Raw genomic sequence first — 57,671 nt, forward strand, 5'->3', positions numbered from 1 at the left:
GGTTTTCTTCATAGCAGCTCTCACTTGTGCGCCATCAAAATTGACTTTCCCCTTATCCTATAATTGACTGATTAATAGTTAATCCCCCTAACTGGTGAAACATAAAACACAGATCATGAATAATCTGCCGCTGCTAAATGATTTACGCGTCTTTATGCTGGTTGCCCGTCGTGCAGGATTTGCCGCTGTTGCCGAGGAACTGGGCGTATCACCGGCTTTTATCAGTAAGCGCGTTGCCCTGCTGGAGCAAACGCTGAATGTAGTGCTGCTGCATCGAACCACGCGGCGCGTAACCATCACGGAAGAGGGGGAGCGGATCTACGAATGGGCGCAGCGGATCCTACAGGATGTCGATCAAATGATGGACGAGCTTTCTGATGCCAGGCAGGTCCCGCGGGGGATGCTACGTATTATTAGTAGCTTTGGTTTTGGCCGCCGGGTGGTCGCTCCGGCGCTGTCGGCACTGGCAAAAGAGTACCCGCAGTTAGAACTGCGGTTCGATGTGGAAGATCGTCTGGTGGATATGGTGAATGAGGGCATCGATCTTGATATTCGTATCGGGGATGATATCGCGCCGAACCTGATTGCCCGCAAGCTGGCGACTAACTACCGTATTTTGTGCGCCTCGCCGGAATTTTTGACGCAGCATGGGACGCCGAAGCAACTCAACGATCTTGCCACTCTTCCTTGTCTGGTCATCAAAGAGCGCGACCATCCGTTTGGTATCTGGCAAATGCGCAATAAAGAGGGCGCGCATTCGATTAAAGTTACGGGACCTCTGTCGTCTAATCATGGCGAAGTGGTACATCAGTGGTGCCTTGATGGGCAGGGAATAGCCCTGCGGTCATGGTGGGACGTTTGCGACAACATTGCCAGCGGAAACTTGAGACACATATTGCCCGAGTATTATCAACCAGCAAATATTTGGGCGGTGTATGTTTCCCGGCTGGCGACGTCGGCAAAAATCCGTATTACGGTCGAGTATTTGCGCCGCTATTTTACCGAAAACTATCCAAAGTTTACTTTGGAATAAAAGTGCAACAGGTTGGTAAGAAACAGAAAATAAAAAAGGCAGAATAATCTGCCTTTTTTGTAACGATGACTCTCTGAGTAAAGCCGTTATTTAGATTCTTCGGCTTCAGGCAATGTCACGTTAAGTTCGAGGATAGAAATATCGCCGTCTTTTTGCTCAAGTTGTACAGTCACCATTTCAGGATCAATTTGTACATACTTGCAGATAACCTCGAGAATATCTTTCCTCAACTGCGGTAAATAATGTGGCTCGGCGTCACTACGACGGCGTTCCGCAACAATAATCTGCAGTCGCTCTTTAGCGATGTTCGCTGTGCTCTTTTTCCGCGAGAGAAAAAAATCCAGTAATGCCATAACTTATCCTCCGAACAGGCGTTTGAGGAAACCTTTCTTCTCTTCTTCAATGAAGCGGAAAGGACGTTCTTCTCCCAACAGACGGTCTACGGTATCAGCATAGGCTTTACCGGCGTCAGCATTGATGTCGAGAATAACCGGCTCACCCTGGTTAGACGCGCGCAGGACTGACTGATCTTCAGGAATCACGCCAACCAGCTTGATTCGAAGAATTTCCAGTACGTCTTCCATGCTCAGCATGTCACCTTTATTTACGCGGCCAGGGTTGTAGCGCGTCAGCAACAAATGCTCTTTAATCGGATCTTCACCGTTTTCCGCACGACGAGATTTCGACGCCAGAATACCCAGAATACGGTCAGAGTCACGTACAGAGGAAACTTCCGGGTTAGTGGTGATTATCGCTTCATCGGCAAAATACAGGGCCATCAGCGCACCGGTTTCAATACCCGCCGGAGAGTCGCAGACAATGAAGTCGAATTCCATCGTTTTCAGGTCGTCCAGAACTTTCGCGACGCCTTCACGCGTCAGCGCGTCTTTATCGCGAGTCTGTGAGGCCGGAAGAATAAAGAGATTTTCGGTACGCTTATCTTTGATTAACGCCTGATTTAACGACGCATCGCCCTGAATAACGTTGACGAAGTCATAAACGACGCGGCGTTCACAACCCATAATCAGATCGAGGTTACGCAGGCCGATATCAAAATCAATAACGACAGTTTTCTTTCCCTTCTGGGCCAAACCTGTAGCGATGGCCGCGCTGGAGGTGGTTTTGCCAACGCCCCCTTTACCCGAAGTAACAACAATAATGCGTGCCATAGAAATTCCTTGTTAAAAAGGGATCAATTCAACGGTTGAACTGTCAAAGCGTTCTCTGCTAATTGCAGACGTGCCGCTTTGCCATAAAATTCTGCTGGGATTTTATCACTCAGCCAATAAACACCTGCGATAGACACCAGTTCTGCCGTCAGATGGGTACAAAAAATTTGCGCTTCCCGATCACCGCTAGCGCCTGCCAACGCACGGCCTCTCATCATTCCATAAACATGAATATTGCCATCAGCGATAAGCTCTGCGCCTGCACTGACGTGGCTTGTAACAATCAGATCACATTGTGGTGCATAAATGCGCTGACCGGAACGAACCGGCACATTTATTAATCGTGTTTTTGTGATGGGAGTAACGTTTTGCGGCGGAGCAACGTGAGTCGGGGCCTCAACGGGCGCAGGACGAATAGCTTTTTCTTTACCTTCAGTCAGTAAAGGAAGACCCATTTCGTCGATTTCAGCCTTGAGTCTGGCGTCTTTGCATCCGCTAACGCCGATAATGCGCAATCCAGTAGACGCGACAACTTTCTGCAACGCTGACCAGTTTACTGGGCTTTCAAGACCACTCACGTTAACCACGACGGGAGCATGTTTTAAAAAAGCAGGTGCCTGCGCGATTTTGTCTTCCAACGCCTGACGAATAACCTCGGGTTCTGCTTCATGTAAGTGAACCACTGATAAGGTGAAGCTACTGCCTTTAAGCTCGATTGGCGTGTTTGACATCCTGGCCTTACTCAATTTGCTATTTATCATCCCCAGCGCGGGGTGATATTCCGAAGACTATAAGGCATGTTATAGTCAGTATTATATTGAGGCAAGCCACCATTCCGTGAATTCAGAGTAAAAGATATGTTTTGTGTGATCTACCGAAGCAGTAAACGTGACCAGACCTATTTATATGTCGAAAAAAAAGACGATTTCTCGCGAGTTCCTGAAGAACTGATGAAAGGATTTGGTCAGCCGACGCTGGCAATGATGTTGCCGCTTGATGGCCGTAAAAAGCTCGTTAATGCCGATCTGGAAAAAGTAAAACAGGCACTCACCGAGCAGGGCTATTATTTACAAATACCACCACCGCCAGAAGATTTACTTAAACAGCATCTGGCTGCGGCGAAACAAAATACACCAGACGCTAAACGTTAAACTGCATCCGGCAGCAGCACGCCCCATCGATGCAGTACCTGAAATCGATAACTACGTTAGGGGAAAATAATGTATCAACATCATAACTGGCATGGTGCTCTGCTGGATTATCCGGTGAGTAAGGTGGTTTGCGTAGGGAGTAACTATGCCAACCATATTAAAGAGATGGGTGGAACCCCTCCGGAAGAGCCGGTGTTGTTTATCAAACCGGAAACTGCGCTGTGCGATTTGCGCCAGCCGCTGGTGATCCCTTCTGATATGGGTTCAGTTCACCATGAAGTTGAGCTGGCGGTACTGATTGGCGCGACCCTACGTCAGGCGACGGAAGAACATGTGCGCAAAGCCATCGCGGGCTATGGCGTCGCGTTGGATCTGACCTTGCGTGATATTCAGGGCAAAATGAAGAAAGCGGGGCAGCCGTGGGAAAAAGCGAAGGGTTTTGATAACTCTTGTCCGCTGTCGGGGTTTATTCCGGTGGCCGAGTTTAACGGCGATCCGCAGGATACGATTCTGGGGTTAACGGTCAACGGTGAAACACGCCAGCACGGCTCCACAGCGGATATGATCCATCAAATCGTTCCTTTGATTGCCTATATGAGCCGTTTCTTTACTCTCAAAGCGGGCGATGTTGTGCTGACGGGGACGCCAGCGGGTGTTGGGCCGTTAAACAGCGGCGATGAGCTGGCCATCAGTTTTCATGGTCAAACGCTGACGACACGCGTGCTGTAATCTCTTCTTGCCGCCTTTTCGGGCGGCAAAACTTGCAACAGCGTGCCAGACTGGTTATAAGGTGCAGCTTTATTGCAATAGCGGATACCCTGATGAGCGACATACCTTTCTGGCAAAGTAAAACCCTGGATGAAATGACCGATGCCGAGTGGGAGTCATTATGTGATGGGTGTGGTCAATGCTGCCTGCATAAGCTGATGGATGAAGACACCGACGAAATTTATTTTACCAACGTCGCGTGTAAGCAGCTCAATATCAAAACCTGTCAATGCCGTAATTACGAACGCCGATTCGAATACGAGCCTGACTGTATCAAACTGACGCGCGATAATCTGCCTACCTTTGAATGGCTGCCGATGACCTGTGCTTATCGTCTGTTAGCGGAAGGTAAAGGGCTGCCGGAGTGGCATCCACTGCTGACGGGGTCCAAAGCGGCAATGCACGGCGAGCGTATTTCAGTACGTCATATTGCGGTGAAAGAATCGGAAGTGCGTGACTGGCAGGACCATATTTTGAACAAACCTTCATGGGCGGACTAAGCCGCCCATCAATTAGCAGGCGTAAGGGCTTAAGACTTTTTCGCCTGATACATCTCATCTCCATGGTTGTCATCTTCAACCCAGAAATTGATGTTGAATTGGGCGTCGTCGCTTAATTCAACGCGATGCCAGTACTGCGGCGGGCTGGTCGCGAACTGACCGGCATTAATCACCACTTTTACTTCAGGCTCTTTTGCGTCTTCATTGGCAAAACCGTAATACGTTACCGTACCTTCCATCACACAAAGCTGGCCAAAAACGCCTGCTGCAGTGTTATGGTGAGAAAGAAGTGCTGCGGGGACATTGTCTTTGGTAAAGAAGGGAGTAGAGCGTTTAACTTTCCAGTTTGCCGGGATGCGTAAATGGGACATAAGACATCTCCTTGGTGTGGTATCTATAAGATGTATTTAATATACATCTTATAGATACCAGCAGGCAATGAATTTAAGCCAAAAAAAACGCTCCCGAAGGAGCGTCTCTGTTAGCGACCGAAGAGGTCACGTTTTTTCGGTTTGAACGGCTGTGCTATCACCACCAGCACGGCGACTACCATGTAGGCGGCGAAGATCCCCAACAGCCACTGCGGCATTTCCAGGGTTAAAAAAGACCACTGGCGCTCAGCACAGTCACCGGACGCTAAAAACACCTGCGGCAGCCATTTGTCCAGTGGCAGCCAGCTTGGGAAGCGTGCGGCAAAATCACAGGTCATAAACGGGGACGGGTGCAGCTGAATCATGGTGTGCTCATATGCTAACTGAAGTCCGCGCCAGGCACTGTAAATCCAGATTATCATCGCCACATAGCGCAGCGGTGTTTTTGGTGCAATAGCACCCACCAGCCCTGCACCCATCACGCCAAATAATGCGCTACGTTCGTAAATACACAACACGCAAGGTTTTAGCAGCATGACGTGCTGGAACCACAGCGCAACGAGCTCCAGCGCAAAGGCGGTTAACGCCAACAATAACCATGCCCCACGACCTCGGGAGCACTGGTTTAAAAATCGCAACATAATCATTTCCCTGCAACATGCGTAGAGACCGCAGTTTAAACCAATTCACTTTATGCGCCACTAGCGGGAATTGAAAATTTGCGTAATCGGATAATTATCATGCAAAAAGTCAAACCGGGCAGTGATTTGCCCGGTTAATTGTTATGAAAGTGTAGCTAACCAGCCCGTTTGGGTCATCCACTCGGTCACCGGGACAAGCGTGAACTCGACGCAAAGCAGACCGACGAGCGTCAGGACGAGAGTATAAGGCAGAGCCATCCACACCATGCGACCATACGAGAGGCGAATTAACGGCGCCAGTGCAGAGGTCAGCAGGAACAGGAATGCAGCCTGGCCGTTTGGCGTGGCCACCGAAGGCAGGTTGGTCCCGGTATTGATCGCCACCGCTAACAGCTCATACTGATTGAGGCTGATGGTCCCCTGTTCCAGCGCGGCTTTGGCCTCGTTAATGTAAATGGTGCCGACAAATACGTTATCAGAAATAGAAGACAGCAGGCCATTGAAGAGATAGAACAGCGTCAGTTGGGCATGTTCTGAGGATTGCAATACGAACTGAATGATCGGCGAAAAGAGCTGTTGATCGATAATCACCGCAACAACAGAGAAGAACACGGTCAGCAGGGCGGTGAAGGGCAGCGACTCGGTAAAGGCTTTACCTATTGCATGTTCGTCGGTGACTCCTGTCAAGGAGGTTGCCAGAATGATGACCGACAAACCGATCAATCCTACTTCTGCCAGATGCAGGGCCAACGCAACTACCAGCCAGACGCCAATAATCGCCTGGACAATCAGTTTGATTTTGTCCTGGCGGGTACGTTGCTGGCGGCTCTGATCGTCAAACTGTTGCAGGACATCACGGACGGTCTCCGGCAGCGTTTCGCCATAGCCAAACCAGCGCAATTTCTCGACCAGTACACAGGTTAACAGGCCGCAAATCAGTACCGGGACGGTAACCGGCGACATGCGCAGGAAGAAGTCGCCAAAATGCCAGCCAGCCGCTTTGGCGATAATCAGGTTTTGTGGCTCGCCCACCATGGTCATCACGCCGCCTAACGCCGTACCGACACCCGCGTGCATCATCAGGCTACGCAGAAAACCACGGAACTGCTCAAGAACGACCTTATTGTGCTGATCGATATGGCTGTCATCGAGCATGTTGTTGTCTTCCGCGCGGGAAGAGGCAACGCGATGGTAGATGCCATAAAAACCGACCGCAACGCTGATTACCACGGCCACGACGGTCAGCGCATCAAGGAACGCCGAGAGGAAAGCGGCCGCAACACAAAATGCCAGCGACAGCAGCGTTTTGGAGCGAATAGTGAGTAGCAGACGCGTGAAAATAAACAGTAGCAGCTGCTTCATAAAGTAGATGCCTGCCACCATAAACATCAGCAGCAATAACACCTCAAGGTTTGCGGCAACCTCTTCACGAACATGCGTTGCGCTGGTCATACCAATAATGACAGCTTCGATAGCCAACAGCCCGCCAGGCAGCAGTGGGTAGCATTTTAACGCCATCGCCAGCGTGAAAATGAACTCGGCCACCAGCAACCAGCCGGCGATAAAGGGGTTGATGAAAAAAATAATCGGGTTAACGACTAAGAAGACAAGCAGTGCAAGTTTGTACCAGTCTGGTGATTGACCTAAAAAATTGCGCCACATCGCGCGGCCCCATGATAGCTCCATGGTGATTTCCCTACCTTTAAAAATGAAATCATATTTTTATGTTTGACCGCAAAGCTTAGCGGGAGGAGGGAGTACAGGCAAGCTATTCACAAGACTGGCAAGGTTGGCTGTACTGTAGCGTTATTTGGAAAATGAAGCCTTGATCCACTTTTTCTTCATTGCGTCAGCTATCAGCTAAGATACCCATCTGGTATGATGTGTGTAACTATGTTTTGCTGTGTAATGGAATTTTTACTATGGTCATTAAGGCGCAAAGCCCGGCTGGGTTCGCGGAAGAGTACATCATTGAAAGTATCTGGAATAACCGCTTCCCACCTGGCACTATTTTGCCCGCTGAACGTGAACTCTCCGAACTTATTGGGGTGACACGTACCACGCTACGCGAAGTATTGCAGCGTCTGGCGCGAGATGGCTGGTTGACCATTCAACACGGCAAACCGACGAAGGTAAATAACTTCTGGGAAACTTCCGGGCTGAATATTCTTGAAACGCTGGCGCGCCTCGATCACGAGAGTGTTCCGCAGCTGATTGATAATCTGCTGTCTGTGCGTACCAATATTTCGACGATCTTTGTTCGTACTGCGTTTCGCCAGCATCCTGATAAAGCACAGGAGGTTCTGGCGACGGCAAATCAGGTGGCTGACCACGCTGACGCATTTGCCGATCTGGACTATAACATTTTCCGCGGTCTGGCCTTTGCCTCCGGCAATCCGATTTACGGTTTGATCCTCAACGGTATGAAAGGATTATATACCCGCATTGGCCGCCATTATTTTGCCAACCCGGAAGCGCGCGCGCTGGCGCTGAGCTTCTACCACAAGCTGTCAGAACTCTGCGAGCAGGGTGCTCATGAGCAGGTGTATGAAACGGTGCGCCGCTACGGTCACGACAGTGGCGAGATTTGGCATCGTATGCAGAAGAATCTGCCGGGCGATTTGGCGATTCAGGGCCGTTAATCGCTCAAAGCCGGATGGCGACGCCAAAGCGTCTTATCCGGCCTGGAATGCATGCACTTCGTAGGCCGGATAAGGTGTTTACACCGCCTCCGGCAATAAGATTTACAGACCGTTCATCCTTGGCGGACAACGCTCCAACAGCTCCACGCTGCCATCTTCATTCTGCTGCTCCAGCATCACATCAAAACCCCAAAGCCGGTGTACATGCTTGAGCACTTCTTTGCGTCCTTTATCCAACGGTGCGCGGTTATGCGGAATATAGCGCAAGGTGAGCGAACGGTCGCCACGCAGATCGACATTCCAGATTTGAATATTCGGCTCCAGGTTGCTCAGGTTGTATTGCGACGACAACCTGTTGCGGATCTCACGATATCCTTCCTCGTTATGAATCGCAGAAATCTCCAGATAGTTGTGACGATCGTCATCCAGCACGGTGAACAGGCGGAAATCGCGCATTACCTTCGGTGACAGGAACTGGCTGATAAAACTCTCATCTTTGAAATCGCGCATCGCGAAATGCAGGGTTTCCAGCCAGTCGGAACCCGCTATATCCGGGAACCAGTATTTGTCCTCCTCGGTCGGCGACTGACAAATACGTTTGATATCCTGGAACATGGCAAACCCCAGGGCATAAGGGTTTATCCCGCTATACCACGGGCTGTTGTAGGGTGGCTGAAATACCACATTGGTATGGCTATGCAGAAACTCCAGCATAAACCGTTCGGTGACTTTACCTTCATCATAAAGGTGGTTCAGGATGGTGTAATGCCAGAAAGTGGCCCAGCCCTCGTTCATCACCTGCGTCTGTTTCTGCGGATAAAAATACTGGCTGACCTTGCGTACAATGCGCAGCACTTCGCGTTGCCAGGACTCCAGCAGCGGGGCGTTCTTCTCCATGAAGTACAGCAGGTTTTCCTGTGGCTCAGAGGGATAACGCCGGGCTTCCGCCACGCTTTTCTCTTCCTCTTTCTTCGGTAGCGTGCGCCACAACATATTGACCTGACTTTGCAGATACTCTTCACGACTTTTCTGCCGGGCTTTCTCTTCCTGTAGGGAGATTTTTTGCGGGCGTTTGTAACGGTCAACGCCGTAGTTCATCAGCGCATGACAGGAGTCGAGGAGCTTTTCGACTTCATCCACCCCGTAGCGTTCTTCACACTGGGTTATATAGTTTCGTGCGAAGATTAGGTAATCGACGATGGAACTGGCATCCGTCCAGCTACGAAACAGGTAGTTGTTTTTGAAGAAGGAGTTGTGTCCGTAGCAGGCATGCGCCATCACCAGCGCCTGCATGGTGATGGTGTTCTCCTCCATCAGATACGCGATACACGGATTGGAGTTGATAACAATCTCATAGGCCAGTCCCTGCTGACCATGCTTATACAAGCGCTCGGTTTCAATAAACTTTTTACCAAACGACCAGTGAGGATAGTTGATCGGCATCCCGACGCTGGAGTAAGCGTCCATCATCTGTTCGGAGGTGATCACCTCGATTTGGTGCGGGTAGGTATCCAGTCTGTAGAGTTTCGCCACGCGGTCTATCTCTGCCAGATAGACATCCAGCAGATCAAACGTCCAGTCGGGTCCATCGCTTAACCGTGTGCTGTCCTTGTTCATGGAATCAATCGTAGCCATTCGCGCACCCTCATTGTTGGCGGCACTCTCTGTCTGGAGTACCTCATTTCAAGCATAGATCATGGTGTTAAAAAACGTGCTGCGGCAGAAATTTTTTCTTTGCGATTTCTCGTTAGCGAGGCGTTGAAAAACGGCATTGCCGCAAAATTTTATGCTGGATAAAAATAACGCACAGCAGGAGATGCCAAAGCAGAGAGTTCCCCGCCATCACCGCTATATGTGAGATAAGTCACCATAAAAAAGCCATATGTTGAATAATATTTTCAACTGAGTTATCAAGATGTAATTAGATGATTGTTCTTTTACTGTTAACGGAGTGGCTATGCGAGTTGTCATACTGGGAAGTGGTGTCGTTGGCGTGACCAGCGCCTGGTACTTAAGTCAGGCTGGACACGATGTCACCGTCATTGATCGTGAGCCCGGTCCGGCACTGGAAACCAGTGCGGCGAACGCGGGGCAAATATCTCCAGGTTATGCGGCACCATGGGCGGCACCAGGCGTACCGCTTAAAGCAATCAAATGGATGTTTCAGCGCCACGCTCCGCTGGCCGTTCGTCTTGACGGAACCCAGTTCCAGTTGAAATGGATGTGGCAGATGCTGCGCAACTGCGACACCAGCCACTACATGGAAAATAAAGGACGCATGGTGCGACTGGCGGAATACAGCCGTGATTGTCTGAAAGCGCTGCGCGCCTCTACCGGTATTGAGTATGAAGGACGTCAGGGCGGAACCCTGCAACTGTTCCGTACCGCTCAACAGTATGAGAACGCCACTCGCGACATCGCCGTGCTCGAAGACGCTGGCGTGCCATATCAGCTCCTGGAAGCAAATCGTCTGGCGGAAGTCGAACCGGCACTGGCAGAAGTAGCGCACAAACTGACCGGCGGTCTGCGTTTACCGAATGATGAAACCGGCGACTGCCAGTTGTTTACCCAGCGTCTGGCGCAGATGGCGGAGCAGGCGGGCGTTAAGTTTCGCTTTAACACCCCGGTCGATAAGCTGCTGAGCGATGGTGAGCAGATTTATGGCGTCCAGTGCGGCGAAGAGATTATCAAAGCCGATGCCTATGTGATGGCGTTTGGTTCGTATTCCACGGCGATGCTGAAAGGGATCGTTGATATCCCGGTCTATCCGCTCAAAGGCTATTCGTTGACTATTCCGGTAGCGCAAGACGACGGTGCGCCGGTTTCTACTATCCTTGATGAAACTTACAAAATCGCTATTACCCGCTTTGACAATCGTATTCGGGTTGGCGGCATGGCGGAGATTGTCGGTTTTAATACAGAGCTGCTACAACCTCGTCGTGAAACGCTGGAAATGGTCGTACGCGATCTCTTCCCGCGCGGTGGTCATGTGGAGCAGGCAACCTTCTGGACCGGACTGCGTCCGATGACGCCGGACGGTACGCCGGTGGTGGGGCGCACCCGCTTTAAGAATCTGCTGCTCAATACCGGCCACGGCACGCTGGGCTGGACCATGGCCTGCGGTTCCGGTCAGTTGCTGAGCGATATCCTTTCTGGCCGTACGCCAGCCATACCTTATGACGATCTGAGCGTGGCGCGTTACAGTCCGGGGTTTACCCCCTCTCGTCCACGACATTTACATGGCGCACATAACTGATAAGGACGTGAGATGACCCGCCCGATACTGGCCAGCATTGACCTGCAGGCGTTGAAACAAAATCTGACCATTACCCGCCAGGCAGCGCCGGACGCTCGCGTCTGGTCGGTGGTGAAAGCCAATGCATATGGACACGGCATTGAACGCGTCTGGAATGCGCTGGGCACAACCGATGGTTTTGCCATGCTCAATCTTGAAGAGGCGATAACCCTGCGCGAGCGCGGATGGAAAGGCCCGATACTCATGCTGGAGGGTTTTTTCCACGCTGAAGACCTGACGGTATATGACAATTATCGACTGACCACCTGTGTACACAGTAACTGGCAGCTAAAAGCATTGCAGAATGCCCGCCTCAAAGCACCGCTCGATGTTTACCTGAAGGTGAACAGCGGTATGAACCGGCTTGGGTTTTTACCGGAAAGAGTTCCAACGGTCTGGCAACAGCTGCGGGCGATGCCCAACGTCGGCGAAATGACGCTGATGTCGCATTTTGCAGATGCAGAGCACCCGGAAGGTATCCAGGAAGCAATGGCGCGTATTGCGCTGGCAACAGAAGGACTGGAGTGCAGACGGTCACTGTCGAATTCGGCCGCCACGCTGTGGCACCCTGAAGCGCATTATGACTGGGTTCGTCCGGGCATTATTTTGTATGGCGCGTCGCCTTCGGGACAATGGCGGGACATCGCCAACACCGGCCTGAAGCCAGTGATGACTCTGAGCAGCGAGATAATCGGCATACAAACGCTGAAAGCTGGCGATCGGGTGGGTTACGGTGGCCGTTACACCGCCAGCGGCGAGCAGCGCATTGGAATAGTGGCGACCGGCTATGCAGACGGTTATCCGCGCCATGCGCCAAGCGGAACGCCTGTGCTGGTGGACGGTGTACGTACCGGGACGGTGGGGACAGTCTCAATGGATATGCTGGCGGTAGATCTGACACCGTGCCCGCAGGCAGGGATCGGGACACCGGTAGAGCTGTGGGGCAAAGAGATTAAAATTGACGATGTAGCTACCTCAGCAGGAACGGTGGGCTACGAGTTGATGTGTTCTTTGGCGCTGCGCGTACCGGTTGTGACGGTGTAACTTTTGTTTGCCGGGTAGGGCGCTGCCGCCACCCGGCAAACAACATCCTCTTTACTCATCCTCGTCTTCAGCAACGCGAACACCGACCTTCAGCACTGCATTATCTTCCTTCTCGGCCACCGTCCAGATCATGCCAGCGAATTCCACCTGGTCACCGACGACCGGCGCGGCACCAAGCAGATGCTGGACAATTTCACCCAGCGTTTGCTGCTTATCACGATACTCTGTGCCATCATCCAGGCCATAAATCAGCGCCACATCGGCATATTTCGCGCTGGCTTCCAGAATAAAATCACCGAAGAAGCGCTGGTCTAACGACACTGGTGGCGACTGGCTGAATAGCTTGCCGAGAGCGGGGAGATCGCGCTCGCGACCAATAACACACAATACGTCGCCTTCGCGCAGACGTGTGCTGCCGGAGGGGTGAAACAGCACGTTGTCACGAAACAGGGCGGCTATTCGCGTTTCTTCCGGCATATGCAGGTCGCGCAGCGCGGCACCCACACACCACTTATCTGCGCTGAGCTGATAAACAAACTGCTCCCACGGGTTATCTGGGTGAATATCGAGACCAATGCGCGAAACGGGCCAGCCGACAGGAGGGACCACCACCTTGGCTTTTTTCGCGGCCCATGAAAGTGACGTTCCCTGAAACAGCAACGAGATCAGTACCACGAAGAAGGCGACGTTAAAGAACAGGCGCGCGTTCTCCAGTCCCGCCATCATTGGGAAGACGGCGAGGATGATCGGCACCGCGCCGCGCAAACCCACCCAACTGATGAAAATACGCTCGCGCAGATTAAAGCCACGAAACGGCAGCAGTCCGGCGAAGACCGAAAGCGGGCGGGCAATGAATATCATCCACGCAGACAAAATCAGCGCAGGGATTGCGATAGGCAGCAGGTCGGACGGCGTAACCAGCAGTCCAAGCACCAGGAACATGGCGATTTGCGCCAGCCAGGCCAGACCGTCGAAGTTTTGCAGAATACCAAATCGGTTGCGGATGGGGCGATTACCCAGCAGGAAACCACACAGATAAACCGCCAGAATACCGCTGCCTTCCAGCGCAGTGGTCAGGGCAAAAATCAGGATCCCACCGCTTAACGCCAAGAGTGGATACAGTCCGGCAGGCAGAGAAATGCGGTTAATCATCTGCTGGAGCATATATCCACCGCCAAGACCGATAGCGATTCCTAAGCCAAACTGCTGGATAATGTGCACCGCGAATATCCAGCTTAATCCGGTCTCGTGATTTTGGATCATGGCGATGAGTGTGATGGTCAAAAACACGGCCATCGGGTCATTACTACCGGATTCAATTTCCAGCGTAGAGCCAACGCGTTCGTTAAGTCCCTTACCGCCAAGCAGGGAAAAGACCGCCGCGGCGTCAGTTGAACCAACAATCGCGCCAATCAGCAGCCCTTCGATAAGATCCAGATGAAACAGCCATGCGGCCATCATGCCAGTGAGTCCGGAAGTAATCAGCACACCGACCGTCGCCAACGATAGCGCCGGGCCTAACGCAACGCGAAAAGAGCTGGCCTGAGTGCGCATGCCGCCGTCGAGTAGGATAACCGCCAGTGCCAGGTTACTCACCATGTAGGCGAAAGGATAGTTATCGAAAGGTATGCCGCCAATACCATCCACACCCGCTAACATACCGATAGCGAGAAATATCACCAGAATTGGGATACCGAGACGTGATGAGAATGAACTGAGTAAGATACTGCAGGTGACGAGAACGGAACCCAAAATAAAAAGGCTAATAATTGCTGCGGCATCCAACGTTCGGTTACTCCTGAATTACGCTGTTTCGTATTAATAAACCCTACCATAATAACGACAGAAACAGCGTTTTACTTAGCCCCATTAGCCGCTTTTTTTACGATTTTAGTACCGGATGCCCACTTAAAGTGAGCTGAGTGCTGTTTTTATCGTTTTTCAGCACCGCTCTGGCTCCCAGCGGCAGGGTGACGGTGCGTTGTTCATGGCCAAAATCGAGGCCGCCGATCAACGGAACGGACAGCCTGGTGCGCAGAAAATCACAAACTGAATCAAGATTGTAACCCGCGTCGTAATCATTCGGCGCGCTGCCGCTAAAACTGCCGAGGATAATGGCGTTTTGCTGGGCCAGTATTCCCGCGTGGTACAGTTGCAGCAGCATGCGCTCGACACGGAATGGATGCTCGTTAATGTCTTCCAGCACCAAAATGCCGTTTTTGATGGCCGGCATCCACGGTGTACCCATCAGCGAAATGATCATCGCCAGATTTCCGCCCCACAGTGTACCTTCAGTCGCGCACTGCGGACCGTCACCCTGCCATTCGAGGGTAAATTGGGCATTACGCAATGCTTGCCAGAAATGGTGCTCGGTGAATGTGTTCATCTCCTCGGCACCGAAGTTGGCCGCCAGCATCGGGCCGCTGAAGCTAATCACATTCCCTTGAGCCAGTAGACCACACTGGATCGCCGTAAAATCGCTGTGCCCACACAGCAGCAGCGGATCTTGTTGCTGGCGGGCTGCCAGCCCTTGCCAGTCAATATCTTCCAGTAAACGGCTCGCGCCATAGCCGCCACGTACCGCCATCACAATGGTATCGGGGGTTTTCAGATTAACGAGCGAGTTCACATCAGCAAGCCTTTCTGCTTCTGTACCCGCAAAACGCTGGCAGCGGCGCGCAATGACCGCTGAATTATCGACCTGATGACCGGCCTCAGTAAGACGTGCAAGCCCACGTAACGCAGCCTGCTGATTGATACAGTAGCCCGACGGGGCAATTAAGTGAAACCGGGACATGGCATTTCCTTGCTACAACTAAAACCAAATGTATATCATGCCGCGTAGGTATGTCGTTGTCACCTCAGCGACAGGTTCCGGCTATAAGGATAGATGACGTGAAATTGAGATGGTTTGCTTTTTTGGTTGTATTACTTGCGGGCTGTAGTTCAAAACATGATTACAAAAACCCGCCGTGGAATGCTGAAGTTCCGGTTAAACGCGCAATGCAATGGATGCCGATCAGTGAAAAAGCCGGTGCGGCCTGGGGTGTCAGTCCACAATTGATTACCGCTATTATTGCCATTGAATCAGGCGGTAATCCGAATGCGGTCAGTAAGTCTAATGCGATTGGTCTGATGCAGTTAAAAGCCTCGACTTCAGGCCGCGATGTTTATCGTCGCATGGGATGGAGCGGAGAGCCGTCGACCAGCGAGTTGAAAAACCCCGAACGCAATATATCCATGGGGGCCGCATACCTGAGCATTCTGGAGACCGGGCCGCTGGCAGGGATTGAGGATCCGCAGGTGATGCAGTATGCGCTGGTAGTATCGTACGCTAACGGAGCGGGAGCATTGCTGCGAACGTTCTCTTCCGACAGGAAGAAAGCCATCAATAAGATCAACGATCTCAGCCCGGATGAATTTATTGAACATGTTGCGGACAATCATCCGGCGCCGCAAGCTCCGCGCTATATCTGGAAGCTTCAGCAAGCGCTGGATGTAATGTAATTCAGGTGATGTTAATCGCGCACTTTGTTCGACTTTTCCCGGGCCTCGCGCTCAAGGGAAAAAATAATCCGCTGTAAGTTCCGCTCCACCGCCGGGCCGACGTTGAGAAAACGAAAGCTCAGGCGGGGAGTGGTAATGGTTTCGTTTTTACTGTCGATAACTTTGCGTTCGCTAATGGAAATAAGCTGGGCGTCAACGTGATACACTCCCCATTGTTCCATGTTCAGTTCAACCTGCGCGAAGCGTATACCTTCTACCAGTCCTTCTGGTTTTGCCGTTTCTAACAGCCCGCCCATACCGCCAAGCGACAAATCGAATAAGCGAAAGCACAGCGTGCTGTTGTCCGGCATTTTTGCCGTGCAGCGATAGGGAGGATGCAGCGGAGCGCCGATGCGGAAATATTCCCGACGCTGAACAAACCACAGGGAAGGCGGCAAGGATGAAATAAACGCTGGCAGTTGCTGATACTCACCTTTTTTTAACTGTGGCAGGGTGAATTCTACTTTGGCTCCCTGCGTTTCGGCGATAATCGAGATCTGACTGGCCCGCTGTACGGCCTGGTTTTCATATTCCTGGCTACCAAAATCCATGACCAGCTCGTCCGGGCTGACGGCCAGAACTTTGCTGATGAACTGGCCGCCCGACCAGGAGATACGCAGTGGAACCTGCTGCGATTTTAAGTCCCGAAGTACACCTAACACCGCTAACGGATTTTGCTTCAGGAACTGCTCATTGTAGTTACTCACACCTAATGACTCCCGGATGCCTGGTTTGTCGTTGGATTATCGGCATCAATCAACGGAACTTAATACAAATGGATGAAATTTTTTACCAACGCCAATGAATTAAGTCTGCGTGAAAACAGCATATAGCGATGGTTTGCCTATACTTTAAAGGCTGGCGCAAGAATGTCTTGCGCGTGCGTTCACTGGAAAGAGGGCCTGAAAATGGGAATTATTGCCTGGATTATTTTTGGTCTGATTGCGGGGGTTATCGCCAAACTGATTATGCCGGGGCGCGATGGCGGTGGATTTATCCTGACCTGTATTCTCGGTGTTGTCGGTGCTGTGGTCGGTGGATGGCTGGCAACGATGTTTGGTATCGGCGGCGATGTCAGCGGGTTTAATCTCCACAGCTTCCTGGTGGCCGTGGTCGGCGCGATTGTTGTGCTGGGTGTCTTCCGACTGGTGCGGCGAGATTAATCGAACGGCCCCCGCGGGGGCCGTTTCTCTGTATTGCTAAGTCAGAACTGATACTCAATCCCCGCCCAGTAATTACGGCCTTCTTCAATAAATCCTTCACTATAAACGTACTGCGTATCGAACAGGTTATTGACCGACGCGTTAACGCTGAATCCGTGACCGATGGCGTAGTCAGCGCGTAAATGGGTAATGGCGAAACCAGCGGCTTTCTGTGAGCCGTCGCTATTGCTATAGCTCGACGAACGGGCCTCTTCTGACAGCGTAATACTGAGCGGATCCCATGGCTTCAGCGTCATCCAGGCAGTCAGGGTTTGCGTTGGCAGGTCGGTAATCTTGCCGATGTCGCTGCGTTTGACGTCTGCATGAATAAGGCCGTAGCTCAGACCGACATCCAGCATATCAAAGACTTTACCTTTAACGCCTGCATCCAGACCGGTGTAATCCACCCGGCCACTGTTCTGATTCTGGATGGTGTCGGCATCAATATTGTGTGAAAGGATGGCGTCGCTGATGCGGTTGTAATACACGCTGGCTTCGAATCCCCAGTTCTGACTAAGTGACCCATTCCAGGTCAGATCCACGCTGCGGGCGCGTTCAGGTTTAAGCTGCGGATTGACCAGCGCCACCTGGTTATAGGCCGGTTTTGAGGTCGTGTAGCGTTCTTTCAACGTAGGGAAACGCGTTCTGTCAGAATAGGACAGCGCTAATGTGTCTGCATTTTCGAAGTGATATTTGGTCATCATCTGCCAGTTGAAGGCCGACTGATTGTTGTCATCATAGTGGGTGACGCTACCATTTTTTTCGTGCTTCATGCCTTCCAGACTGTCACGCCAGTCATAGCTTATTCCCGCCACTACATCGACATTATCCGCCGCCGCCCACTGATATTCACTGGCAACAGACCAGGTACGGTCTTCGTAACGGTCGTAAGCCGCATTCGGTGCGCCTTTCTCGCGGTGAACATCATCCTTCCAGTTTACGGCGAAAGAGAGCAGGTCGTTTTCACGCATATCCGCAGCGAGCTGCAGGCCAGCTCCATCGCTATAGTCTGAATAATGACTGTAGTTGCCTTTTTTGTTTTTCAGATCGGCAACTGAGTTGTACATCATCAACGTATTTTCAAAGGTATCGCGATACAGACGGCTTTTCAGAGTGAAACGATCGCCCAGATGGGTGGTGCCCTGATAGTAATAGCTCTCTTTATCGTACTGTGGCCATTGCCAGTAGCGTGATTTCTGACTGCTGGTTCCGGCATATGGTGGGTTATCTTTTTCACCGTCCTGATTTATATAGGTCAGGACATATTCATCATCGCCGCGAGGGGTAAAGCCCAGCTTCACGATGCCGCGTTTATCATCGGCGGACGAGTTGGCAATCTTGCCGTGACTACCCGCAACCGGATTGTCCACGCCTTGCGGTAAGCCAAGGAAATCCTGCTTCAACTGGCTGCCGCTGAGCTGGATGTAACCCAGATCGTTACTGGCGCCAAATGAAGCGTGCATATCGTGAGCGTTGTCTTTGCTACGACTCCAGCCCTGGCGATAACCGATGCTGCCTTCAATTGGTTTGGTGGGCTTTTTGGTGGTGATATTAATGGCACCGCCCATCTGGTTAGGCCCTTGTAGCAGAGATGAGTAGCCTTTGGATACTTCAACTGAAGCGATATCGGATGTCAGAAAACGGCCTAAATCGAGGTTGCCGTCATAGGGGATGTACACCGGCACACCGTCAAAAAAGACGGGAACCTGACGGCTGTCAAAACCGCGTACTTTCACCTGCTGCTCATTGCGGTTGCCCGACTTTTGCAGCACCACGCCGGGGACGACGCTTAGCGCCTGCGCCACGTTTTGTTTATCCAACTGTTGGATCGTTTCCTGGCCGAGAACCGTAGTGGTTGCCGCAGAGGCCGGGCTTGACCAGACGGTCATGGTTTCGCTTTCTTGCCCAGCAAAAGCACTGTGCGCGAAAGCAAACGACAGGGCTGTGTAAAGACAACTTTTGTTGAAATTCATTATTGTTAGTCCATTTTTTAATGTTATATGCCACGTGCGTCCGGGCTCAGGTTAACTTTGATATCCGCAGGTGGAGCGTAATAAGGTGCGGAAGTGATAAAGAGCCTGATGCCACAGTCGAGATAACCCGCCAGCGAGGCGAGGGTAATGCCGCCAGTCAGCGCCAGCGTGCAATGGGGGGCCAGTGAAGGTGCCAGGCGGGCAATGTCTGTCGCCTGCTCAGGGGTGAATTTGTCGAGTTGCAGAATATCGGGCGCGGCGCGTAGCGCGGCTAATGCTTCATCTGGCGTATCCGCCTCGACGACGATCTTTTTTTCTGGCGCATGGCTGCGTAAGCGCGCAACCGCGTTTGTCCAGTCGTTTGGGTTGGTAAGAAAACGGCGGTGATTAGCGAACAGCAGCACCGTTTCGGCGCATCCTCCGCGATGAATAATGCCCCCGGCGGCGAGTATTGCCTGAGTCGCCAACGAACGCGTGCCGGGAATGGCTTTGCGGGTGCAGGCAATCTGCCCATCAGGATAGCGTTGGCGCAGTTGGCTCAACATGCTCTCAAGATAGCCCGAAACTCCGCAGCTCCACTCCAGGACATTTTGTACCGCTTTCCAGCCCTGGTGCAGCGCCGCCGCATTCCCATGCGCACAAATCAATCGCTGTCCTGCACTTACCTGTTCACCATCGGCCACCATGTCGCTGACTGTCAGCCCTAATGACGTCAGCATTTGTCTGGCAACGGCGGTGCCGCTAACACACCCGCCCTGGCGATGGTAAAACGCCATAACGCCCGGCTGTGCGCCAATTCCCAACGCGCGGGTAGTCAGATCGCCGCCCTGAATATCTTCCAGCAGCAGCGCGTCGGTTTGCGCCTGCGAAAAGTAGATCATCGCAGTGCCTCCCGCGGCACACTGTCCCACCAGATAAGCGCCCAGTCACGGCTGGCGGGGGCAATCGCGCGTGGATCCTGCTGCTGATACCAGGTTTCCAGACGTTCGACCTCGTCGGCGCTTAGTTCGCCCATACTCCAGCGCACGTTTTCCAGAAAGCGCGTCCAGGTACTGTTGTCCTGCTGACAGTTGGGGCCGCGGATAAAATCAACGTGCGCGTGGATCCCCATCTGATACAGGACATTAAGCGCATAGATATAGTTGGGAAGTTCAATCACCTCGCGGCCCAGCGCACGTTGAATGGTGGGGGAAACGAAAGATGAACTGACGAGATGGGTGGTGTAAACCCGCAGCCGGGCCTGATTATTCAGTTTGGTCATCGCCTGGCGCATATCGGCAACCAGCGTAGAGCGCGAGGCGACGGCGATATCGCACTGGGGTAAATCATCCCAGTGTTCTTCCCAGGCCCGCTGCACCCACTGTACGTGACGGGCGTTCATTTGCACAGCGCGGCGGGCAGCAACGCCAAGCATTCCCTGGCTGTAATCTACGCCGTAAATTATTGGTATCTTTTTAGCCAGCGCCAGCGAGACCGTACCGGGACCGCAGCCCATATCAAATAGCGACTCCGCTCCTTGCAGGTCGATTTTCCCCAACAGCTGTAGCAAATAGCTGTCGGTTAATGAGGCGCAATTCTCCGCCATTTTTTCCGCACGTTTATCCCAGTGCTCCGGCTTTTTCTCGGTTCTGTTCGCCAGTTGTAACTGTTTACGGTAAAGATCGGCAAAATCAATGTCGTCAATGAGCATTCTTATTCCTTAATTGTGAGAGCCAAAGAGGTGGTGGGCAATTTGTGACGGTGTAACGTGATACAGCGCAGCCAGGCGATCGGTGGCGAGCTGGTGTTCAGGAAGCCCCTGCGAAACCTCACCGTTCGGTTCAACGCGTACCACGCTGTCGGCGATTGCCCGGGCGTGCAACGGATGATGCGTAGACATCAGCAGGGCCATACCCGAATTTTTCAGCGTCACCAGCGTGTCGAGCAGACGGATCTGATGCCCAAAATCCAGGCTGGAAGCGGGTTCATCCAGCAACAAAAGGCGCGGACGTTGCGCCAGCGCGCGGGCAATCAATACCAGTTGGCGCTCTCCGCCGCTCAGAGTGTTCCAGCGCCGGGGCGCCAGGTGAGAGATCCCCAGCATCGCCAGTTGTTGATGAGCAATTTCGTGTTCTTTAGCCCCGGGAACCGCAAATGCCGCCAGTTGCGGGGCCAATCCCATCATCACCATGTCCAGTGCGCTAAAGGCAAATGCGCCGTCATGCGCCTGAGGGACCCAGGCAATAGTGGCGGCGCGTTGCCGATCGTTGAGATGATTTATGGCGATGCCATCAAGCAAAATGTCACCGTGAAGCGGCGAAAGAACGCCGAGAATGGTGCGCATCAGGGTGGTTTTTCCGCTACCGTTGGCACCAAGCAGACAACAAACGGAGCCGGGCGAAACCTGAAATGAGACATCGCGTAGCACGGGCTGGTTACTGTGGTATCCCAACGACGCATGGCGGACGGTCAGTAGCGTCATGGGCGATTTCCCCGTAGCAAAAGCAGCAAAAAGAACGGTGCGCCAATAAATGCAGTCAAGATCCCCAGAGGAATTTCCGTGCTGCTAAGCGTACGGGCGAGGGTATCGGTGAGCAGCAGCAAAATGGCGCCGACTCCCATGGAAACCGGCAGCAACTGCTGGTGGTTATTGCCACTGAGGAGTCGGCCGATATGCGGCACAACCAGCCCAATCCAGCCGATGATGCCCGCGATGGCGACGGTACAGGCGGTGATTAACGTTGCGCAGACGATCAGTCCCAGACGCAGTCGGGCGACGTTGATGCCAAGCGATCGTGCTTCATCATCCGACAGGGTGAGCAGGTTCATGCGCCAGCGCAGCAGCAATAGCGGGACCAGTCCAGTGAAGATCAGCGGTGCTGAGAACCACAGATCGTGCAGCGTAATCGTTGATAAACCGCCCAGCAGCCAGAAGGTGATAGACGGGAGTTGGGTATACGGGTCGGCCAGCGTTTTGATGAGTGAAATTCCCGCGCCGCATACCGTGCCCAGCGCAATTCCGACCAGCACCAGCGTTAACACCGGGTCGTGACGCTTGACTCGCCGGGTAATCAACCAGACACCGGCGACCACGAATAAACCGCCGGTGAACGCATACAGCTGAATGAACAGGATCGGTAATCCGAACAGTATTGCCGTACAGGCACCTAAACCGGCACCCGCCGCCACGCCGAGGATATCCGGCGAGACTAGTGGGTTGCGGAACATGCCCTGATAGGTGGTTCCTGCGCTTGCCAGCGCCGCGCCAAGCAGCAATGCGGCCAGAATGCGCGGCAGGCGGATTTGCCAGAAGACGATTTTGTCCTGCATCGGGACGTCATCAGTACCTGTAATAAGATTCACAACCTGTTGTGCATCCAGGCGGTATGCGCCCGATACCGCGGCGACGCTCGCGCAAAGCACCACCGCAGCAATCATCAGAAAACCGAGGGTAGATGTTTTCATCAGACTGCCACCAGACGTTGATACTGTGCATCGCTTAGCGTGGTATGCCAGAACAGTTCGCTGTAGCGCTGCATATCGGCTTTAAAGCTCTTGTTAACCTGCGGTTCAAGCCAGGCGTGCAGGCGGCGTAACCCCAGTAAACGGTTGATGCCAGGAGGTGCATCCAACCAGCCAAACGGCAGACCGCTGAGAAACAGAATGCGCCGGTCAGCAACCGCTTTGACTCCTTGCCAGATCGGATCTTCTCGTAGGTGCTGCGCTGTCATCGCATCCTGCACCAAAATAATATCGGGCTGCCAACTGAGCAGATTTTCCATTGAAACCTGTGTGAGCCCCTGTCTTCCGGGGATGTGCGCCACATTCTGTAGCCCCAGCAGTTCTGCCGCTTCGGTATGCAAAGAACCTTGTAAACCTGTCTCCAGCCCTCTGGCACCGCGCGCGGCATAAAAACGCAGATTCGCTGCAGCTGTATGCGAGAAAGCTATTGCATTATCGATAAATCGACGGGCCAGCGCGGCCTGCATTGCGGTACGCGAGACGACGCCCAATGCTTCACCGGCTGCGTGCAACTGTTCTGGGGTATGGCGCAGTTCGCCGTTAATCAGCAGCCAGGGAATGTGAGTTTGTGCGCTCACTTGTCTGGCCTGAGAAAGCCAGGTTTCATCGGCATTGCCGCAGTCAACAACCAGGTCGGGTTTAAGCGCCAGTAACGCTTCAAGTGATAGGGTACTGGCGCGTCCTGCCAGCCTGCCCAGTTTCGGCAATGCCCGAATATCATCGTGGAACGGGATGGCGGTCTGGCGAGATAAATCAAAGGAGGAAAGCCCTACCAGTTTTTCCGGCGCGACGGCCAGCAGCAGCATGTCAGCGGGCGCCCCCGCGCTGACCACGCGTTGGGTTATATTCGGCCCTGGCGAGCCTCCAACGGCAACGGTTAGCGGCGTTTGCGCCAATGCGGGAAGATGGCGTAGCAGCAGTGCAGATGCCACGAGTTGGGCAAACATCCGTCTTGTCAGTGCCATTATCAGTATCCTGAAGGTTACAAATTCGCTATATATTTACATATACAGCGAATAAAAACATGTTCAGAATCAAATTCTCACGGATGAAAACACCGGATACCCCATAAGGGCTAGAGGGGATAGAGGCAGCTTAAATAGAGAAAAATCCGCGACGAAGCGCGGATTCGGGGGAGTAAAACGGCTCAGGTAATGACGTTATGGCGTCGGTTGAGTCTGTTTTTTAGGCTCGGCTGGTGGTGTACTTGTCGGTGTTGGCCGCGATGCGGGTACGCTGTCACAGGGCTTCTCTTTGGCGCAGATCAGGTCAAGCATTTTTAGCGTGACGCCGTTGGTCCAGCCAAAACCATCCTGCAATGGATATTCCCCGCCACCACCGCCGGTGCCGGTGGTGCTCACGTCATATTTTTCAACCAGCTTTTTCTCTCGATCGTAGGTGTGCTGCACATTGGTAAGGAATCGCCAGGTCACATCCATCGCAACGTTATCCTGACCGTAATTCTGTAACCCGGATGCTGCGACCCACTGGAGCGGGGCCCAGCCGTTGGGGGCATCCCACTGCTGGCCGCTTTTCACCGACGTGGTAGCAAGGCCGCCCGGTTGCAGCAGATGTGCCTGGGTGGCTGTGGCGACTTTACTGGCGCGATCTTTTGCCGCCGCATTGACATACAGCGGGAACAGGGCGGCGGCCGTGAGCTGATTGCGTACTTTATGGCTTTTCAGATCGTAGTCGGCATACCAGCCTTCTTTGTCGTTCCACAGGTACTTTTCGATCCCTTTTTGTCGGGCATTAGCGAAGCCATCGTACTGCGCCGCTTTGGCATCATCACCGGCAGCCTTGCTGGCGAGGGCGATCATTTTTTCCATTTTGTACATCAACGCATTGAGATCGACCGGAACGATGCTGGTGGTGCGCAGAGTGCCCAGCTGATTAGGATTGTCCATCCAGCGGGAGCTAAAATCCCAGCCGGACGCAGCCGCTGAACGCAGGTCGCGGTAGATTTCTGTGGAAGGGCGATTGGGGTTGCTTTTAGCGGTGGCGATATCCTCGACCCAGGACTCTGGCCTCGGCGTATCGCGGTCATCCCAGTAGCGGTTCAAAATGGTACCGTCATCCAGTTTAACCACGCGCTTATTTTGCTGACCGGGCTGGAGTGTTTCGACGCCTTCCATCCAGTAACTGTACTCTTTGAGCATCTGCGGGAGGTATTTTTTCAGCGCGTCATTCCCGTCGTGCTGCGCCAGCAGTTCAACCATAAAGGCAAAGAACGGCGGTTGCGAACGGCTCAGGTAGTAGGTGCGGTTGCCGTTAGGAATGTGTCCCCAGGAATCAATCTCATAAGCGAAGTTTGCCACCATGTCCGAGACCTTATCCCAGTGATTGCTTTCGGCAAGCCCCAGCATGGTGAAATAGCTGTCCCAATAATATATTTCGCGAAAACGCCCGCCAGGCACCACATACGGCTCTGGAAGTGGCAGTAGCGAGTCCCATTTTTCAGCGTCAGTTGTCGAGCGGGTGAGGACCGGCCACAGTCCGTCAATATGTTCGCGTAATGATTGCCCGGCCGGGGGAACGTATTTCTCGCCTTCTTTCGGCAAGGTGAAATTCACCTCCACAAAATGGCGTAAGTCGAATCCGGACTGATTTTTCTGCATCCGGTAATCGGCAAGGATCATGAGAGGATCGCTGTTAGGCACCGCGTCAGCAAAGGTTTTCTGGTCTGGAAACAGTTTAGCTGTTTGTACATCGTTAAACAGAGGTCCAAGCAGGATATCTGGCGGCTGCGTTGTAGCGGCTGGCGCGTCTTCTGCATTGACGGCAAAAGAGGAAAGGGCAAAAAAGGTACTGGCGAGAGTCAGTTTTATTGCAACAGAAAGCAGGCCTGGATGGCGAGTTGCAGGCGTTATCATCGGTTAATCTCCTTAGCGGTGTGCCGAAGTAGCGGCATTTACCATGAGAAAACCTTAGTTCAGGATCGACCGTTGCGCGTGATCGACACCCCATTTTGCGAACAAACAGACATTTCCCGACGCGAATAGGGAAGAAGCACACCCTTTGTCGAAAAGGGTGTGCTTCGGTATCAGTTTGCGCGGGTTATCCGCTGTGTGACACAGTCAATGGTCAGAGTATCGCCCATCTTTATGCTATCGAGAGCAGCGCCTTGCTGACACATCCAGCACAGACCCATTTCACGAGCGATAATCGCCGGATGAGAGGCTTCGCTGCCGTCCCGCAGGCAGATACCTTTGATGGTCTTCGGATCGAGTTGCAGTACCGTAGACGGATAAATGACATCAGCGACCAGGATAGTGGGGCGCAAGAACGCGGGAATTTGTGCGCTCTCTCCCGTCAAATGTTGCAGTGAACGAGACAGCAAATCTTCAATATCAATGTATCGCGCCTGCAGATAAGGGTCATCGAGCTGTAAATACTGCTGGCTGAGATCGCTCAGCACCTGATGCCAGGCCCAGGCGGCGCTGCATTGTTTTTCACGCATTACATCGCAGGCCATTTCAAACAGTTCAGGATCGTCCAACAGCGTGTGGTGACCGGAGAAGATGGCGGCGATATCTGCGGAATATCGTTCTTCAGCAAGAGCGGTGAGTTTGCTCAGATCGTTCAGCGTACTTTGGATGGCGGTCTGTAATCGCTGCTGCTCAGCCTGCAGTGATGCGGCGGACTGCGGGTTTACCTTTGGCGAGAACGGCGTGTGACAAAATGCCGTCCCCGTGACTTTTGAGGGAGCCAGAGTTGCCTTGTTATCAGTATGCGCGGGCTCGAGCGATTCACCAAAATTCTCTGCCGCCAACTGTTTAAATGCGGCCAGCGCATCCTCTGCCTGTTCGCCCTTAGCAATCAGGCGTAGCGTGTCATTACAGCGCACCTGCAGCAGGGCTATTTGATTCAGGCTATCAGGGACCACACACTTGCCGTTTTTCTCCAGCCACATGTCGGCGTTAAAACCAGACAACGCAGAAACCAGCCGCGAAGCCGGGCGGACGTGGATGCCGTTAGGGTTTTTCACCACAATGGCAACAGAACGGGCATCAGCGTCGGGAGACAGTTCTGCGGATGCGGGTTTCGCTGCGGATGGCGAAGGTAAACCCAGTTGTTCACATTTGGCGTCGAGGGCGCTCATGGCATCACGGATGACCCGATCGATATCAGCACCCGCTGCGGCGCTAACCGTCGCGGCCAGTGTGCCTTCAACCAGTGGTGCTGCGCATAAACGCACTTTGGCGGCAATGTTAGGGTCGAGCAGTTCCAGCGCGGTTTCCGCACTCAGTAATGCACTACCGATATCCATCATCACCAGCACGTGGTCCGTATCGGCCACAGACTCGATGGCTTCCATCACCTTAATCGGATCGGTGCCAATCGGATTCTCAGGATCGTCAATGCCTGCGGCAATGGCGATTTTGCAACCATCACCCATTAACATCTGCCGGGCCAGCACGCCGACGCCTTCGCCCAGTTGGGCGCTGTGAGAAACAATAACCAGGTTTACCATCGCTTTATCCTTACTCTCTGGACGCCTGAGCCAGCATTTGCATCATAAACATGACCGACGTTGCGCCGGGATCCTGATGCCCAATGCTGCGCTCACCTAGATAGCTGGCGCGGCCTTTGCGAGCCTGCATGGTGATGGTGCTTTGCGCTGCGACTTCCGCTTGTTGGCTTGCCGCTTCCAGTGCCGCCTGGACGCTCAGCTTCTGTTCGCATGACTGGCGTAAAGACTCCACTACCGGCAGCCAGACGTCGCACATGGTTTTATCGCCAGGTTCAGCCTTACCGCGGCTAATCACACCTTCTGCGCCATCACGAATCATTTGATACAGCTCTTCAAGCGTCAGGCTTTGATGAGCCTGAGTCACCTGGGCGGCGCGGATAAAAAACGTGCCAAACAGCGGTCCACTGGCCCCGCCGACGCTTGAGAGCAGCACCATACCGGTGTTTTTCAAAATAAAGCCGATGTCTTTGTCCGCGATGGACGGCAGCTTTTCAACGACTTTGCTGAAACCACGATGCATGTTCAGACCGTGGTCGGCATCGCCGATCTCCCGGTCAAGTCCGGTGAGAAAATCACTTTCAGTGGTGAATATTTCACCGCAGCGATAGAGCCAGTTAACAATCTGTGTTCTGTTGAGGGACATCATGAATCTCCTTATTTACCCCAGTTGAGAGCAGGGGTGTGAACCGGTGCATCCCATAAGTTCAGCGTTTCGTCATCCACCTGTAACAGGGTGATGGAGAAGCCGGTCATATCCAGAGAGGTACAGTAAGAGCCGATCAGGTTGCGCTCAATGACGATGCCTGCATCCTGGCAACGGCTTTCGAGGCGGTTATACACGCCGAAGAGTTCAGACAACGGCGTCGCACCGAGATTATTGACCAGCGCAATAACCCGATCGCCACTTTGTAACGCACGTTTGCTTTCTTTACCTTCATGCCACGCGCCCTGGACGTTGTCCCAGTGGCGGAGCGTACGGCTGTAGTTACCGTTTTCCAGCAGGGTATCGAACATTTCATCAACGGTCTGATCGAGAGAGGTGAAGGTGCGGCGGTCAATGCCCGGTTCCCCGTGGATACCTACGCCAAACTCCATCTCGTTATCCTGTAACGTGAACGACGGTTGTCCGGCTGCCGGAACGGTACAGGCGCCAATGGCTATGCCAATGGAGTGGCCCTGGTTATTCAGCTTACGACCCAGCGCAGCACAGGCTTCCAGCGAGTCACCGCGTTCGGCGGCCGCGCCGACCAGTTTTTCGATCAATACGGTATTAGCCACACCACGGCGTCCGGCGGTATACAAACTGTCTTTCACCGCCACATCGTCATCCACCACCATGGTGGTGACCTTGACGCCGCTTTCGTGCAGCAGCTCGGTAGCGGTTTCGAAATTAAGAATGTCGCCGGTGTAATTTTTGATTATCAGCAGCACGCCTTCCCCGCCATCAATTTGCATGGCGCATTCGAACATTTTATCCGGCGTGGGGGAGGTAAAAATCTCACCCGGGCAGGCGCCGGAGAGCATGCCCTGACCAATGTAGCCGCAATGCATAGGCTCGTGCCCGCTGCCGCCGCCGGAAAGCAGCGCCACTTTGCCCATCACCGGTGCATCTGCGCGGGTGACATACACTGGGTCCTGATGCAGTGCCAGGGAAGGATACGCTTTCGCCAGTCCGGCGAGTTGTTCATTCAGTACGTCTTCAACACGGTTGATCAATTTTTTCATTATTTATGCTCCGCAGACAGTCCTGGATGGCTGCCAAATTTGGGCAGGCATCTGATGTAGGGTATCGGTTTGTACAACGCCACGGCGACCGCTCGCTGCCGATAAGGTAATTTTGCACACGGGTTTGCAAAAGAAAATTGCTGTGAAGAGCGTTTCAATACGAAACATAGCAGCATAATAATGTTCCGTATTGGAACGTCATGGTGCATAAAACAGCGAAAGTGAGAGGTCGGGCGGTATTTGTGCGGAAAGTTTTTGAACGATTTTTTATGGAAAACAAACCACCTGCAGAACAGGTGGTTTGTAGGCATGGTCGATTTCGGCGTTAGCCCGGATAAATTCCGCGATCTTTTCGTGCCAGCAGAATGCGTTCGCAGGCAACGATGTAGGCTGCGGTACGCAGGGAGCAGGATTTCTCAGCTGCTTTTTCCCAAACATGCACCATCGCATCAGTCATGATTTTGTCCATGCGATTGTTGATCTCTTCTTCACTCCAGAAGAAGCTTGCCATATCCTGAACCCATTCGAAGTAGCTGACGGTTACGCCGCCGGCGTTACAGACCACATCAGGCACAACCACGATACCACGGCTTGCCAGCACATCGTCGGCATCCGGATAGGTTGGGCCGTTAGCGCCTTCAAGTACCAGTTTACAGGTCAAGGTTTCCGCACGGTGACGGGTGATCTGACCCTCGAGCGCGGCCGGAATAAGAATATCCATATCCAGGCTCCAGAAGGCCTCGCTGGCGATGGTTTCAGCGCCCGGGAAACCGGCAATCTGTTTGTGCTCTAACTGCCAGGCAGACAACGCGGTCATGTCGATACCTGTGGGGTTAAACAGCGTAGCGGTGTGATCCTGAATCGCGACCACGCGTGCACCAGCTGCCGCGAACAGTCGGGCGGCTTCGCTGCCGACGTTACCAAAACCTTGCACTGCAACGCGAGCACCTTCAACTTCGATGTTGGCACGGCGCGCGACTTCCAGACCGCTGACGAAAACGCCGCGACCGGTGGCTTTATCACGACCTAATGAACCGCCAAGGTGAATAGGTTTACCGGTGACCACGCTGGTCACGGTGGTGCCGTGGTTCATGGAGTAGGTATCCATCATCCAGGCCATGACTTTTCCGTTAGTACCTACATCCGGCGCAGGAATGTCTTTCTGCGGCCCAATGATAATACCGATTTCGCTGGTATAACGACGAGTTAAACGCTCCAGTTCGCCTTCAGACAGCGAGAACGGATCGACGCGCACTCCACCTTTGGCACCGCCGTACGGCAGGTTCAACGCTGCGCATTTGATGGTCATCCAAGCGGACAGGGCCATCACTTCATTAAGATCAACATCAGGATGATAACGCACACCGCCTTTGCCCGGCCCGCGGGAGAGGTTATGCTGCACGCGATACCCTTCAAAATGACGGATAGTGCCGTCATCCATCTGCACCGGGATATCGACAATCAGCGCGCGTTTTGGGTGGCGCAGGGTATCCACCCAATGGGAAAGTTCGCCCAGGTAAGGGGCCACACGCTCGATTTGTTGCAGGTAGGTATTCCAGGCAGATGTGCTGCTATCTGAAGCGTAAGATAACTTATCCATGATAAACCTTAGTTATAAAAGTAATATGTTCTTAATTTGGCCGTGGTATACAGTGAATCTCACCATATAAACCTAAATTTAACATTTTTTTCATAGAAGGGCCTGCCCGACCAGCACGAATTATCGCCATGATTAGTATGGACTTTAACTTGCGATTGAATAGTTATTCTTTGTCTTTGCTTGTATTTGGGTTGTTTTGCAGAGTGCGTAATTTAATATGCAGAATATATAAAAATCGTAATTTGTAAGATTTATGACGCACCTCTAAAAGTAAATAATTTGATAACAAAATGTATTTGCTTTATTGCGGTTAAGCTGAGGTCAGTAGGTTACGGCGATGGTAACGGTATCGGCATAGTTGTCTGGCGTGTAGTTCGCGCTGGGGACGGTGGCGTAAACCGGGTAGGTAGTTGTTGTCCCCGTACCGTTGCCCGCGACGGTATTGAGTGATGTATTGCCCCAGACCGTACCGGAAGGACCTGGCGTCGAACTAAGCTGGTAGGGGACTTTATCCGTATTTGACCCCGTGCCCGCCATCACGCCGCTGCCTGCCGTATTACCGTTGGAGGGCTGAAGCCCGATGGTGTAAGGCGTGTTATTGGAACATGCTACGCCCACGGTATTTGAAGCCGTAAGGTTACGCCCGGTCGCCCTGGCTGGCGCAAAGCTAATATCGGTTGCAGAGGTGATATTGCACTGTTTGCTTACGGTCGCCGATACGGTGAAAGGCAGCCTGGCAGCAATGGTATCGCCACAGGTTGTTGGCGGGAAAAGCAATCCGGGATTGAGAGTGACAAGGGCTGTTGCCGTCGTATAGTTATCCTGATAATTTCCGGGGACGGCTGCGGTTTGTGGTGTGACGATCTGCGCCGATACCGTGAGTGAACCCGTCACTGGAGTCAGATTCAGCAGGTTAAGCTGTACCATGGGAAAAGTGGTTCCCGACTGATACTGGCTGCCCCAAACTTTGGTGCGCCCGCTGTCCTGGTAAAGCTGGTATGCCAGTGTACTGGCAGGCGTTCCGCTTAATGACATATTTCGCGGTGTCACCTGGCCGCTGACGGCCGAGGCGCCAATATTAAAACAGAGATTGATCCCTGCCAGCGCGTCACCAAGCTCTTTGGTGCAGGTGTAACTGAACGTCATTGATGACGTTGCGCCTGTTGCAGACAGTGGATTGACCGAACCTAAATTTATGGGTTGAACATTGCTCACCGAACAGGTTACCGCATGGCTAATTGCCGGACAAAAAAGTACGGCAGCGATGAGTAGCAGATGTCTTAACCTCATGAGCGCACTCCTGTTAGTGTGGGCGACAAACCAGTGGGCCTATTTGCATAATCCCCTTTGCTGACACGGGATAGTCAAATTGCACGCGACAACTACCGGTGTCCGTATCAACGCGCAGCGTGTTGTGCTGTTCCAGGGTGTCGAACCAGGTCATCCCATCAAAACCAACGGCAGACGACTGTCCTTTTCCGTTGATGGCGTAAGCCATGCTGCCTTCAGGAATTGGCTTACCCTGATTGTCGACGAGGATAACCTGCGCAGCACGTACGGGGGTGATGCCAAAACTAACCAAAGTACCGGAACGATCTGCAGGCGTGGCATTCGTCTCAACGCGTGCGATCCGCATATTGGTGGGGAGATCCATCGGGTCAATACTGATCAGGTTTTTTTGATAACTGTTGAGCGGCGTGACCAGCAGTAGTCCCTGGTCATCGCTGCGACCAATCAGGTTATTTTGCAGTTTGACTGGAACATCAGGCACGCCGTCAGTTGAGACGACGGCAAAACCATTGTTGATTTCCCTTGCTGCAAACAAGCCGCCTCCCATGGTCACCAGCGATCCGGTTGCGCCTGCGTAGCCGTAATGGTTATCTGGTAAACGGCTGAATCCCGCGTACGCTTTACCATAACGCCCCAGATATCCTACTTCTCCCTGGCCACTTTGTCGGGAAGCCTGCTGACTGGCGGCCAGATTCCAGCCCCAACCGCCATCGGCAGGCGGCGTCTTGCTGGCGTTGAGCTGATAGCCGGTTTCATCGTTGGTGCGTTGTAGCGTGCTGCTGGCGCTCAGATTGTTATCAGTGGTAATCGTTACCATCAGATAGAGACTGCGATCGCGGTTATCGTCAATGTTCTGGTTGAATCCGGCATTCAGTGAGATGTTGTCTGTAACGGATTTGAACCAGCTGACGTTGGCGTAGCGCACCGCATTTTCGTGTGGATAACGAAACTGCAGGTAACTCAGGCTGACATTTCCGGCAGATTCCAGCGAATAGCCAATGACCGTGTTGCTGTTAAGCGTTGGGGGCGGCTCACCATAATGGGTGGCGACATCGCGGTAATCGCCAGAAGTTGCCGTGGTACTGGTACTGAAATTAAACCGTCCGCCGGACCAACGATAACCAAAGCTATACAGAAATCCGTTCTGCCCTGAATCGCTACTTGCGGCAAGTGATGTCGAAAATGTGCCGCTGCGGGTTCCCGGGATCCAGTCGTTACTGAAGCCTGCGTTAATTAGTCCGTCGCTGGTTTCTGCGTGAGCCCCGGCGGTCAACGTATTGCTAAACCCGCGACGCCACGTAGCGCTCAATACCGGTGCGCTGGCATAGTCAAAAGAGGAATAACCATAATTTTCGCGTACCGTGCCCAATTCTGCCGACCAGGCGGTTAATCCTTCCCGCAGGAGTTGTTGATCGTTGTAGAACGAAAAATTTTGTACGCTCGTTCTGCCCAACGCATCTGTCATCATCACCTGACCCGTTCCCGCGCCGCTGATGTTAGGCATGGTGTTGATCTGAAAACTACCTGCGGGGACTTCTCCGTTGTAGTACCTGACACCGTCCACGTACAGCTCAACGTTTGATGGCAACGTCGCGGATCCCAGATATGCAGGGAGCGGGGTGGTTGGCATATAGGGCTGTAAACCAAAATCGGTGCCTATCTGAATGCCGCCGATACGCGTTGGTCGGGACCAGATGAGTGAGCTTGTCAGGGTATCGCCAACGGTTAACGCCAACATCGTATCAGGAAATGAGGTACGCCAGTTGGTATCAAGGCGCTCAAAACTGTTATCGGCGTATTCCTCGGTGGAGTACTGCGTCAACTGGGTGGTGCTGAGCACGCCGGCAGCATTGAAGGCGCGAAGTTCACTGAAGGTATTTATTACGCTCTCATCCCCCTGCTGGGTATAGATATCATAATTGAGCAGCGCTCCGCGTGATGTTGTCGCCGTTGGCGCGGTTTCGATAGGCGAGTTAAGCTGCGTGGTTGCAAGTTCGAGTGAACTAAGTGGCGCAGTAAGCGAGAGCGTTTGCAACTGAACGTTGTAGTCAATGGTTAACTGGGGGATATCGTTCAGGCAGACGGCGTTAGTGGCGTCTGGAGCAAAGCGAAAGCCCATTTTACTCAGGGTATTAGCTCCCGCATAAAGCTTTCCATTATCGTAGCCAAAATGTACCAGCCCAACGGGATTCCCATTTAAGGTGACATCGAGATACAAATCGACTCCCGTAATTTGTGAGGTGCTATTAATAACGCCATTCTCACTCTGGTTATTATTCAGCGTTTGTGCGCAAACCATTCCCGATATTAATACTCCATTGAGAAAGCAATATTTCACCAGAAGCCAGAATCTGTTACAGATCTTGTACTGTTTTTTGGCCATTGATTGTGACTTCAATTTTCCCGCCATAATGATTATTACTGGCCGACGGGGAGACTATCCAGCGCATTGTTGAGCCTGGTAAAACGTAGCCTAATAGTCCGGGTGTAATGACTTTTTTAGTACCGTCAGGGCTTATAAATGTTGCAGCAGATAACTGTGCATGCCCATTTCCCTGATTACTGACTTCAATGAATTTTTTGCCATCCAGTTGTTGTAATTTCCATTGCAGTTTTGCCTGCGTTTGTGCCGCTGATGTTGGTTGAATGAAAACGGGAACGGAATAATGCAGCACAAACTGAAGCTTATTTTTTTCTACTTTTGCAGGAGGTAACTCATCTATCGACAAACGATAAGCGTCTTCGGCATGTGCCGAGGGAGGGCTTGTGCGAATAACTCGAATCAACTGACGTTCTCCAGGGGCTAATGCCAACATCGGCGGGCTTATCACCAGCCCCTGAGAGGGGGAAAGTTTGTTGTCATAAGCACTTTGACTCCAGCGAAAAACCCGAACCTGGGCATTGAGCACATTCTCACCCGCGTTACTCAACCAGATACCATCGGCATTTTGCGTCGCTTGCAACGTTAACGTGACCGGGGCTATTTGCAGCCCACTGGCAGTGGCAAGGTTGGCGCTCGCAACCATCCCTAACAGGCATGCGCAGGCACACTGCTTAACAGGCAGTTTTACTCTCATATAGCTTCCTGAAGTTAGTAGTTAACGTTAACCGTTACCGTGTCGGCATAGTCGTCAGGAGTGAAGTTGGCGCTCGGTGCGGTGGCATAAACAGTAAAAGTTTGCACCAGGCCGGTCCCTGTCGCTGCTACGCCATTCCCAGGTGCGGTGTCGGTGGCGGTATTTCCCCATACCGGACCTGTTGCTGACGTGCGATTTAGCTGATAGGGCACTTTATCGGTATTGGTAGCAGCGTTAGCCACAGAGGACATTGCGCCCGAGCCCGTCGTCGTCCCTCCATTAGCGGCCGACGGCGCCAGCCCGATAAAATAGGGCGTGGTTTTTGAGCAATTAATTGAAATAGTGTTGCTTGCACTGGTATTTGTCGCCGTGGTATTCACCGGACCAAGTGTGATATTTGAAGCCGAACCCGCAGTCACGGTACAGGCCTTTTGAATCGTCATCAGCACCTGAAATGTTCCGTTAACGGTTGCTGCATTTGCCACAGAGATAATGGAAAAGGCGCAGCAACAAAGAATTAAGCGTTTGTCTAAGACTAGAGCCATATCCTTTACCTTTTTCAAATAACCACATTTATTACTTTAGAAAAACAATAATGTGGCACAAGAAGACATAATTTAACCCTAGAATAAGTATTAGGTGTACGCCAGTTGATCTAATGAATTTTACTTAGGAAAAAGGTGATGTCGTCGACAAAAAAATAATACCAACGGGTGAGTATGTTGTTTTGTTTTTATGCTATGGCGGGTGTTAAGTCAGGAGAATAGGGGGCAACATATTCCTTGGATGGTACTCAAAATAACCACCCAAAAAATGAGAGTCGTATGATTTATCTTACACGTATTACGTATTGGCTACGGGCTGTGGAAAATGACCTTATAACCTTGCTCATTCCAGTGTTGTAGCAGTTCATTTTGTCTGCGGGTTGGCGCGATACCGGTCCAGACAAAAAGCGTTTGCCCAGGGAAAAGTTCAGGTCTTGGCGATTCAATGGGTTCAGCCAGAACGGCAATATGCCAACCAGATTGCGATAAACGCCAGGCTTCGAGCCACAGACGGGTTCTGTCTTCAACATCCCAGGCCAGCAGGAGAGCATCCTTTCCTGACTTGCGCCGCGTTTCAGACAGCAGTGTTGCAACATATTCAATCAATGCGCCATCAAGCATGCTGTTCATTATGCGGGATGTATTATGGTCAAGTATCAGCCGTTGACGTACGGGAAGATAAACGTGATCAATCAGCGCATCTACGGGGTGAACGCGACCGAGTGCGGTAATTTTGGCTCGCAGCTTCGGTGGATGTGCCATGCGAAGAATGCTCATCATCTCTTCTTGTAATTGATTCCAGTCGTCGTCAGCTTGACGGGTACTGGTTTCCAGCAATGCCTTAACTTTACCAACAGGTATGCCATTGCTAATCCAACGTTTTATTTCTTCAATACGCTGAATATCTTCTTCATCAAAGAGTCGGTGGCCACCTTCACTGCGTTGAGGTTTGAGTAAACCGTAACGTCGTTGCCATGCCCGAAGGGTGACAGGATTTATCCCGCAACGTTCTGCGACATCCCCAATGCTGTAATAAGCCATAGTTCCCCCGGACACTCCTGATTCTCCGTCACCGATATGCGGTTCCTGCTACTTTGTACAACATTCATCAAATTGTACAAAACATATATAAGATTCTAGCAAAATTAAGATTTACTTTACTATCATGCAAGGAGTAAATGCTGTTTTTTTATGTTCAGCATGAGGGCGGTTGTGGTGATTGTTTATTTATAACAATGCGTTAGTTATTTTGACGCTGAGAAATCATTTTTCTCTGGCCATGCAACAGATGGAATACCATTCAGGCAGGCTTGTGCAAAAAGGTTACCCTGGAAGATTTCAATGCCCGCGGATTCAAGCCACATCCACTCTTCGGGTTTTTCAACGCCGACTGCGGAAATCATAATTTCCAGTGACGCGCAGCATTTGATAATTGCCTGAATGATAGCCTGCCGCGGTCCACTTTTATGCACATCCGTGATCAGCTCGCGGCTTATCTTAATTCGGTCGGGTTGAAAACGAGACAGAAGCTGAAGCCCGGCAAAACCTGCCCCAAAATGGTCTATCGCCACACAGATCCCCGCAGCCTTGAGTGACTTCACGGCCTGCGCGAACGTATCAAAGCGAGAAATAACTTCACTTTCGGTAAACTCTACAATGATTTGTTCAGGCACTAGCCCGTGCGCAGCGATTTCGTTTATAAGAAAGCTGACTGCATTGGGTTTGTTTACCAGGGTCATGGGGAGCAGATTGACTGACAGCATTTTGTCGTTAAGTCCCAGCGCGCTTGCCATTGCAAAAGCAGTCTTTTTGCTCTGCAGATCCGCGGTATACAGTTCCTCAGGATTTAAGTTGTCAAAATAAGTTGCGGGCGTTTCACCGTCTCTACCACGAATAAGTGCTTCCAGAGCAATGACGCGTTGCGACATAGGATCGATAATTGGTTGAAAAGCAAAGCTGAAATCTATATCGGATGGGAGTGTGTTTTCATCCAGGAGAGTACAAGAGTTGTTGGCAATAAAACTCCAGCAATCCGGCGCTGGTATTTCAAAATAGCTCGATTTTTCCGTCGCAAGGACAAATGTGCGGAAAAACTGTAACGCCCTGTCATCATAGGTGAGCTGAAATTTTGATGTTCCCTTATTCAGCACAGCTTGCAGAACGTCATTGCGTTCATGTTTTTGTAGATCAAATAACTCCATTCCCACTTTTCCGAATCTTCTCGCAGGAGCGTAATCACACATCAGCTCAACGATATTGTGGTGCCGTGGATCGTTACAAATACAACAATAAATCTCTTTTACCTGCTCCTCAGGGCCTTCAAGCAGTTGGAAAAAGTGGTGACCGTTAAAGAGTAAGATTCCCGTAACATCAGATCGCCTGTTTTTGATATTTGCGGCTGTCACCATATCCTCAAGCGCTTTGAGGGGGGCGTCATCACGTAGATGGCTGCGGTAAATAATGGTCGTGAGCATGGACAGTCCGGGAATAAGGGAGAGGAAGATATATGACAGTATCAGACAACCCAGGTTATGTCCTGATTTTAATACATTATTCTAACTTTAATTTCACAATTGAACGGTCTGATTAAGATGAAACTTAGCCATGTTACGACGTGGTTTGTACAGTGATCCTAATGTTTATATCAATCGATACAATTATAACTAATTGATTTGTATCATTTAGCACATTTTGGTAAAAACAAATTAATCTTGTTGTACACATTTTTGGTACAACTTTGCTACTGTTATAAAACTTAATATTCACCAGCATTTTGATACAGGAGCATGACATGCAGCAGCATAACGTTCGCACTGATACTGCAAGCGCGATTTCTCGTTACTTTGCAAAGGCGCATCTGCCAACTCAACAGGAAACATTGGGAGAAATCGTCACTGAGATACTCAAAGATGGACGTAATCTGAACCGCAAATCACTTTGCACTAAGCTTTTGTGTCGTCTTGAAAAAGCATCAGGGGAGAAAGAACAAAAACATTACAATGCGTTAATTGGTCTGCTCTTTGAATAAAATAAACCCCTTATATGATAGGGGTAAGTAGTGAAGGCGTTATGAAGAAAACTGATAGTGAACGCTTGAAACATGAAATTACAGGTTTGGCTGTGCTAGAAATTCTGCGAATGCATAGAGACGTTTCGTTAGCTGCAGTGATTAAGCAATTGCGACTTATGCAGGCCAGTGAAATAGATGGCACACGCAAGCAATTAATTGACAGCGTTATCAATGATTTTACAAACATTAATCCGGAGAAAATAAGCAGAAAACCGGATAAAACCAGAGATGAGAGTGCATTCAGTGCCAGCAAAAACCCTAAATTACATTAAAGATAATCTTCCAGACTATACAAGCGAGGTTACCATGCTCCATGAAATTAATGTCCACAACGTAATGACGGATAAAGCTTTATCAAGTTACTTCCATAATGCAGGTGAGCTATTAGCAGATGAGTCTGTGGTATTGGGGCAGGCGGTAACAAATGTAATTCTGGCAGGTGATAATGTTAATAATAAAAACATCATTTTAAGCCTGATTGGTTCTCTGGAGTCAACTGTTGACGTTGTCCAGGCAGATGTTATCAGAAAAACCCTGGAAATAGTGTTGCGCTACACAGCTGACGACGTTTAATAAGTCTTCATATTAACAAAATATGTACAGTACCCTTGTTATATGCTGAAAGCCCTTATGCTAAGCATTTTTTGAATTAAGACTATACATAGCACCCCTCTAAATCAATTATGATTTTTCATTGAGGCCATAATGATGAACATCGTTCAGGAACATACTCTAAACGCAGAGTTATGGATTGATGATATTTTTGTCAGGCAAGGGTTAATGAATATTCTTGCAGATATCATTTTTGAAGATGACAATGCGCGACTTGTATTCTTTACCGCGAATCACTTTGAGGCGGTAAAAAAGCAAAATTACAATCTGAAAACGCATCGTCTGGTATTGCTGATTGATGGTCATTTGTATCAGTATCTTAATGATGTTTCGCTTTACAGACTACCAGTAGATATCGGAGTTGCCTCAATCAAACAATTTATTGTTGATATTACTCGTGCTGGTGGTAATCACGAGAATCAATCGGATTCAAATATCTCATTAACCGCGAGAGATAAATATATTTTAACGCAGTTAGGAGAAGGTCGAACTATTTTTGAGATATCCGCATTGTTAAATCTACACTTAAAAACGATTTACCAGGCCCGGCAGAATCTGATCAAGAAGCTTGGTTGTTCTGGGCTGATTGATTTTCAGGGAATACTGCGAGCGCAAATATTCCGCAACTGGCTGGAACATGCCTGAGTAAATCGACAGTTCGTACTTACTGTTGAAGGGGGACGACAGGGCTAATGGCCCTGTCGCGATATTAATAAAACTTCGCTACTCAGTCACCAGTTCATTGATACCCTTCTGCTGATGATGCTTTTTACTCAGCGAGAAGTAGCCAAATATTAGTGTTATTACCACGATGCTCGCCATAATCAGGAAGATTTCCTGATAGCCCACTTTATCAAACAACTTACCGACAGGCAGCGACAGCACGATGATGCCAATGGAACTGGCAATATTGAAGCCAATAAGATATATCGTTGACGACAGGCGCTTATCAAAATTCGCTACGCTGAATTTAAACACTGAAATAACAAACAGTGGGACCTCCAGCGCATGGAGCATTTTAATCAAGGAGATAATATATATATCGGTGAACAGTGCTGAACCCAGGATTCGACAGGTCATGATTGTTCCACCCAGCAGCAATGCGGATTTAGGCCCGATGCGGTTAATCAGGAACGGAACCAGCGCCATACCGACGGCCTCCATAAAGACTTGTACCGAGTTGAGGTAGCCGTATACGCGTGGTGCCAGTTCGGGATCGTCAAATAAGCTGGCGTAAAACACCGGGAACATCTGCTGATCGTAGATGCTATAGAACGACCAGGTGCCGACGACAAAGATAACGAAAAACCAGAACTGCGAATCTTTAAAGATGGTGAGAAAATCCTTTCGGGTCAGCGCGTCTGGCTCGGGCGAACGTGTATCCGCGGATGCCGGGGCCGGTGCGTCGGTTTTGAACACCACGTTAATCACCAGGAATAACACCCCCATGACCGACACGCACCAGAAGTTAATGTGTGGGTTGATGCTGAAGAAGATACCGCCAACAAAAGTCCCTGCGGCGTAGCCAAGCGATCCCCACAAGCGGGCGGTGCCGAATTCAAAGTTGAATTTGCGGCTCACTTTCTCGACGAAGCTTTCCACCAGACCGCAACCGGCGAGATAGCCAAGGCCAAAGAAAATGGCGCCTAGCACCATGCCAAGCTTGAAGTTGGAGACCAGCAGCGGTTCATAAACATAAATCAGGAACGGACCGCTGAGCGTGATGACAGTCCCCATCATCCAGATAAGGGGTTTGCGGGTACCGAGCTTATCCTGCATAAAACCGTAGCCCAGCATAAACAGCATGCTGAAAAACTGGTTTACGGCATACAGCATTCCCAGCTCCGTTCCGGACAGGCCAAGTTTATTTTTTAGCCATATTGCATAAAAAGACCACCACAACGACCAGGCGGCAAAGAAAAAGAGCAGATACCCGGATGAGTATCGATATTTATCATTACTGAACGGCATATTTATCTTCATGATTTTTCCAATCCAGATCAGGTCATTGTAAGGTCTTTCTAATACGACATAACAGTGCGCTTTATTACGGGGTAATCGTTCTCCGTAGCGACGGTTGTGACTGAATAAAGCTGCTCAGGTGTTGGCTGTCGGGAAACGCGCTTAGCGCGCCACGCCGGGTGGTCGCCAGAGCACCACAAGCGCTGGCCTGCTCGATAAGCGGAAGTAGCGTTGACGTCGATGTGGGCCAGCCTTCTCCGGCGAGTGCCGCCAGCAGCCCGGCCATAAAAGCGTCACCGGCGCCGGTGGTATCGATGCTGTCGACGAGATAGCCGCTTAAAGTCAGCCTGTTGTTCTGCCAGAAAACGATAGCGCCGTCGGCACCGCGGGTTATGACTTTCAGGCGCGCGGGAAAATCAGCCAGACATTCGCAGGCGCTACTGAGACAGTCAGTTTGTGTTAGCCACAGCAGCTCTTCTTCCGACATCTTCAGAATGTCGCTCTGCCGGGCAAACTCGCTGACAAGGTCAAACATCTGCGTCTCGTTGCTCCACATCTGCGGACGCAGATTGATGTCAAAGCTCAGCGTACCGCCGGCCTGTCGCAATGCGTCTATTGCCAGGGTGAGGGTGGCGCGGCACTCAGGGGCAACCAGCGCCAGCGAGCAGAAGTGCAGAATGTCGGCACCAAAGTCGGGCAGGCTCGCCGGGCTGAGAAATTGATCGGCAGACGGATTAACCAAAAACTCAAACTGCCGCTCACCGTTGGGAGCTAGTGAAACCAGTACGGTACTGGTGTGCTGTTGTGCATCAAACTCCAGACTTCCTGTATCCACCTGCGCTGTTACCAGCGTCTGATGCAGAAAGCGGCCAAAAGTGTCATTGCCCACACGGCCGATAAAGCCGCTGTCATGGCCGAGGCGGGCGACGCCGATGGCCACATTGAAGGGCGCGCCTCCCGCACAGGCTTCAAACTGCATATTGTCGCGCGGTAGCAAATCCACCACGGCATCTCCAAGCGTCCAGATTGTCATTATTTTTCCCCAAAGCAGTGAGACGGGTGGTTAATTGGCGGCGAGCGGCCAGGCATGCCCGTTATTAAAAATGGCGTGTCCGTTCTGGCTAAATAAGGTCAGTTGGCGATCGTCCGGTTCAGGATAAATACGGCTGCTGAGGGTGTACTCGCCGTGATTAACAAAGACCTCTACCGACGAACTATCGATAAATAGATGTAGGTCCAGCACATCATTGGCGGGCAGCGGTATGCTACGGCAGCCCGACAGGCCGTGTTGCGGATAGCGGCGTTCAAGCACCAGACGCTGTGCCTGGGTATCGACGAAGACGCGCAGCCCGTCACCCAGCGCGATGCCATACTGTTCAGCATGGCTGCGGGCGATATCGAGGCTCAGTTCGACCTCGAGAGCATGCGCCTTTTCTTCTACCATCAGGGTGCGATTGTTCAGGTCACTGACCGGCCAGACATGAAGCTGACCGCGTAATGCCTCCAGCTCTTTGACCGGGTTCATGCGCAGCCGCAGATCTGCATCGAGCGTCACTTCCCGGGGAAGAGTAAGCATGCCAGCCCAGCCGTCGGCCTGTTCTGGCATCGGCGACTCCCACATGGATAGCCAACCGATCACCACGCGGCGACCGTCCGGAGTGATAAATGACTGAGGGGCGTAAAAATCATGCCCGTGATCCATCTCCTGGAAGGGTTGGGTAACGTGGAACTGATGGTTATCCTGCCATTCGCCGACCATATAGCCGCTCTGGAACAGGTTACGGTAATCGTATCCGTCCGCGGCGATGCCCTGCGGCGAGAACATTAAGACGAGTTTATCGTTCAGTGGGAAGAGGTCCGGACACTCCCACATGTAGCCCATGCCGTCATCGGCCTGGGCGAGCGTACTGGCAAACTGCCAGTGCTGCAGATCCTGCGAGCGATAGAGCTGTACTTCGCCCACGTCATCGACCCGGGCACCCACCGCCATGTACCAGCTGTCTCCCTCTTGCCAGACTTTCGGATCGCGAAAATGGTGTACGCCTCGCGGGGTATTCAGAATCATGCCCTGGCGTTCAAAGTGAATCCCGTCGGTGCTGGTAGCCAGGCACTGTACCTGATACAGGTTTTCCTCTTTCGCTTCGCCGTCGAATTTGTGCCCGGTGTAGATCAGGGCCAGTTTATTGCCGTCAACCACCGCTGAACCGGAAAAACAGCCGTCTTTATCTTCTGGTCCTTCTGGCGCCAGTGCTATCGGCAAGTGCTCCCAGTTCACCATGTCGCGGCTGCGCGCATGGCCCCAGTGCATTGGCCCCCAGACCGGTTGCCACGGATAGTGCTGATAGAACGCATGGTAGTAACCATCGAACCAGGACAGGCCGTTAGGGTCATTCATCCAGCCCGCCGGAGGGGCGAGGTGATAGCGCGGATACCAGCGCGGATTGATACGATCTTTTTGCTGGTTTAGGGCCTCGTTGGCCGCGGCGAGTAATGCTGTCATTTGCTTGTCCCTGTCAGTGAATTGAGCAAAAGATAACGTTAACATTCTCGGTTTTCTCGCGGAATTGATGGTAATATCGATGTTAATCACAAAAGTTAACGTTAACATTTTGCGAGTGTTATCAAGATCGCATTTTCAGACCCGGAAGGGTGAACGCCGTCAAAGGAGAGGGTATGGCATCTTTAAAGGATGTGGCGCAACGGGCTAACGTCTCGTTAATGACCGTATCGCGAGCGATTAACGAGCCCGAACGACTGCGGCCAGAAACCTATAAAAAGGTGATGGAAGCGGTAGATGCGCTGGGGTATGTCTCCGATCTCTCCGCGAAAAAAATTCGTGGCGCGAAAACCACGGCTAACACTATCGGGGTGTTAGCGCTGGACACCATGACCACGCCGTTTTCCGTGGAGATAACGCTCTCTATCGAAGAGACCGCGCGGGCGCACGGTTGGAATAGCTTTGTGGTGAATATGTTCAGCAATGACCAGCCAGAGAAAATGGTGGATCTGCTGCTGGCGCATCGCCCTGACGGCATTATCTACACCGCGATGGGGCTGCGTCAGGTTCCGGTGCCGGAAAAGCTGCATAAGTATCGCTGCGTGCTGGCGAACTGCGAAAGCATCAGTGGCCCTTTTCCCACCTATATTCCTGATGATGAGCAAGGGCAATATCTTGGCGTGAAAGCGCTGTTGGCCGCAGGCTATCGTCGGCTGCTGTGCATACACCTGCCAAAAGGGATTGTGGCCACCGATCGCCGCCGGGCGGGAATGGAGCGCGCCTGTCGTGAAGCGGGCGTAGACCCTGATGCCATGTTCCACCACTATCTTCCGGCGGGCGAGAGTCACCATATTGATGCGGCGGAGATTGCCGGGCATTACCTGAGTGGCACGCGTCCGATGTTTGATGCGGTGGTATGCGGTAACGACCGCGTGGCTTTTGTTATCTACCAGGTCTTGCTGGGGCGAGGGCTGCGCATTCCGCAGGATGTTGCCGTACTGGGCTATGACAACATGGTAGGCACCGGCGAGCTGTTTTTGCCGCCGCTATCCACAGTACAGCTGCCGCATTATGAAATTGGCCGTCTCAGTGCACTGCATCTTATCCAGGGGCTCGATCACCGCGATACCGTGCGGGTAGACAGCCCCTGGCTTCCGCGCGCCTCAATATGATTAACCAAATCGCTTCCTTTCATCAACCTGAGGAATGAGTGCATTATGTGGAGGGAATCGCCAATTTGCTGGTGGATGTTACAAAGCTGAAACGTGGAGGTACTGTTAAGTCACTGTTTAGCGCACAAGGCTCAAAGTTGGGTCGTGTATTAAACGCTCGCCGAAATTTTGGGTTTCAATAAAATAACCGTTATTTATTAATGTTAACGTATCAACACATTGTAAATTTGGCTTAGTGGAAGAGATAGCCGTTAGCCAGTTTGTTGAGTATGTATGCAGGCGGTCTTTTGGCTGTATATCTCTGGTAGTTACTCTTGACGAGGAGAGCTTTTTGCCCCTAAAAATTGCCCAATGCGACTAACGGTCAAATAAATTGCCGATTTCTCTAAAAAAAATGATCAACGTGCCGATACACTGACAGGATATGTCAGCATTTTATATATAATTCATGTCAGGAAAACAGAAAAGTAGGTGCTTATGGCTGATTCAGCAAGGAGTTGCTCAGCAGAACGTTTAGTCGATATCCTAATAGAGCTACAAACTTGTGGCGTTGTGAATCGCTATCAGTTGATGAAGAAATTTAATATCACTGAACGAACGGTCTATCGTGATCTTAATATGCTTTCCTCCTTTATTGAGGGGTGTGGTGGCGGAGAGTATCGATTGATACCGATTCGAGCGCAGAATAATAGCGCCTATGCCCTTCATGATCCACTGGCAAAGCTGCTGGACGCCGACGCGGTTTTTCCTGACAGAGATGAGGATTTTTGGCTTAGCTTAGAGAAAAGAGCTGCAGAACAGCATGTTAGAGTTCAGTTTGGTCGTCCTGAGCATTCAGTCAGAAATGATTTGCGAAAGTATTTTAACTTATTAGAAAAAGCGATTCAGAAAAACAGCGTCTGTCATATTTTATATAAAGACAAAACGCGCACCGTTCATCCTTATAAATTAGCTAACCAGAAAAATATTTGGTATCTGCAGGCGACTGAGGACGGGAAACTAAAGTCTTTTTCGTTAAGTAAAATTCGGTGGTTGGATATCCGGAAAGAGCATTTTGCTGTCGATACACCCACACTGTCATTAATTGATGAGCATCGCGATCCTTGGGTGAGTGAAGAGACGTTTGAGGTGCGGGTGCGTATTAAACACAGTATTGCTGGCTACTTCTTAAGACGAGACTTACTGCCTCAGCAAGAATTGATTCGCGAAGAGAATGATGGCGTGACTTTGCTTTGCAAGGCAGCACATGAGAATCAAATTATTCCACTAATTCTATTCTGGTTACCGAATATAGAAATTCTGGAACCAGAATGGTTGAAAAAAACGGTCATCAACTTACTGCATAACTACATCACTGGCGATCGCGACTCAGTTCCTGTTCAGGAATGTGATGCGTAGCGGGTAACAACGACTTATTGCACAGGAGATTATTATCTATGGCATTACCATTCATTATTCTGGGCGTCGCGGCAGCGGCAACGGCGTTTGGCGGCAAAAAAGCTTATGATGGCTATCAGAAAAAATCGGAAGCTGATGATGTATTAGATCGCGCGCAGCGTCGCTTTGATAAGCATAAAGAGAGCTTTGATCTGGCAAATGAAACAACGTCGAAAAAACTGGCCGAACTGGGTGAAAAAGAGCTGGAAATCGGTAAAGATTTCAATGAGTTTAAAACGATTGCCGACGAACTGCTGGCGCGTATGGCGAAAGATGGGCATAAAGATCTTCGTCTGAAGGTACCACAGCATAACATCAATAAAATTCAGAACCTGGCGATTTCCGCCACGGAATACCTGACGACGGTCGTCGGAGCCGGGGTTTCTGGTGCTGCCGCTGGTTTTGCCGTGTACAGCGGCGTGATGGCGTTTGCCGCAGCTTCTACCGGTACGCCGATCGCCGCCCTGTCTGGTGCGGCGGCGTATAACGCCACAATGGCGGCGATTGGTGGTGGTTCCCTGGCCGCAGGTGGTTGGGGGATGGCGGGCGGCGCGATGGTGCTTGGCGGTGCAGTGGTGGCTCCGCTGATTGCTATTGCGGGCTGGGCTTACGATAGCCATGCCGAAAAGGCGCTTAACAATGCTTATCAAAGCTCCCGTGAAGTGACCGCGGCGGTGGAAAAAATGAATGCGGCTGAAGCGCAGCTGACGAAGGTGCAGCAGTATGTAAATAGCATTTATGAATCAATAACCCGTATGCATAGCGTCTTTATTCAGCATTACTTTGAGCCGCTGAAAGCGATGCACGCCATCATTGTTGAACGTCATGAGAAGAATATCACTACCGAGATTAGTGAGTCGGAAGAGATCATGGCGATTATCGACCATGGTTATGAATTAGCCGCCATCATGACCGACGTGATCACCACGCCGCTGTTCAAGCCGGTGACGCAGGAAAACGGTGAAGCCATTATCGAAGATGGGGTGATCCAACTGCAGACCGACAGCAATGGTATGAACCTGCTGAACAAAGAGATTCTGGACGAAAAACTGGCGGCTTCTGCTTCTGAGTTTGACGCATTTTCTTCTCGTATTTAATCGACTCGCCGGGCGAATCTGCCCGGCATTGCTATGGGCGAGCACAATGAACACAGCCAGGTTTGACTGGGGTGAAGAGTTACATCAGACGGTGGTCAAGAGTCTGACCACCTCTTTTGGGTTGGATTTTCTCTTGCTGGAGGATAAACACGGCGGCGATGTGAATACCATTCATAACGCTCGCGAGGGAGTGTATGCTACCGATGCTGAGCGTCAACGGTACGAGCAACGTGAAGGGTATGATTCTCATCATTACCATAGCCACGAAAACTACATTGCCACCAACCGGGCGGGAAAAAAGGCGCACGAGGCCGGTACGTTGACCGATACCTACACCGGTGAGAAATTTGCGGCTAATGATAAAAAGAACCTCGACCATATTATTGCCGCCCATGAAATTCACAACGATCCAGGGCGTATCCTTGCCGAATGCGATGGTGCCGATCTGGCTAATGATTCATCAAATCTGACCTTCACGAATGAGTCGCTGAATAAGGCGAAGAAGGCGAAAACGATGGATGCCTTCGTGCAAACGCTACAAGAACAGCATGCTGTGACCACGCAGGAAATTGCCCGTTTGCGCAGCCAGCCAACGCTTTCCGAGCAAGAGCAAAAACAACTGAATAAGCTGGAAAATAAAGCCGCCGCCGATTTTGAACGGATGAAAGAGGCCGACAAAAAGGCGCGGGCAAAATACAACAGTACGATCAATGGGGAATATTACACCAGCAGCAAGTTTGCGAAGAATGTCGCCACCGCCACAATGAACAATGCATTTCGCATGGGAACGCGGCAGATGTTGGGGCTGGTTCTGGCAGAGACCTGGTTTGAGTTCCGCGAGCGTATTCCCGTGATGTTTGAGAAGCATCGTCGTTCATTCGATGCCGGAGACTTCCTGCAAGATGCGGCGGAGGCATTACGCGCAGTCTGGCAGCGAGTGCAGGGTAAATTCAGCACTTTCCTGACGTCCTTTAAAGACGGTGCCATCGGTGGCGTGCTCTCCAGCATTACGACGACGCTCTTCAATATCTTCTTTACGACTAAGAAGATGATGGTGCGCCTGATTCGTGAGATGTGGAACAATTTGGTACAGGCCTTTAAAGTTATGGTCTTTAACCCTGAGGGGTTAACGCCGGGGCTGCTAGCTAAAGCGGTGAGCAAGCTGGTGGCTGCAGGTGTGGCCGTGGCTGCTGGAGTGGTGGTTAATGATGCTTTAGCCAAGATGCTCGTCTTTCCTTTTGGTCCGGAACTGGCCGCGTTCTGCGGTGCGCTGGCGACAGGTATTCTGACGCTGGTAATGAACTACTTCCTGGAACACAGCGCATTGATGAAAAAGGTCTGGGCGTTTCTGGATACGTTTAAAGATAAGTATCAAAAAGCACTAGAGTATTATCAGCAGGTGAATGTTGAACTCGATCGTTATCTACTGGAGCTTTCGGCGTTAGAGTTTGCTATTGATACGTCTGCGTTATCGCGTTTCTCGCTGCATCTTAACGCGGTGAATAGTGAAATTGAGCGCGGTTTGTTGCTGCGTGCAGAGGTTGAGCGCCGTAATATTACGCTACCGTTTGAATCAGGGAATACCCGCTCTGTGCGTAGCTGGTTAAGTAAGCTATGACGCTAACGCCCGCGTTTCCCTGTAACCAGTGCGGCGCTTGTTGCCGCCACGTCGATCGCGCCAGTGAAACGCAATTTCTAGATCGCGGTGATGGCATTTGTCAGCACTATCAGATGGAGACAAAGCTGTGTGCGATTTATGAAACACGTCCGCTTATTTGCCAGGTAGAGAAGCAGTATCAGCTTAACTACCAACAGCAATATAGCTGGCAGGAGTTCATTACGCTTAATCGTGAAGCGTGTTTAATTCTGGAGAAACTGTAGGACGGTGTGCTTCACGAAGGAGCCAGTGTCAATATGTACTCATTTTTGACGGTGTTGTGACGAGATGAGTTGAGACATTACGAAATAAAAAATCCACGCAATTGCGTGGATTTTTTAGCTTTTTGCGATTCTTATGAGATGTGTTGAGATCTCATGAGACAACAAATTTTATTTAGACGTTGAACAGGAAGTTCATGATATCGCCATCTTTGACGATATAGTCCTTACCTTCGGCACGCATTTTCCCAGCTTCTTTCGCACCTTGCTCACCTTTATAGGTGATGAAATCTTCAAACGCTATGGTTTGTGCGCGGATAAAGCCTTTCTCGAAGTCGGTATGGATTTTACCTGCTGCCTGCGGAGCCGTGGCACCGACAGGAATGGTCCATGCACGGACTTCTTTCACGCCAGCGGTGAAGTAGGTCTGCAGGTTCAGCAATTCGTAACCAGCACGGATAACGCGGTTCAGGCCTGGCTCTTCCAGACCCATTTCAGCCATGAATTCTTCACGATCAGCATCATCGAGTTCTGCGATGTCAGCTTCAACGGCAGCGCAAACGGCAACCACAACAGAACCTTCGGCAGCCGCGATTTCGCGCACTTTGTCGAGGTACGGGTTGTTCTCAAAACCGTCTTCGTTGACGTTAGCGATATACATGGTTGGCTTCAGGGTCAGGAAGCTCAGGTATTTGATGGCCGCTTTGTCTTCGTCAGTCAGCGTTTTCAGCGCGCGCAGCATGCCGGCGTTTTCCAGCTGTGGCAGGCATTTTTCCAGCGCAGCCAGTTCCGCTTTAGCGTCTTTGTCACCGCCTTTGGCCTTCTTCTGCACACGATGGATAGCACGCTCACAGGTATCCAGGTCAGACAGCGCCAGTTCGGTATTGATAACCTCGATGTCATCAGCCGGATCCACTTTGTTATTAACGTGGATGATGTTGTCGTTTTCAAAGCAACGCACCACGTGGCCGATAGCTTCGGTTTCACGGATGTTCGTCAGAAACTGGTTACCCAGACCTTCACCTTTGGACGCGCCTTTTACCAGACCTGCAATGTCGACGAATTCCATCGTGGTAGGCAGGATACGCTGTGGTTTGACGATTTCGGCCAGCTGATCCAGACGCGGATCGGGCATCGGGACAACACCGGTGTTCGGCTCGATAGTACAGAACGGGAAGTTTGCCGCTTCAATACCCGCTTTTGTGAGCGCGTTGAACAGGGTGGATTTGCCTACGTTTGGCAAACCGACGATACCGCATTTGAATCCCATGTTTAAATCACCTTAATCTTTTGATATTCAACCTGTTATGGAAAACAGATTGTAGAAATGTAAATAACTTTGCCTATTATACACAGCACGCGAGAAAAATGCCGCACATCACTGCTTATTGCGCTTTAAAGGTGTGTAACCGGCTCGTAGCTTTGGTCAGGCCATCTTTGAACAAAATCTCGGTACAACGTGCCGCTTCGTCAATCGCTTCATCAATTAACTTCTGTTCTGAAACAGGCGGTTTGCCTAAAACAAATCCGACAACTTTGTTTTTATCGCCCGGATGGCCAATTCCAACGCGTAAACGATGAAAGTTGGGGTTATTACCTAATTTGCTAATGATGTCTTTCAGGCCATTATGTCCGCCATGACCTCCGCCAAGCTTAAATTTGGCGACGCCAGGAGGCAGATCTAATTCATCGTGCGCGACCAAAATTTCATCTGGGTTGATACGATAAAAACTGGCCATCGCGCCGACGGCCTTGCCGCTAAGGTTCATAAATGTGGTCGGTACCAGCAGACGGACATCTTCACCTTCAAGCGTTACTCGGGAGGTGTAACCGAAGAATTTCGGCTCATCGCGCAGGGGGGCGCGTAATCTCTCTGCCAGTAGATCTACATACCATGCGCCTGCATTGTGTCGCGTTGCCGCATACTCTGCGCCGGGGTTCGCCAGGCCGACAATCAATTTAATCGCCACGTGTTTTGTCCTGAGTGTTTCGATAAACGACGTGTAGTTTACTGTCTGACGGTGCGCTTGACAAAAAACTGCGTGCTTATCGCCAAAAGCTGAATAATTGCACAAAGGAACTATTAGAAAATGAGTATGTTCAGTGGCTTATTTGTAAAGTTTTGTTGCATGAGTGTTTGTAATTGTGATCGCTCCCGCACTTGCGAACGGCAGTGTTGTCTATACTTTACACATAAGGATTAGGGGTATTCCCTGTAACAACCCAAAGTTCCGGAGGTGACACATGAAACGCAAAAACGCTTCGCTACTCGGTAACGTGCTCATGGCTTTAGGGTTGGTGGTAATGGTTGTGGGTGTGGGTTATTCAATTTTAAACCAGTTGCCGCAATTTAATCTGCCGCAGTTTTTCGCACATGGTGCGGTGCTCAGTATTTTTGTTGGCGGTATTCTCTGGTTAGCAGGTGCCAGAGTGGGTGGACACGAACAAATCAGTGACCGTTACTGGTGGGTACGTCATTATGACAAACGCTGCCGTCGTGGTGACACCAATCACCGTCATAACTAAATCCTCCCTCTGTTGAGAGGGCGGTGGTCAGAATGAAGAGCCCCGGTTATAAAACCAGGGCTCTGCTTGTTTATGATCATTGCTTAAACTGGATGCGACAGAATAAGAGAAGAATTATTCGAATAACCGGTAATGTAATGCTCTAATCGCGCTGTCTGCATCGTCAGCCGGTAACAGGATGCACAGGTTGTCGTTCGATGCTCCATGGCAAATCATTCGTACCGTATGCTCTTCAAGCCAGGCAAAAACGTCTTTGCAAACTCCCGCAGCCTGTGTGAGTTGATTCCCCACCAAAGTGACCAACGCCAGCCCGGTTTCCACTTCCACACGACAGTGGGAGGATAATGCGGTAAACAATGCGGTGGTCAGCACATGGTCTTCACCTGAGGTTGCATGAGTGGCGTCCAGCGCCAGCGCAATACTATTCTCTGAGGTTGTAACCAAATCCACCGTGACAGCGTGGCGAGCCAAAATGGCGAAGGACTGCGCCAGGAAAGAGCAGGAAGGTTGCTTCTCCAGACTGTGTAACCGCAACAGCGTCTGTTTACGACGCACGGCGAGCGCACGATAGCGAGGTGGATTATCGGTGGTGTTGTGCACCAACGTACCTCCGGCGGCAGTATCCTTACTTGAGCCAACAAAGACCGGAATGCTTTTACGCATTGCCGGGAGTAGCGTAGCCGGGTGGAGGACCTTCGCACCGTAGGCGGCCATATCGCTGGCCTCGGAAAATGAGATATGGTCGATTCGTTTGGCCCGCGGCGCAATGCGTGGGTCGGTGGTGTAGATCCCTGCGACGTCGGTCCAGATGTCAACGCGTGTGGCGTGAAGCGCCTCACCGAGAAGCGTAGCCGTGTAATCACTACCGCCGCGTCCAAGCGTTGTGGTGTGTCCTGCGGCATCACGCCCGATAAATCCCTGAGTCACCATAATCGCTTGCTCAAGACGAGGGCGCAGGTGAGTCTCCACCTGGTGGTGCAGTGTGCCAAGCTCGGGTTCGGCGCAGCCGAAGTTCGCGTTAGTACGCATCACGCAGCGGGCGTCAAACCACTCGGCCTCGGCCTGCCGTTCACGTAAGACTTCAGTAAACAGTAGTGAGGACATCAGCTCGCCATGGCTGACTAATTCATCGCTTAACGCATCAGACGGTGAAACCATCGCCGTTTGTGCAAGACGATGTATATTGTTGAGAAGATTATCGATTTCCGTGCTGATAACGGAAGGCTGCTTCAGGCGGGAAATAATGTTGTATTGGATGGCGCGTAAAGTCTCAAGCTTATCTAATTGTTGATGCGTTTCCAGACCTTCAGAAAGCTCGACCAGTAAGTTTGTCACGCCTGCTGAAGCAGACAAAACGACTAAACGGACATCTTGATCAGCAAGGACAATGCTGGCGCTTCGGTTCATCGCATCAAAATCAGCGACGCTGGTGCCGCCAAATTTGGCAACGACGGATGGTGGATAAATGCGAGTCATAACAATCTCATATCAGGGCGCCATAAAAGTATGGCTAGAAAATTTTCATTCTCGGCATAAGGGAACAAAGTTCACCTTACGAAATGTCCGCCCGCGAACATTTCTGCTGACAACCCAGGGTATACCTGTTGTCGATAACGAGTGTCGCCTGTACGCGTTACCGGGTGCTGCGCATTAATTTTATTTACAAAGCCTGCAAATAAGCGCGCCATACTAAGTGATTTATATTAAGGGATCGACTTTTTTATTCGATTTATAGGCAAATAAGTGAAAAATCATGTCGTAACAAGAAAGTGCCTACATTATTAATGGTAAAAACGTGTAAAAAAATAATAAAAACATGAAAATCTCATGGTTTTTATTACATTGTCTGCGTTGCAATTAGCGACAACATTGTTAATTAAATAGCTATATTTCTTTAGGATTTAGTAATGGTAGATAGTCTTTGTGCTTTGATTTTTAAAGGGAAAGTTGTTATTTCTGATGCAAAAAAATAAATGATTGAGTCCTAAGCTAAAACAACATATATTAGCCGCGCTTTTTTACAGGTAATCCTTATAACCATTTATTCAATCAGGCGTTAATCTACACCTGGTTGTAGGAGTGATATGATGACGGATAAAGTCCGTATTGATACTTTAAGTGCTAATTCATTACCACAGAGCAATGATACCTTTTTAGCAAGACAGGCTGAGTTTGAATCTAATGTCCGCAGCTATCCACGTAAACTGCCATTAGCAATCGCTAAAGCGCAGGGCGTCTGGATTACTGATGTAGAAAATAATCAATATCTTGATTGCCTGGCAGGTGCCGGAACCCTGGCGCTTGGTCATAATCATCCTGAAGTGCTGCAGAGCATTCAAAGTGTCATCACAAGCGGCTTACCGTTACATACGCTTGATCTTACTACCCCATTAAAAGATGAATTCTCATCATATTTACTTTCTTTATTACCGGGCCAGGGCAAAGAATATTGCCTGCAGTTCACCGGTCCGTCCGGTGCAGATGCTGTTGAAGCGGCGCTGAAGCTGGCGAAGAAAGTGACCGGCCGTTCCAGTATCATCAGTTTCTCCGGCGGCTACCACGGGATGACCCACGGCGCGCTGTCCGTGACCGGCAACCTGTCACCGAAAGAAGCCGTCAGCAACATGATGGCGGAAGTGCAGTTTATGCCATATCCGCATCAGTACCGCTGCCCGCTGGGTATCGGCGGGGACGCTGGCGTCAAAGCATTAACCTACTACTTCGAAAACCTGATCAACGACGTTGAAAGCGGCGTGCGTAAACCGGCTGCCGTAATCCTCGAAGCGGTGCAGGGCGAAGGTGGCGTGAATCCGGCTCCGGTCGAATGGCTGCAACGCATTCGTAAAGTAACCCAGGAACACGGCATTCTGCTTATCATCGATGAAGTTCAGGCTGGTTTCGCACGTACCGGTAAGCTGTTCGCTTTCGAACACGCTGGCATTGAGCCAGACATCATTGTGATGTCCAAAGCGGTTGGTGGCGGTCTGCCACTGGCGGTACTGGGCATTAAAAAGCAATTCGATGCGTGGGCTCCGGGCCACCACACTGGCACCTTCCGCGGCAACCAACTGGCGATGGCGACCGGTCTGACAACGCTGAAGATCCTCAAAGACGACAAGATTGCCGATAAAGTTGCCGCCCAGGGCGAGTGGCTGAAAGGCAAACTGACTGACCTGCAGAAACGCTACCCGGTTATCGGCCAGGTGCGTGGTCTGGGCCTGATGATCGGCCTGGAAATCGTGAATCCGAACGAAGCGCAGGATCATATGGGTTGCTACCCGGCTGATGGCGAGCTGTCTGCGTTGCTGCAGAAGAAATGCTTCGAAAACGGGCTGATTCTGGAGCGTGGTGGCCGCAACGGCTGCGTGCTGCGTCTGCTGCCGTCTCTGCTGATCACCAACGCTGAGCTGGAAATTTTCCTCGATAAATTCGAAAACGCCCTGCTGGGCGCTGGCGTGAAGCCGGTTTAAACGGAGTTGGATCGAATGTCAGACGTAAACCCGATTCTGTCCGGCTCGGCGCAAAGCATCGCCGCCTATCAGGACGCTATCGAGCAGAGTACGCAAGCGGTCGTTGAATGGTTGAAGCAGCCTGAGATGTATCAGGGCAAAACCGTTGAACAACTGCGTGAACGTATCAACCTGAATTTTACGTCTCAGGGCCTGGGCAACCAGGCCGCTATTGAGCGTGCGGTTGAATACTTTCTCAAAGACAGCCTGTTGGTTCACCATCCTCAGTGCGTGGCGCACCTGCACTGCCCAAGCCTGGTGATTAGCCAGGCGGCGGAAGTGCTGATCAACGCCACTAACCAGAGTATGGACTCCTGGGACCAAAGCCCGTCGGCCACGATCATTGAGATCAAACTGATCGAATGGCTACGTGAGCAGGTGGGTTATGCGGCAGGCGATGCCGGCGTGTTCACCAGCGGCGGCACCCAGAGCAACCTGATGGGCCTGATGCTGGCGCGCGACGCCTTCTTTGCTCGCCTGGGACATTCCATTCAGCAAGATGGTCTGACCGGTGATCTGAGCAAAATTAAAGTGTTCTGCTCTGAAAGCGCGCACTTCTCCGTGCAGAAGAACATGGCGTTAATGGGGCTGGGCTACCGCTCCGTCACCCAGGTGAAGACCGATGCGTTTTCACGCATGGATCTGGCTGACCTGAAAGACAAGCTGGCCCAGGCGAAAGCCAACGGTGAGCAGGTGATGGCCATTGTTGCGACGGCTGGTACGACAGATGCGGGCGCCATCGATCCGTTAGCGGATATTGCGGCGCTGGCGGCAGAACATCAGATCTGGATGCACGTGGATGCGGCATGGGGCGGGGCGTTACTGCTTTCTGAGCAGTATCGTCACTTCCTCAACGGCCTTGAGCTGGCAGATTCCGTGACACTGGATTTCCACAAGCAGTTCTTCCAGACCATCAGTTGCGGTGCGTTCCTGTTAAAAGATGCGCGCCACTACGAGCTGATGCGTTACCAGGCGGCGTACCTGAACTCTGATTTCGATGAAGAGGCTGGCGTACCAAACTTGGTATCGAAGTCGCTGCAGACCACGCGTCGTTTCGATGCGCTGAAGTTGTGGATGGGCCTCGAAGCGCTGGGCAAAAAGCAGTATGCCGAAATCATTGATAATGGCGTAACGCTGGCGCGTGATGTTGCTGAGTTTGTCAAAAACCAGTCGCATCTTGAACTGGTGATGGAACCACAGCTGGCAAGCGTGCTGTTCCGCTTCCGTCCTGAAAGCGACGATATGGCGTTCGTTGCGCTGCTGAACCAGCGTATTGGCGACGTGCTGCTGGCTTCAGGTAGCGCCAACGTCGGCGTGACTGAAGCGGATGGCATCACCTGCCTGAAGCTGACGCTGCTGAACCCGACGGTGTGCCTGGAAGATGTGAAAGTCCTGCTGGCCAGCGTGAAGGCAACGGCATTGAGCATTTTAAGCGCGTAATTGCCCGGTGGCACTGCGTTTATCGGGCCTACGGGGTCGGCGCAACGTTTGGGTTTTGTAGGCCGGATAAGAGAAGCGCATCCGGCAATAAAAAGGCTCCCATTCACGGGAGCCTTTTTGCTATTTAATATCCGCTAAAGCGGCGTCTTTATTCGGGAAGAATGCCAGACGACCGGGAATCGGCTGAATACCGGCGCGCGCCATGGTGCGCAGCGGCTGAAATTCCAGGTTAGATACCCGCAGCTCGCAGCCTTCAGGCAGCTTTTTCACAAAGCGCTGGAAAGCGTCCAGACCACCGGCATCCAGTACCGGGACCGCGTCCCACTTCAAGACTACGATGCGTTTACCTTCAATACGCGACTCGAGATCGGTAAATAATCCTTCCGCCGCGGCAAAGAATAGCGGGCCAATGACGCGCAACACCAGCACATCGTCCGGTACGTCAACGTTAACCGGCGCCAGACGCGTCATGCGCGCAATACGACGCATAAACAGTAGAGATGCAAGAACGATACCGACGCTGATGGCGATAACCATATCGAACAGCACCGTCAGCGACATACACATCAGCATGACGATGATGTCGTCTTTCGGCGCATGACGCAGCAAATCCACCACTTTATGCGCTTCACTCATGTTCCATGCCACCATTAGCAGCAGGGCGGCCATGGCGGAAAGCGGTAACCAGGAAAGCAGCGGTGCAAGCACCAGCAGGGCAAGGATCACCAGAATCGCATGGATAACCGCTGAGATTGGCGAGGTTGCACCCGCGCGGACGTTTGCCGCAGAACGGGCAATTGCCGCCGTGGCGGTGATACCGCCAAAGAACGGTGCGACGATGTTGCCCAGTCCCTGACCAATCAGTTCACTGTTAGCTTTGTGTTTGGTGCCGGTCATCCCATCGAGTACGACGGCGCACAGCAG

At 51.4% G+C, this 57,671-nt stretch carries 56 protein-coding genes (2 of these 56 running past the window's edge); 21 read left to right on the forward strand and 35 right to left on the reverse strand.

Translation table 11 applies throughout. From position 1 onward, the window contains the following. Positions 1-12 carry the 5' end (the start) of a tartrate dehydrogenase gene (locus tag OGV85_RS16730; protein ID WP_061548573.1) on the reverse strand. It extends 1,074 nt beyond the left edge of the window, so 12 of the gene's 1,086 nt are visible here — the first part of the coding sequence; its start codon is at positions 10-12; the stop codon falls past the left edge of the window. Positions 13-115: 103 nt separating this feature from the next. On the opposite strand from OGV85_RS16730, the gene OGV85_RS16735 reads away from it, so the two are divergent. Beyond that, entirely contained in the window at positions 116-1,033 is a 918-nt protein-coding gene (locus OGV85_RS16735) for a LysR family transcriptional regulator (RefSeq protein WP_061548572.1), read from the forward strand. Positions 1,034-1,119: 86 nt separating this feature from the next. Here the strand turns inward: OGV85_RS16735 and minE are convergent, their stop codons facing one another. From minE to minC, 3 genes are read right to left on the reverse strand one after another with little or no spacing between them, the layout of a single operon-like run. Then, the gene (minE, locus tag OGV85_RS16740; protein ID WP_001185666.1) at positions 1,120-1,386 is read right to left on the reverse strand and encodes a cell division topological specificity factor MinE; all 267 of its coding nucleotides are present in this window, start codon (positions 1,384-1,386) and stop codon (positions 1,120-1,122) included. A gap of 3 nt (positions 1,387-1,389) precedes the next feature. After that, a complete protein-coding gene (gene minD / locus OGV85_RS16745; protein WP_003020956.1) occupies positions 1,390-2,202 on the reverse strand; it encodes a septum site-determining protein MinD in 813 nt (270 codons plus the stop codon). A gap of 23 nt (positions 2,203-2,225) precedes the next feature. Next, complete coding sequence (gene minC, locus OGV85_RS16750; protein WP_003020951.1) at positions 2,226-2,933, reverse strand: septum site-determining protein MinC; 708 nt, start codon at positions 2,931-2,933, stop codon at positions 2,226-2,228. 126 nt (positions 2,934-3,059) lie between these two features. Here minC and OGV85_RS16755 point away from each other — a divergent pair, with 126 nt between their 5' ends. The 3 genes from OGV85_RS16755 to ycgN all read left to right on the forward strand — a co-directional run bounded on the left by OGV85_RS16755 (position 3,060) and on the right by ycgN (position 4,621). Next, the gene (locus OGV85_RS16755; protein ID WP_003020949.1) at positions 3,060-3,353 is read left to right on the forward strand and encodes a YcgL domain-containing protein; all 294 of its coding nucleotides are present in this window, start codon (positions 3,060-3,062) and stop codon (positions 3,351-3,353) included. Between the two features lie 69 nt (positions 3,354-3,422). Further along, entirely contained in the window at positions 3,423-4,082 is a 660-nt protein-coding gene (locus OGV85_RS16760; RefSeq protein ID WP_061548571.1) for a fumarylacetoacetate hydrolase family protein, read from the forward strand. 92 nt (positions 4,083-4,174) lie between these two features. Continuing rightward, positions 4,175-4,621 (forward strand): cysteine cluster protein YcgN, encoded by a 447-nt coding sequence (ycgN, locus tag OGV85_RS16765; protein ID WP_003020944.1) that lies wholly within the window; start codon positions 4,175-4,177, stop codon positions 4,619-4,621. Positions 4,622-4,650: 29 nt separating this feature from the next. On the opposite strand, the gene OGV85_RS16770 is transcribed toward ycgN, so the two are convergent. The 3 genes from OGV85_RS16770 to nhaB all read right to left on the reverse strand — a co-directional run bounded on the left by OGV85_RS16770 (position 4,651) and on the right by nhaB (position 7,319). After that, the gene (locus tag OGV85_RS16770; protein ID WP_003020940.1) at positions 4,651-4,992 is read right to left on the reverse strand and encodes a TehB family protein; all 342 of its coding nucleotides are present in this window, start codon (positions 4,990-4,992) and stop codon (positions 4,651-4,653) included. Positions 4,993-5,102: 110 nt separating this feature from the next. Beyond that, entirely contained in the window at positions 5,103-5,633 is a 531-nt protein-coding gene (gene dsbB, locus OGV85_RS16775; RefSeq protein ID WP_003020937.1) for a disulfide bond formation protein DsbB, read from the reverse strand. A gap of 141 nt (positions 5,634-5,774) precedes the next feature. After that, positions 5,775-7,319, reverse strand: a complete 1,545-nt coding sequence (nhaB, locus tag OGV85_RS16780; protein WP_003020934.1) for a Na(+)/H(+) antiporter NhaB — start codon at positions 7,317-7,319, stop codon at positions 5,775-5,777. A 236-nt stretch (positions 7,320-7,555) separates the two neighbouring features. On the opposite strand from nhaB, the gene fadR reads away from it, so the two are divergent. Beyond that, positions 7,556-8,275, forward strand: coding sequence for a fatty acid metabolism transcriptional regulator FadR (fadR, locus tag OGV85_RS16785; RefSeq protein WP_003020931.1), 720 nt, complete (start codon positions 7,556-7,558; stop codon positions 8,273-8,275). Positions 8,276-8,377: 102 nt separating this feature from the next. Here fadR and OGV85_RS16790 read toward each other — a convergent pair whose 3' ends face one another. Further along, positions 8,378-9,910, reverse strand: coding sequence for a SpoVR family protein (locus tag OGV85_RS16790; protein WP_003844058.1), 1,533 nt, complete (start codon positions 9,908-9,910; stop codon positions 8,378-8,380). A 322-nt stretch (positions 9,911-10,232) separates the two neighbouring features. Between OGV85_RS16790 and OGV85_RS16795 the strand changes: the two genes are divergently transcribed. Together OGV85_RS16795 and dadX are read left to right on the forward strand one after the other, a co-directional pair. Continuing rightward, the gene (locus OGV85_RS16795) at positions 10,233-11,531 is read left to right on the forward strand and encodes a D-amino acid dehydrogenase (RefSeq protein ID WP_003841565.1); all 1,299 of its coding nucleotides are present in this window, start codon (positions 10,233-10,235) and stop codon (positions 11,529-11,531) included. A 12-nt stretch (positions 11,532-11,543) separates the two neighbouring features. Beyond that, positions 11,544-12,614, forward strand: coding sequence for a catabolic alanine racemase DadX (dadX, locus tag OGV85_RS16800; RefSeq protein ID WP_003020922.1), 1,071 nt, complete (start codon positions 11,544-11,546; stop codon positions 12,612-12,614). A 51-nt stretch (positions 12,615-12,665) separates the two neighbouring features. Here the strand turns inward: dadX and OGV85_RS16805 are convergent, their stop codons facing one another. Beyond that, positions 12,666-14,399, reverse strand: a complete 1,734-nt coding sequence (locus OGV85_RS16805) for a potassium/proton antiporter (RefSeq protein WP_061548570.1) — start codon at positions 14,397-14,399, stop codon at positions 12,666-12,668. A gap of 97 nt (positions 14,400-14,496) precedes the next feature. Beyond that, positions 14,497-15,411: a muramoyltetrapeptide carboxypeptidase gene (gene ldcA, locus OGV85_RS16810; protein WP_061548569.1), complete on the reverse strand. Its 915-nt coding sequence runs from the start codon at positions 15,409-15,411 to the stop codon at positions 14,497-14,499. Between the two features lie 98 nt (positions 15,412-15,509). On the opposite strand from ldcA, the gene emtA reads away from it, so the two are divergent. Then, positions 15,510-16,121 (forward strand): membrane-bound lytic murein transglycosylase EmtA, encoded by a 612-nt coding sequence (gene emtA / locus OGV85_RS16815; RefSeq protein ID WP_003020914.1) that lies wholly within the window; start codon positions 15,510-15,512, stop codon positions 16,119-16,121. Positions 16,122-16,132: 11 nt separating this feature from the next. Here the strand turns inward: emtA and ycgR are convergent, their stop codons facing one another. Beyond that, on the reverse strand, positions 16,133-16,867 hold the full coding sequence (gene ycgR, locus OGV85_RS16820; RefSeq protein WP_003020911.1) for a flagellar brake protein YcgR: 735 nt from the start codon (positions 16,865-16,867) through the stop codon (positions 16,133-16,135). Positions 16,868-17,068: 201 nt separating this feature from the next. Here ycgR and OGV85_RS16825 point away from each other — a divergent pair, with 201 nt between their 5' ends. Next, positions 17,069-17,323 (forward strand): GlsB/YeaQ/YmgE family stress response membrane protein, encoded by a 255-nt coding sequence (locus tag OGV85_RS16825; protein WP_003020908.1) that lies wholly within the window; start codon positions 17,069-17,071, stop codon positions 17,321-17,323. A gap of 41 nt (positions 17,324-17,364) precedes the next feature. On the opposite strand, the gene OGV85_RS16830 is transcribed toward OGV85_RS16825, so the two are convergent. From OGV85_RS16830 to OGV85_RS16910, 17 genes are all read right to left on the reverse strand, one after another. Beyond that, complete coding sequence (locus tag OGV85_RS16830) at positions 17,365-19,335, reverse strand: TonB-dependent receptor plug domain-containing protein (protein WP_061548568.1); 1,971 nt, start codon at positions 19,333-19,335, stop codon at positions 17,365-17,367. Positions 19,336-19,358: 23 nt separating this feature from the next. Then, positions 19,359-20,216 carry a ModD protein gene (modD, locus tag OGV85_RS16835; protein ID WP_003841555.1) on the reverse strand — a complete coding sequence of 286 codons (858 nt, stop codon included), beginning with the start codon at positions 20,214-20,216 and terminating at the stop codon, positions 19,359-19,361. Beyond that, positions 20,213-21,025: a class I SAM-dependent methyltransferase gene (locus OGV85_RS16840; protein ID WP_061548567.1), complete on the reverse strand. Its 813-nt coding sequence runs from the start codon at positions 21,023-21,025 to the stop codon at positions 20,213-20,215. The genes modD and OGV85_RS16840 overlap by 4 nt, the downstream gene beginning before the upstream one ends. Positions 21,026-21,034: 9 nt before the next feature. Further along, on the reverse strand, positions 21,035-21,796 hold the full coding sequence (locus tag OGV85_RS16845) for an ABC transporter ATP-binding protein (protein WP_060854779.1): 762 nt from the start codon (positions 21,794-21,796) through the stop codon (positions 21,035-21,037). After that, positions 21,793-22,752, reverse strand: coding sequence for a FecCD family ABC transporter permease (locus OGV85_RS16850; protein ID WP_414452085.1), 960 nt, complete (start codon positions 22,750-22,752; stop codon positions 21,793-21,795). The genes OGV85_RS16845 and OGV85_RS16850 overlap by 4 nt, the downstream gene beginning before the upstream one ends. A gap of 26 nt (positions 22,753-22,778) precedes the next feature. Then, a complete protein-coding gene (locus OGV85_RS16855; protein WP_061548565.1) occupies positions 22,779-23,801 on the reverse strand; it encodes an ABC transporter substrate-binding protein in 1,023 nt (340 codons plus the stop codon). A gap of 195 nt (positions 23,802-23,996) precedes the next feature. Further along, positions 23,997-25,709 (reverse strand): alpha,alpha-trehalase, encoded by a 1,713-nt coding sequence (locus OGV85_RS16860; protein WP_061548564.1) that lies wholly within the window; start codon positions 25,707-25,709, stop codon positions 23,997-23,999. Between the two features lie 170 nt (positions 25,710-25,879). Next, positions 25,880-27,310, reverse strand: a complete 1,431-nt coding sequence (gene dhaM, locus OGV85_RS16865; RefSeq protein WP_061548563.1) for a dihydroxyacetone kinase phosphoryl donor subunit DhaM — start codon at positions 27,308-27,310, stop codon at positions 25,880-25,882. Between the two features lie 10 nt (positions 27,311-27,320). Then, entirely contained in the window at positions 27,321-27,953 is a 633-nt protein-coding gene (gene dhaL / locus OGV85_RS16870) for a dihydroxyacetone kinase subunit DhaL (protein ID WP_003020881.1), read from the reverse strand. An 11-nt stretch (positions 27,954-27,964) separates the two neighbouring features. After that, on the reverse strand, positions 27,965-29,035 hold the full coding sequence (gene dhaK / locus OGV85_RS16875; RefSeq protein WP_003020880.1) for a dihydroxyacetone kinase subunit DhaK: 1,071 nt from the start codon (positions 29,033-29,035) through the stop codon (positions 27,965-27,967). Positions 29,036-29,360: 325 nt separating this feature from the next. Continuing rightward, positions 29,361-30,635: a Glu/Leu/Phe/Val family dehydrogenase gene (locus OGV85_RS16880; protein ID WP_003020877.1), complete on the reverse strand. Its 1,275-nt coding sequence runs from the start codon at positions 30,633-30,635 to the stop codon at positions 29,361-29,363. A 321-nt stretch (positions 30,636-30,956) separates the two neighbouring features. Then, a complete protein-coding gene (locus tag OGV85_RS16885; protein WP_061548561.1) occupies positions 30,957-31,925 on the reverse strand; it encodes a Csu type fimbrial protein in 969 nt (322 codons plus the stop codon). A 13-nt stretch (positions 31,926-31,938) separates the two neighbouring features. Further along, positions 31,939-34,224 carry a fimbria/pilus outer membrane usher protein gene (locus OGV85_RS16890; protein ID WP_061548560.1) on the reverse strand — a complete coding sequence of 762 codons (2,286 nt, stop codon included), beginning with the start codon at positions 34,222-34,224 and terminating at the stop codon, positions 31,939-31,941. A 55-nt stretch (positions 34,225-34,279) separates the two neighbouring features. After that, complete coding sequence (locus tag OGV85_RS16895) at positions 34,280-35,002, reverse strand: fimbrial biogenesis chaperone (protein WP_003020869.1); 723 nt, start codon at positions 35,000-35,002, stop codon at positions 34,280-34,282. Positions 35,003-35,016: 14 nt separating this feature from the next. Next, positions 35,017-35,547: a Csu type fimbrial protein gene (locus tag OGV85_RS16900; protein ID WP_003020867.1), complete on the reverse strand. Its 531-nt coding sequence runs from the start codon at positions 35,545-35,547 to the stop codon at positions 35,017-35,019. 309 nt (positions 35,548-35,856) lie between these two features. Continuing rightward, a complete protein-coding gene (locus OGV85_RS16905; protein WP_003841536.1) occupies positions 35,857-36,588 on the reverse strand; it encodes a MerR family transcriptional regulator in 732 nt (243 codons plus the stop codon). Positions 36,589-36,791: 203 nt separating this feature from the next. Next, positions 36,792-38,021: a diguanylate phosphodiesterase gene (locus tag OGV85_RS16910; protein WP_061548559.1), complete on the reverse strand. Its 1,230-nt coding sequence runs from the start codon at positions 38,019-38,021 to the stop codon at positions 36,792-36,794. 317 nt (positions 38,022-38,338) lie between these two features. Between OGV85_RS16910 and ycgZ the strand changes: the two genes are divergently transcribed. From ycgZ to OGV85_RS16930, 4 genes are all read left to right on the forward strand, one after another. Continuing rightward, the gene (gene ycgZ / locus OGV85_RS16915; RefSeq protein WP_003020856.1) at positions 38,339-38,575 is read left to right on the forward strand and encodes a regulatory protein YcgZ; all 237 of its coding nucleotides are present in this window, start codon (positions 38,339-38,341) and stop codon (positions 38,573-38,575) included. A 41-nt stretch (positions 38,576-38,616) separates the two neighbouring features. Next, positions 38,617-38,889: a hypothetical protein gene (locus OGV85_RS16920; RefSeq protein ID WP_003844030.1), complete on the forward strand. Its 273-nt coding sequence runs from the start codon at positions 38,617-38,619 to the stop codon at positions 38,887-38,889. Between the two features lie 34 nt (positions 38,890-38,923). After that, positions 38,924-39,190 (forward strand): biofilm development regulator YmgB/AriR family protein, encoded by a 267-nt coding sequence (locus OGV85_RS16925; RefSeq protein ID WP_003020849.1) that lies wholly within the window; start codon positions 38,924-38,926, stop codon positions 39,188-39,190. Between the two features lie 132 nt (positions 39,191-39,322). After that, positions 39,323-39,874 carry a LuxR C-terminal-related transcriptional regulator gene (locus tag OGV85_RS16930; protein ID WP_003844029.1) on the forward strand — a complete coding sequence of 184 codons (552 nt, stop codon included), beginning with the start codon at positions 39,323-39,325 and terminating at the stop codon, positions 39,872-39,874. 78 nt (positions 39,875-39,952) lie between these two features. On the opposite strand, the gene OGV85_RS16935 is transcribed toward OGV85_RS16930, so the two are convergent. The 3 genes from OGV85_RS16935 to OGV85_RS16945 all read right to left on the reverse strand — a co-directional run bounded on the left by OGV85_RS16935 (position 39,953) and on the right by OGV85_RS16945 (position 43,691). After that, on the reverse strand, positions 39,953-41,212 hold the full coding sequence (locus OGV85_RS16935) for an MFS transporter (RefSeq protein WP_008322595.1): 1,260 nt from the start codon (positions 41,210-41,212) through the stop codon (positions 39,953-39,955). 64 nt (positions 41,213-41,276) lie between these two features. Next, complete coding sequence (locus tag OGV85_RS16940) at positions 41,277-42,224, reverse strand: PfkB family carbohydrate kinase (RefSeq protein ID WP_061548558.1); 948 nt, start codon at positions 42,222-42,224, stop codon at positions 41,277-41,279. A gap of 30 nt (positions 42,225-42,254) precedes the next feature. Next, entirely contained in the window at positions 42,255-43,691 is a 1,437-nt protein-coding gene (locus tag OGV85_RS16945; protein WP_061548557.1) for a glycoside hydrolase family 32 protein, read from the reverse strand. Positions 43,692-43,864: 173 nt separating this feature from the next. Between OGV85_RS16945 and OGV85_RS16950 the strand changes: the two genes are divergently transcribed. The 5 genes from OGV85_RS16950 to OGV85_RS16970 all read left to right on the forward strand — a co-directional run bounded on the left by OGV85_RS16950 (position 43,865) and on the right by OGV85_RS16970 (position 49,275). Next, positions 43,865-44,860, forward strand: coding sequence for a LacI family DNA-binding transcriptional regulator (locus tag OGV85_RS16950; RefSeq protein ID WP_003020837.1), 996 nt, complete (start codon positions 43,865-43,867; stop codon positions 44,858-44,860). A gap of 477 nt (positions 44,861-45,337) precedes the next feature. Beyond that, the gene (locus tag OGV85_RS16955; protein ID WP_032949433.1) at positions 45,338-46,258 is read left to right on the forward strand and encodes a helix-turn-helix transcriptional regulator; all 921 of its coding nucleotides are present in this window, start codon (positions 45,338-45,340) and stop codon (positions 46,256-46,258) included. A gap of 38 nt (positions 46,259-46,296) precedes the next feature. Further along, the gene (locus tag OGV85_RS16960; protein WP_061548556.1) at positions 46,297-47,394 is read left to right on the forward strand and encodes a hypothetical protein; all 1,098 of its coding nucleotides are present in this window, start codon (positions 46,297-46,299) and stop codon (positions 47,392-47,394) included. A 46-nt stretch (positions 47,395-47,440) separates the two neighbouring features. After that, a complete protein-coding gene (locus OGV85_RS16965) occupies positions 47,441-49,012 on the forward strand; it encodes a cobalamin adenosyltransferase (protein ID WP_181522797.1) in 1,572 nt (523 codons plus the stop codon). Beyond that, a complete protein-coding gene (locus tag OGV85_RS16970) occupies positions 49,009-49,275 on the forward strand; it encodes a YkgJ family cysteine cluster protein (protein ID WP_003020821.1) in 267 nt (88 codons plus the stop codon). The genes OGV85_RS16965 and OGV85_RS16970 overlap by 4 nt, the downstream gene beginning before the upstream one ends. A gap of 172 nt (positions 49,276-49,447) precedes the next feature. On the opposite strand, the gene ychF is transcribed toward OGV85_RS16970, so the two are convergent. Further along, positions 49,448-50,542, reverse strand: coding sequence for a redox-regulated ATPase YchF (gene ychF, locus OGV85_RS16975; protein WP_003020818.1), 1,095 nt, complete (start codon positions 50,540-50,542; stop codon positions 49,448-49,450). A 115-nt stretch (positions 50,543-50,657) separates the two neighbouring features. After that, complete coding sequence (gene pth, locus OGV85_RS16980) at positions 50,658-51,242, reverse strand: aminoacyl-tRNA hydrolase (protein ID WP_003020814.1); 585 nt, start codon at positions 51,240-51,242, stop codon at positions 50,658-50,660. Between the two features lie 274 nt (positions 51,243-51,516). Between pth and ychH the strand changes: the two genes are divergently transcribed. Beyond that, positions 51,517-51,798 (forward strand): stress-induced protein YchH, encoded by a 282-nt coding sequence (gene ychH / locus OGV85_RS16985; RefSeq protein ID WP_003020810.1) that lies wholly within the window; start codon positions 51,517-51,519, stop codon positions 51,796-51,798. Positions 51,799-51,912: 114 nt separating this feature from the next. On the opposite strand, the gene lysC is transcribed toward ychH, so the two are convergent. Next, complete coding sequence (lysC, locus tag OGV85_RS16990; RefSeq protein WP_003020806.1) at positions 51,913-53,274, reverse strand: lysine-sensitive aspartokinase 3; 1,362 nt, start codon at positions 53,272-53,274, stop codon at positions 51,913-51,915. 608 nt (positions 53,275-53,882) lie between these two features. Between lysC and OGV85_RS16995 the strand changes: the two genes are divergently transcribed. Both OGV85_RS16995 and OGV85_RS17000 read left to right on the forward strand, forming a co-directional pair. Next, positions 53,883-55,268 (forward strand): diaminobutyrate--2-oxoglutarate transaminase, encoded by a 1,386-nt coding sequence (locus OGV85_RS16995; protein ID WP_003020802.1) that lies wholly within the window; start codon positions 53,883-53,885, stop codon positions 55,266-55,268. Positions 55,269-55,283: 15 nt separating this feature from the next. Further along, the gene (locus OGV85_RS17000; protein WP_061548118.1) at positions 55,284-56,747 is read left to right on the forward strand and encodes a pyridoxal phosphate-dependent decarboxylase family protein; all 1,464 of its coding nucleotides are present in this window, start codon (positions 55,284-55,286) and stop codon (positions 56,745-56,747) included. A gap of 120 nt (positions 56,748-56,867) precedes the next feature. Here OGV85_RS17000 and dauA read toward each other — a convergent pair whose 3' ends face one another. Continuing rightward, positions 56,868-57,671: the final stretch of a C4-dicarboxylic acid transporter DauA gene (dauA, locus tag OGV85_RS17005; RefSeq protein WP_003020797.1), read on the reverse strand. 879 nt of this gene lie beyond the right edge of the window; 804 of the gene's 1,683 nt are visible here — the last part of the coding sequence; its start codon lies beyond the right edge, outside the window — the gene reads right to left on this strand; it ends in the stop codon at positions 56,868-56,870.

It is taken from the genome of Citrobacter sp. Cf132 (genome assembly GCF_030333885.1).
GTDB classification, from domain to species: Bacteria; Pseudomonadota; Gammaproteobacteria; order Enterobacterales; family Enterobacteriaceae; genus Citrobacter; species Citrobacter freundii.

Coding starts and splice junctions, on each gene's coding strand:
- OGV85_RS16950 (WP_003020837.1), top strand. CDS start 43,865: ATGGCATCTTTAAAGGATGTGGCGCAACGGGCTAACGTCTCGTTAATG.
- OGV85_RS16935 (WP_008322595.1), bottom strand. CDS start 41,212: ATGAAGATAAATATGCCGTTCAGTAATGATAAATATCGATACTCATCC.
- lysC (WP_003020806.1), bottom strand. CDS start 53,274: ATGACTCGCATTTATCCACCATCCGTCGTTGCCAAATTTGGCGGCACC.
- dadX (WP_003020922.1), top strand. CDS start 11,544: ATGACCCGCCCGATACTGGCCAGCATTGACCTGCAGGCGTTGAAACAA.
- OGV85_RS16925 (WP_003020849.1), top strand. CDS start 38,924: ATGCTCCATGAAATTAATGTCCACAACGTAATGACGGATAAAGCTTTA.
- OGV85_RS17000 (WP_061548118.1), top strand. CDS start 55,284: ATGTCAGACGTAAACCCGATTCTGTCCGGCTCGGCGCAAAGCATCGCC.
- OGV85_RS16760 (WP_061548571.1), top strand. CDS start 3,423: ATGTATCAACATCATAACTGGCATGGTGCTCTGCTGGATTATCCGGTG.
- OGV85_RS16735 (WP_061548572.1), top strand. CDS start 116: ATGAATAATCTGCCGCTGCTAAATGATTTACGCGTCTTTATGCTGGTT.
- fadR (WP_003020931.1), top strand. CDS start 7,556: ATGGTCATTAAGGCGCAAAGCCCGGCTGGGTTCGCGGAAGAGTACATC.
- OGV85_RS16945 (WP_061548557.1), bottom strand. CDS start 43,691: ATGACAGCATTACTCGCCGCGGCCAACGAGGCCCTAAACCAGCAAAAA.
- OGV85_RS16895 (WP_003020869.1), bottom strand. CDS start 35,002: ATGAGAGTAAAACTGCCTGTTAAGCAGTGTGCCTGCGCATGCCTGTTA.
- OGV85_RS16825 (WP_003020908.1), top strand. CDS start 17,069: ATGGGAATTATTGCCTGGATTATTTTTGGTCTGATTGCGGGGGTTATC.
- dsbB (WP_003020937.1), bottom strand. CDS start 5,633: ATGTTGCGATTTTTAAACCAGTGCTCCCGAGGTCGTGGGGCATGGTTA.
- OGV85_RS16940 (WP_061548558.1), bottom strand. CDS start 42,224: ATGACAATCTGGACGCTTGGAGATGCCGTGGTGGATTTGCTACCGCGC.
- minD (WP_003020956.1), bottom strand. CDS start 2,202: ATGGCACGCATTATTGTTGTTACTTCGGGTAAAGGGGGCGTTGGCAAA.
- dhaL (WP_003020881.1), bottom strand. CDS start 27,953: ATGTCCCTCAACAGAACACAGATTGTTAACTGGCTCTATCGCTGCGGT.
- ychH (WP_003020810.1), top strand. CDS start 51,517: ATGAAACGCAAAAACGCTTCGCTACTCGGTAACGTGCTCATGGCTTTA.
- OGV85_RS16880 (WP_003020877.1), bottom strand. CDS start 30,635: ATGGATAAGTTATCTTACGCTTCAGATAGCAGCACATCTGCCTGGAAT.
- ldcA (WP_061548569.1), bottom strand. CDS start 15,411: ATGTCCCGGTTTCACTTAATTGCCCCGTCGGGCTACTGTATCAATCAG.
- OGV85_RS16770 (WP_003020940.1), bottom strand. CDS start 4,992: ATGTCCCATTTACGCATCCCGGCAAACTGGAAAGTTAAACGCTCTACT.
- OGV85_RS16905 (WP_003841536.1), bottom strand. CDS start 36,588: ATGGCTTATTACAGCATTGGGGATGTCGCAGAACGTTGCGGGATAAAT.
- OGV85_RS16850 (WP_414452085.1), bottom strand. CDS start 22,752: ATGATTGCTGCGGTGGTGCTTTGCGCGAGCGTCGCCGCGGTATCGGGC.
- modD (WP_003841555.1), bottom strand. CDS start 20,216: ATGATCTACTTTTCGCAGGCGCAAACCGACGCGCTGCTGCTGGAAGAT.
- ycgN (WP_003020944.1), top strand. CDS start 4,175: ATGAGCGACATACCTTTCTGGCAAAGTAAAACCCTGGATGAAATGACC.
- OGV85_RS16830 (WP_061548568.1), bottom strand. CDS start 19,335: ATGAATTTCAACAAAAGTTGTCTTTACACAGCCCTGTCGTTTGCTTTC.
- OGV85_RS16920 (WP_003844030.1), top strand. CDS start 38,617: ATGAAGAAAACTGATAGTGAACGCTTGAAACATGAAATTACAGGTTTG.
- OGV85_RS16965 (WP_181522797.1), top strand. CDS start 47,441: ATGAACACAGCCAGGTTTGACTGGGGTGAAGAGTTACATCAGACGGTG.
- OGV85_RS16955 (WP_032949433.1), top strand. CDS start 45,338: ATGGCTGATTCAGCAAGGAGTTGCTCAGCAGAACGTTTAGTCGATATC.
- OGV85_RS16840 (WP_061548567.1), bottom strand. CDS start 21,025: ATGCTCATTGACGACATTGATTTTGCCGATCTTTACCGTAAACAGTTA.
- OGV85_RS16960 (WP_061548556.1), top strand. CDS start 46,297: ATGGCATTACCATTCATTATTCTGGGCGTCGCGGCAGCGGCAACGGCG.
- OGV85_RS16790 (WP_003844058.1), bottom strand. CDS start 9,910: ATGGCTACGATTGATTCCATGAACAAGGACAGCACACGGTTAAGCGAT.
- OGV85_RS16860 (WP_061548564.1), bottom strand. CDS start 25,709: ATGATAACGCCTGCAACTCGCCATCCAGGCCTGCTTTCTGTTGCAATA.
- OGV85_RS16885 (WP_061548561.1), bottom strand. CDS start 31,925: ATGAGGTTAAGACATCTGCTACTCATCGCTGCCGTACTTTTTTGTCCG.
- OGV85_RS16930 (WP_003844029.1), top strand. CDS start 39,323: ATGATGAACATCGTTCAGGAACATACTCTAAACGCAGAGTTATGGATT.
- OGV85_RS16855 (WP_061548565.1), bottom strand. CDS start 23,801: ATGGCACTGACAAGACGGATGTTTGCCCAACTCGTGGCATCTGCACTG.
- OGV85_RS16995 (WP_003020802.1), top strand. CDS start 53,883: ATGATGACGGATAAAGTCCGTATTGATACTTTAAGTGCTAATTCATTA.
- ycgZ (WP_003020856.1), top strand. CDS start 38,339: ATGCAGCAGCATAACGTTCGCACTGATACTGCAAGCGCGATTTCTCGT.
- minE (WP_001185666.1), bottom strand. CDS start 1,386: ATGGCATTACTGGATTTTTTTCTCTCGCGGAAAAAGAGCACAGCGAAC.
- OGV85_RS16755 (WP_003020949.1), top strand. CDS start 3,060: ATGTTTTGTGTGATCTACCGAAGCAGTAAACGTGACCAGACCTATTTA.
- dhaM (WP_061548563.1), bottom strand. CDS start 27,310: ATGGTAAACCTGGTTATTGTTTCTCACAGCGCCCAACTGGGCGAAGGC.
- OGV85_RS16890 (WP_061548560.1), bottom strand. CDS start 34,224: ATGGTTTGCGCACAAACGCTGAATAATAACCAGAGTGAGAATGGCGTT.
- dhaK (WP_003020880.1), bottom strand. CDS start 29,035: ATGAAAAAATTGATCAACCGTGTTGAAGACGTACTGAATGAACAACTC.
- minC (WP_003020951.1), bottom strand. CDS start 2,933: ATGTCAAACACGCCAATCGAGCTTAAAGGCAGTAGCTTCACCTTATCA.
- nhaB (WP_003020934.1), bottom strand. CDS start 7,319: ATGGAGCTATCATGGGGCCGCGCGATGTGGCGCAATTTTTTAGGTCAA.
- ychF (WP_003020818.1), bottom strand. CDS start 50,542: ATGGGATTCAAATGCGGTATCGTCGGTTTGCCAAACGTAGGCAAATCC.
- OGV85_RS16910 (WP_061548559.1), bottom strand. CDS start 38,021: ATGCTCACGACCATTATTTACCGCAGCCATCTACGTGATGACGCCCCC.
- OGV85_RS16900 (WP_003020867.1), bottom strand. CDS start 35,547: ATGGCTCTAGTCTTAGACAAACGCTTAATTCTTTGTTGCTGCGCCTTT.
- OGV85_RS16970 (WP_003020821.1), top strand. CDS start 49,009: ATGACGCTAACGCCCGCGTTTCCCTGTAACCAGTGCGGCGCTTGTTGC.
- OGV85_RS16795 (WP_003841565.1), top strand. CDS start 10,233: ATGCGAGTTGTCATACTGGGAAGTGGTGTCGTTGGCGTGACCAGCGCC.
- OGV85_RS16845 (WP_060854779.1), bottom strand. CDS start 21,796: ATGACGCTACTGACCGTCCGCCATGCGTCGTTGGGATACCACAGTAAC.